Source organism: Streptomyces sp. NPDC058239 (assembly GCF_042882185.1).
Classification (GTDB): domain Bacteria; phylum Actinomycetota; class Actinomycetes; order Streptomycetales; family Streptomycetaceae; genus Streptomyces.
The window spans coordinates 1-50608 of record NZ_JBHVWS010000055.1 but is presented as its reverse complement, the minus strand read 5'-3'; the positions used below and the strand labels follow the sequence as shown (position 1 = coordinate 50608).

Below are 50608 nucleotides of genomic sequence, written 5' to 3'. Positions count from 1 at the left end.
TTTCAATGCGCCCCCACCGGGGTGTGCGCGGGGGGCCCCGCCCCCCTGCGCCCCAACCGGGGCGCGGGCCCCCTACCCCCGCGCCGGAAGGACCCGGTCGACCTCGGTCTAGTCGTGCCAGGCTCCGAACTCCTCCAGGAGGCCCTGCAGCGGCTCGAAGACACCCGGCGTCGCGGCGACCGTCAGCTCACCGTCGGCGGGCAGCCCGGGACGGCCGCCGGTGCGGGCGCCCGCCTCGCGGGCGATGAGGTCGCCGGCCGCCAGGTCCCACGGGTGGAGCCCGCGCTCGTAGTAGCCGTCGAGGCGGCCGGATGCCACATCGCAGAGGTCCACGGCGGCTGAGCCGCTGCGCCGGATGTCACGCAGCTGCGGGATCAGCTTCTGGGCCACGTCCGCCTGGTGCGTACGGACGTGACTCACGTAGTTGAAGCCGGTCGAGACGAGCGCCTGGTCGAGCGGCGGCGCGGGCCGGCAGCGCAGCGCGGTGCCTTCGCCGTACGCACCGCCCTTCGCGTATGCACCGCCGCCGAGCACCGCCTGGTACGTCTCACGGCGCATCGGGGCCTCCACCACGCCCACGACCCGCTCGCCGTCCCGCTCGGCGGCGATGGAGACGGCCCAGGTCGGCAGTCCGTACAGGTAGTTCACGGTGCCGTCGAGCGGATCGACGACCCAGCGGATACCGCTGCTGCCCGCTGCGTTCGCCCCTTCCTCGCCGAGAATGCCGTCCTGGGGCCGGCGCTCGGTGAGAAAGCCGGTGATCAGCTTCTCGGCGGCGATGTCCATCTCGGTGACGACGTCGATCGGGCTGGACTTGGTCGCGGCCACCCCCAGATCGGCCGGGCGGCCGTCGCGCAGCAGCGCACCGGCACGGCGGGCGGCCTCCAGGGCGAGGTCGAGCAGTTCGGACAGGTTCGGGTCGGTCACGGCGCTCCAGGGCTCTCAGACGTATGGCAGGGGCTTCTTACACGTACGGGCTGTCGGCGCCCGCAGCGGCCGGCTTGAGGGCCCGGGCCGGGCAGCAGCCGACCGGGCAGAGGTCATGGCTCGGGCCGAGCGCGCCGAGCGCACACCGCTGCGCGACGCGTCCCTGCTCGGTGGCGCCGCGCTCCAGCACCAGTTCTCGCACGGCCGCGGCGAAGCGCGGGTCGGCGCCCACGGTCGCGGACCTGCGCACCGGAAGTCCGAGCTCGGCGGCCTTCGCGGTGGCCTCCGTGTCGAGGTCGTACAGCACTTCCATGTGGTCCGAGACGAAACCGATGGGGGCCATCACCACGGCGGGGACGCCTTCGCCGTGCAACGTCTCCAGGTGGTCGCAGATGTCGGGCTCCAGCCACGGGATGTGCGGGGCGCCGCTGCGGGACTGGTAGACGAGCTGCCAGGGGTGCTCGACGCCGGTCTCCTCGCGCACCGCGTCGACGATCAGGCGGGCGACGTCCAGGTGTTCGGCGACATAGGCGCCGCCGTCGCCGTGCTCCTCCACGGGGCCGGAGGTGTCGGCGGCGGAGGTGGGGATGGAGTGCGTGGTGAAGGCGAGGTGCGCCCCCGCCCGTACGTCCTCGGGGAGGTCTGCCAGGGAGGCGAGGACGCCGTCCACCATGGGCCGTACGAACCCGGGATGGTTGAAGTAGTGCCGGAGCTTGTCGACCCGGGGCACACGCAGCCCCTCGGCCTCCAGGGCGGCCAGCGACTCGGCGAGGTTCTCGCGGTACTGCCGGCAGCCGGAGTAGGAGGCGTATGCGCTGGTGGCGAGGACTGCGATGCGGCGGTGTCCGTCCGCGGTCATCTCGCGCAGGGTGTCGGTGAGGTACGGCGCCCAGTTGCGATTGCCCCAGTACACCGGCAGATCGAGTCCGTGCTCCGCGAAATCCTTGCGCAGGGCGTCCAGCAGGGCCCTGTTCTGGGCATTGATCGGGCTGACGCCGCCGAACAGGAAGTAGTGCTTGCCGACTTCCTTCAGGCGCTCCTCGGGGATGCCACGGCCACGGGTCACGTTCGCCAGGAACGGGACCACGTCGTCCGGGCCTTCGGGGCCGCCGAAGGAGAGCAGCAGCAGGGCGTCATAGGGAGCGGGATCGCGCAGATCGGACATGGCATCGATCCTGCCACTCGCCTCGGACAGCGTTCCCATCGACATCGGCCCCCGGCCCACCCCGATGTCGGACGGACCTACCCGACCGTAAGCTGTATCGGCTACGTTCACGCATTACAGATGCGTGCGATCACGCCGTTCCGGAGTCCTCCTTGCCCAGTCCCTACCGCGCGATTTTCGCCGCCCCCGGCACCAAGGGGTTCTCGGCGGCCGGATTCCTCGGCCGGATGCCGCTGTCCATGATGGGCATCGGTGTGGTCACCATGGTTTCCCAGCTCACCGGCCGTTACGGGCTCGCGGGCGCGCTCTCCGCGACGCTGGCGATGTCGGCGGCGGTGATCGGGCCGCTGATCTCCCGGCTCGTCGACCGGCACGGGCAGAGCCGTGTCCTGCGTCCCGCCACCCTGGTCGCGCTGGCGGCGGTGGCCGGTCTCCTGATCTGCGCGCAGCAGCGGCTGGCGGACTGGACGCTCTTCGTCTTCGCGGCGGGCGCCGGCTGCGTCCCCAGCGTGGGTTCGATGATCCGGGCCCGCTGGGCGGAGATCTACCGCGGTTCGCCGCGGCAGCTGCACACCGCGTACTCGTGGGAGTCGATCGTCGACGAGGTGTGCTTCATCTTCGGTCCGATCATCTCGATCGGTCTGTCCACCGCCTGGTTCCCCGAGGCGGGGCCGCTTCTCGCCGCAGGGTTCCTGCTGGTCGGTGTCTTCTGGCTGACCGCCCAGCGCGCCACCGAGCCGGTGCCGCATCCGCGCGAGCAGCACACCGGCGGTTCCGCGCTGCGCTCGCGGGGCCTCCAGGTGCTCGTGGTCACGTTCGTGGCGACCGGTGCGATCTTCGGGGCAGTCGACGTGGTGACGGTGGCCTTCGCCGAGGAGCAGGGTCACAAGGCCGCGGCGAGCCTCGTGCTGGCCGTGTACGCGCTGGGGTCCTGCCTGGCCGGAGCGGTCTTCGGTCTGCTGCACCTCAAGGGGAAGCCGTCCACCCGGTGGCTGGTGGGTGTGTGTGCGATGGCCGTGAGTATGATCCCCCTCCAACTGGCCGGGAACCTCCCGTTTCTGGCCGTGGCGCTCTTTGTCGCGGGCCTCGCCATCGCACCGACGATGGTCACCACCATGGCCCTCGTCGAGCAGCACGTACCGCGCACCGAACTGACCGAGGGCATGACCTGGACCAGCACCGGGCTCGCCGTCGGTGTGGCGCTCGGCTCCTCGGCCGCAGGCTGGGTGGTCGACGCGTCCGGGGCCGAGGCGGGGTACGTGGTGCCCGCCGTGGCGGGAGCGCTCGCGGCCGCGGTGGCGTTCCTGGGGTATCGCCGGCTCAGCGGGCCGGTTCCTACGGAAGGGCGCGGGGAAGATGACCGACACCGACGCACGGACGACGACGAGTGCGTGGCGTAACTGGGCGGGGAACGTCAGCGCCCGTCCGGTACGGGCCGTGTCCCCCGCCTCCGTGGCGGAGCTCGCCGAGGTACTGCGCCGCGCGTCCGAGGACGGTCTGAGGGTCAAGCCGGTCGGCACCGGGCACTCCTTCACCGCGACGGCGGCCACCGACGGTGTGCTGATCCGACCGGATCTGCTCACCGGTATCCGGGAGATCGATCGCAAGGCGATGACGGTGACCGTCGAGGCAGGCACCCCGCTGAAGCGGCTGAACACCGCCCTGGCGCGAGAGGGCCTGTCGCTCACCAACATGGGCGACATCATGGAGCAGACGGTCGCCGGCGCCACTTCGACCGGCACCCATGGCACCGGCCGCGACTCGGCGTCCATATCCGCGCAGATCCGTGCCCTCGAACTGGTGACGGCCGACGGCACGGTGCTGACCTGTTCGGAGAAGGAGAACGCCGACATCTTCGCCGTCGCCCGGATCGGGCTCGGCGCCCTGGGTGTCGTCACGGCGATCACCTTCGCCGTGGAGCCGGTCTTCCTGCTGACGGCCCGTGAGGAGCCGATGAGCTTCGACCGGGTCACGGGCGACTTCGACGAACTGGTCGCCGAGAACGAACACTTCGAGTTCTACTGGTTCCCGCACACCGGCAACTGCAACACCAAGCGCAACAACCGCAGCGCGGGCCCCGCCGCCCCGCCCGGAAAGGTCAGCGGCTGGATCGAGGACGAGCTCCTCTCCAACGGGATCTTCCAGGTGGCCTGTTCGCTCGGCCGGGCGGTCCCCGCCGCCATCCCGTCGATCGCCAAGCTCTCCAGCCGCGCCCTGTCGGCCCGTACGTACACCGACATCCCGTACAAGGTCTTCACCAGCCCGCGCCGGGTCCGCTTCGTGGAGATGGAGTACGCGCTGCCGCGCGAGGCCGTCGTGGAGGCGCTGCGCGAGGTCAAGGCGATGGTCGAGCGTTCACCCCTGCGGATCAGCTTCCCGGTGGAGGTCCGTACCGCCCCCGCGGACGACATCGCGCTCTCCACGGCCTCGGGCCGTCAGAGCGCGTACATCGCCGTCCATCTGTACAAGGGCACGCCCTACCAGGCGTACTTCACCGCCGTCGAGCGGATCATGACCGCCCACGCCGGCCGCCCGCACTGGGGCAAGGTCAACACCCGCGACGCCGAGTACCTCGCCGGGGTGTACCCGCGGTTCGGCGAGTTCACCACCGTACGCGACCGGCTGGACCCGGACCGCCTCTTCGGCAACGACTATCTGCGCCGGGTGCTGGGCGACTGAGCGTCGCGGCCGTTCACCGCTCGGCGTCCGTGCCCGCGGTGGCGCGGTCGCCCTGCACCGGGGCATCGCCCGCACCCGTGGTGTCCGGGCCGGCTGTGCTGCCGTCGCCGGGCGCCGCCGGGGAGGGAGTGGTCGCCGGGGACGGATTCGTCTGGCCACCGGTGTTGTCGGACGGCGTGGGGCTGGGCGTCGGATCGGCAGAGGAACCGTCGCCCTGACCGGATTCCGGATTCCGGCTCTGTCCGCCCTGCGAGTCCGTACCCGGCGTCGCGCCGCTCTCCTGGCCCGGGGTCTTCCCCTGGCCGGGGTCGGTGCTGGTCGCCGGTGCCGGGTCGTTCGCCCCGGAGCCCCGCTCCCCGCCTCGTACGACGGAGCCGACGGTCGTTCCCTTGCCACCGCTCAGGTCGTTGCCGGAGACCAGTTCGAACGTGGTGATGCCGGCCATCGTCACGGCGAAGACCACGACCGCCCCGAGCGCCGACCGCTTCCAGCCACGGATGCGGGTGCCGTGGGTGGTGGCCTCGGAGAACTCCTCGTCCGGGTCCGGGCGCCCCGTGGTGAGCGGCTGGGTCCCGTCGAGCGGCCTCAGCAACTGCGTACGGTCCGGATCGTCTGCCACGTTGCGCAGTACGGTCGTGGCATCCGTATCGCGCTGCACGGTCGTGGCGAAGCGCGCACCGCCCGTCTCACGCGTATGTACGGTCACCTCTCGGCCCGGGTGCTTCACCTGGACCGTGACCTCGCGGATCTGCTCCCCCGTGCGGCGGAAGAAGTGCTGGAAGACCGAACCGCCGCACGTGGCGACGATGCTCATCACTCCGGCACCGAGGATCGTTCCGTACACGCCCAGTTGGGAGGCCGCCACCGCTGCCGCGACTGCTGCCACGGCACTGCCCGCCACCTGCGGCAGGCTCAGATCTATACGCCTTTCTTTGGGTTCTATGTCACTTTCTGGCTTCTGCACCATTTCCAGCCCTTGATTGACATCTCTCCCACCATGCAACAGGAAGGGACATTTGAGCGAAGTGAATAGTTCCACTTCGGGAGATTCTGTGAAGCAGGACACGCATGAAGGTCGCCCCGCACCCGGCCGGGTAGCTCAACTCCCGCACCTCACGAGAACTTCGGCGGCGCGGCGGTCCACCCACATGGCCCGAATGGAGTACTGTGGCGAGCCCTGGGGCCGGACTCCCGCGTGGGTGTCCGGGATCTTCGGGAGGGGGCCGAAGGAGGCACTCGATCCGGCGGCGCCACGGCATCGCACGGGGACTGGCAACGCAAAGTAACCATCGGTCACTTTATGTTGCACAATAGGTCACCGTGTCATACCGGCGATCAAGGGCTCACGCCCGACACGCCGGGCAACACGGCAATGTTGTGGCAGGCTGCACCCGGGCAGGCCACACTCGACTAGCGGAAGCAGCGACGCACGTGACGTCGGCAGGCACCACCCGGGAGGTCCCCATGCCCGAACTGCGTGTCGTGGCCGTCTCCAACGACGGCACACGACTGGTGCTCAAGGCTGCGGACAGCACGGAGTACACGCTTCCGATCGACGAGCGGCTCCGAGCCGCCGTGCGCAACGACCGCGCGCGGCTCGGCCAGATCGAGATCGAGGTGGAGAGCCACCTCCGCCCCCGCGACATCCAGGCCCGGATACGAGCCGGTGCCTCCGCGGAGGAGGTAGCTCAGTTCGCCGGGATTCCGGTCGACCGTGTCCGCCGCTTCGAGGGCCCCGTGCTCGCGGAGCGTGCCTTCATGGCCGAGCGGGCCCGGAAGACTCCTGTGCGCCGTCCCGGCGAGAACACCGGCCCCCAGCTCGGCGAAGCGGTGCAGGAGCGGCTGCTGCTGCGCGGCGCCGACAAGGAGACCGTCCAGTGGGACTCCTGGCGCCGCGACGACGGCACCTGGGAAGTCCTGCTGGTCTACCGGGTCGCGGGCGAGCCGCACTCGGCGAGCTGGACGTACGACCCGCCGCGTCGGCTGGTCCAGGCCGTGGACGACGAGGCACGTTCGCTGATCGGCGAGACCGACGATGTCGCCGCGCCCGAACCGAGCTTCCCGTTCGTGCCGCGGATTGCCCGGCTGCCCCGCGACCGGCCGCTGGACCGTGCCCTGAACCGCCAGATGGAGCGCCCCACGGCGCCGGCACCCGTGTCCGAGCCGGAGGAACACATCGGCGGCATCTCGGCCGGCGAGCGCGATTCGCTGACCAGCCTGCTGGAGGCGGTACCGAGCTTCCGCGGCGACATGGTGGTGCCGGAGCGGCCCGCACCGCCCGAGCCTCCGGCCATCGAGCCCGCCGTGCAGGAGCCGGAGGCCGATGAGCCGCCGGCCGCGGCAGCCTCCGCAGGCGCCGGTTCCGCCTACGCGGATGTGCTCATGCCGCGAGCGGTGGCCGGCCATCGCGACCGGCTGACCGGGACGACGGACCGCCAGGCCGAGGCGGACGGCGTCCGGCCGGGCCGCCGGGCCGCCGTGCCGAGCTGGGACGAGATCGTCTTCGGTACGCGCCGGAAGAAGCAGGACTGAGCGGGGTGACCGCAGCATGACGAGGGCCCGTACGCCGCTGCGTACGGGCCCTCGTGCGGCATGCGGGCCTCATGCCGTGCGCGCCGCTCGTGTCGCATGCGTCCCTCGTGCCGCGCGTGCCGCTCGTGCCGTGCGCTTACGGAACTCGTCGTGGCGGTTCCTTGCCCTCGGGCCGGTGCGCGCTCCGTTACTGGGGGTCGGGGCCCTTTGCGACCGGGCGGGACTCGTCACCGGACCACTCGGACCAGGAGCCCGCGTACAGCGCCGCAGGGATCCCGGCAACGGCCAGGGCCAGCACCTCATGGGCGGCGGAGACGCCGGAGCCGCAGTAGACGCCCACCTCCGGCGCCCGGCCGGCACCGAGCTTCTCGAAGCGGGCCACCAGCGATTCGGCGGGCAGGAATCGGCCGCCGTCCCCCGCGTTCTCGGAGGTCGGGGCCGAGACGGCACCCGGGATGTGGCCGCCCACCCGGTCGATCGGCTCCACATCACCCCGGTAGCGTTCGGCGGCTCGCGCGTCGAGCAGCAGACCCGAGCGGGCCAGCACCGCCGCCCCGTCCGCGTCCAGCAGCGGCAGAGCGCCGGGGGCGGGCCGGAAGTCACCCTCGGCCGGGGTCGGGCTCTCCGTCTGGAGCTCCCCCTCCCAGGCCGCGAGACCGCCGTCCAGGACCCGGACGTCCTCGTGCCCTGTCCAGCGCAGCAGCCACCATGCGCGCGCCGCCGCCCAGCTCTGGCCGCCGTCGTAAACGACCACGGGAGTGTCCCGGGAGACACCGGCTCGGCGCATCACCGCGCCGAATTCCTCCGGATCGGGCAGCGGGTGACGGCCGCCGCTGCCTGCCGGACCGGCAAGTTCCGCATCAAGATCGACGAATACCGCACCGGGAATGTGCCCGGCCTCGTAGCCAGGACGGCCGTGCGGGCCGCCGAGCTGCCAACGTACGTCCAGGAGCACCGGCGGACGTGGCCCCGCCGACTCGCTCGCGCATTCGGATGCGGTGATGATGGGCTTCATGGGTGCCATCCTCGCGCAGGAGCCGCCCCACCCGTAACACCTTCGAAACGGACGTATCGCATTAAACCGGTCTCTCTCTGTCGAGATCCCGGAAAGTGCGGCGCGGCCGGGGCACATCGTGCGCCGGGTGGTGCAAGCATCTGCACGGGGCGTACACATCCTGTACCGCACGGCGACACACCGGCCCCGTTCCCCCCGTACGGCCACCACGATGGTCCGAGGAGAGAGTGACGATGACCGAGGCTGCCGCTCGGCGCACGCCTGGAACACCATGCTGGGTGAGTCTGATCGTGCACGGCCTGAGCACGACCCAGGACTTCTACGCCGATCTGTTCGGCTGGGAGTTCGTGCCCGGCCCGGACCAGCTGGGTCCGTACGTCCGCGCACTGATCGACGGGAAAGTGGTCGCGGGCATCGGACAGCTGCCGCCCGACCGCCATCTGCCGGTCGCCTGGACGACCTATCTGGCCACCGACGACGCCGATGTCACGGCGGAGATGATCCGCTCCTGCGGCGGCACGGTCGCCGTCGGACCGCTCGACGCGGGCGAGGCGGGCCGGCTCGCCATCGCCTCCGACCCCAGCGGCGCGGTCTTCGGGATCTGGCAGGCCGCCGCACACGTCGGTACGGCGCTCGCGGGAGCCCACGGCACACCGGTCTGGAACGAGCTGGTGACCAGCGAGACCTCGACGGTCTGCAAGTTCTACCAGACGGTTTTCGGCTACGAGGCGGAGGCGGTCGTCTCGGCCGACTTCGACTACCAGACCCTGCATCTGAACGGCCGTCCGGTGGCCTCGCTGCACGGCGTGGGCCGCGCCCTGCCGCGCGACCGGGGCCCCCACTGGATGACGTACTTCGAGGTCACCGACACCGACGCGGCCGCGCACCGCGTGGTGGAGCTCGGCGGATACATCCTGCAGCCGGTCCGGGAGGGGTCGAACGGCCGGGTGGCGACCGTGGCCGACCCGGAGGGTGCGGTGTTCACGATCGTACGGACGGCCGCTCGCTGAGCCGCCGGGCCGCGAGGGCGGGTCAGCCGGCCCGGACCCGTTCGACATGCCGATGGGCGGGGCCGGCCAGCCGGGCGTGCAACTCGTCGAAGAGTTCGGACGCCTCGGTTCCGCTCCACTCGGCCGGCAGCAGCTCACGCGCCACACCGGGGTCGAGGTAGACGAGCCGGCGCCAGTCGGTGAGAACCCTGATGTACGTCGTGAACGCCTCGCGATCCGTCCCCGGGCTCCCGCTCGCGATCCGCTGGGCCACCGGCCGGTGCACCGCGAGGAATTCGACGTACAGCCGCTGCAGCCGGACGGTGTCCCACCAGGAGCGCACCTTCGCCGCGAGGTCACCGCTCCCGTCCGTACCCCCGCCCACTGACAGATAGTCGGCCCGGAAGAGGTCGGCGTACGAGCGCAGCCCGTGCCGGGCCAGCATGTCCTCCGCCTCGTCGTGCACATGTCCCGGTGCGATCCACACCCCGGCGGACACGGAACCGAAGCCGAGCCGGGTGAGCTGGGTGCGCAGGGTGTGCCGCTTGGCCCGTTCGGACTCGGGCACCGAGAAGACGACCAGCACCCAGCCCTCGTCCACGGTGGCCCGCCGGGCCGCGAAGATCCGCGGATCGCCGTCGCGCAGAATCCGCTCGGTCTCGGGTGAGATCCGGTATCCGGCGGCTCCGGAGACCGATTCGGCTTCGAGCAGTCCGGCGCGCTTCAGCCTGGAGACCGAAGACCGTACGGTCGGCCCCTCCACGCCGAGGTCGGCGAGCAGCTGGATCAGCGAGGCCACGGACATCCAGCCTTCGGTGTCGCGTGCGTACAGCCCGTAGACCGTCACGATCAGCTGCCTCGGCTGCACCTTGCCCAGCGGGCCCGATCCGGACTCGGCCTCTTTTCCGCTCACCGTGTTCACAGCGTCATCCTAAGCATCCGCACCCGACACCCGAGGGGGCGGTTCAGGCAGAGGTGACGGGCAGCACGTCCGGTGAGAGCGCGGCCGCGCGGGCGCTCGCACTGGTCGTCCTGCGCTGGTGGTGACGCCGGCACAGCACCTCGTAACCGACCTCGCCCGCCTGCTGGTTGACGTCTCCCACGACCACCTGGGCACCTTCGACGACCATCTCGCCGCCGACCGTTCGGGCGTTGTGCGTGGCCCGTGCGCCGCACCAGCAGAGCGCCTCGACCTGGAGCGTCTCGACCCGGTCGGCCAGTTCGATCAGACGCTGGGATCCGGGGAACAGCTTGGTCCGGAAGTCGGTGGTGATGCCGAACGCGAAGACGTCCATGCCGAGGTCGTCGACGATACGGGCGAGCTGGTCGATCTGGACGGGAGCCAGGAACTGCGCCTCGTCCACGATCACGTAGTCCGCCCGGCCGCCCCGGCTGATGAGGTCGACGAGGTGCGCGTACAGATCCATGCCCTCATCGGCCTCGACGGCCTCGGTGACCAGCCCCAGCCGTGAGGAGAGCTTGCCCTCCCCCGCCCGGTCGTCGCGGGTGAAGATCACGCCTTGCAGGCCGCGCGCCGAACGGTTGTGGCCGATCTGCAGCGCCAGCGTGCTCTTTCCGCAGTCCATCGTTCCGGAGAAGAACACAAGCTCGGGCATGAGGGGCTGAGCACCTTTCGGGCGGGGCATAGCAGGGCGGAAGAAACGTTGGTGAGGAAACGCCGGCGAGGGAAAACGCGCCTACGAGCGTACTTCGAGCAGCGGGACGAGCTGCTCGACGGGGGTCATCGAACCATGCATGCCGACCATCGCGGACTCGTGCGGCTCATTGACCGAAGCGGTGATCACCACGTCGTCGCGGGCCGCCGCGACGACGTCGCCGATCCTGCCGTGGACACGTTCGTCGATCTTCGGGCCGAACCAGCCGGCCGCGATCGCCTCGTCCCGGCTCGCCACCCAGAACTGCTCGCCGAGCACTTCCCGCCAGACGGTCAGCACATCGCTCTCGGCCCCCGGGACGGCGTACACATGACGGGCCCGGCCCTCGCCGCCGAGCAGGGCGACGCCCGCGCGCAGCTCCCAGTCCTCGTCGAAGTCGATCCGGGACTGCTCGTCGAAGGGGATGTCGATCATGCCGTGGTCGGCGGTGATGTACAGCGCCGAGCGGGGCGGGAGCTGTTCGGCCAGCCGCCGGGCCAGGCCGTCCACGTACATCAGCTGTCCGCGCCAGGCGTCGGAGTCGACGCCGAAGCGATGGCCCTTGCCGTCGACCTCGCTGTAGTACGTGTAGACGAGCGACCGGTCACCTGCGGCGAGCCGTTCGGCGGCGACATCCATCCGCTCCTCGCCGGCCAGCCGGCCGAGGAACGAGCCCCCGCTGAGCGCGATCTTGGTGAGCGGAGTCTGCTCGAAGGCGGGGGCGGAGACCTGGGCGGTGCGCACACCGGCGGCGTCGGCGAGCTTGAAGACGGTGGGGTACGGCTGCCAGGCCTTCGGCGAGGTCCAGGGCTGCCAGCGGAGCTGGTTCATCAGCTCGCCGGTCTCCGGATTGCGCGCGGTGTAGCCGGGAAGGCCGTGCTCCCCCGGCGGAAGTCCGGTGCCGACCGAGGCCAGTGAGGTCGCGGTGGTGGCCGGGAAGCCCGCCGTGATCGGACGGCCGGTGCCGCCACGCGAGGTGGGCAGCAGGGAGTGAAGAAACGGTGCCTCGTCCGGGTGGGCCTTGATCTGCTCCCAGCCGAGACCGTCTATCAGGAACACGCAGTTCCGGTCGGCAGGGGTGAGTTCGGGGATCGCGGCGGTGAAGCCGGGTACGCCCTGTCCGGCGGCGAGCGTGGGCAGCAGATCGCAGAGCGAGCCGCTGCCGTACTCCGGGACGGGGGCGGTGTCGACGGGGAGCAGAACGGGGTCCTGCCAGGCCGGCTGGGCCATCAGCGGCCGGTCGCCGCGGTCGCGGCCGTGGCCTCGGAGAGCGCCTGGGCGAAGGCGAGGGTCTGGCGCACGGTGTCCGGGCCGTCACCGGCCTCGCTGACCCGCAGGCTCAGATCGTCAGCGGTGGAGCTGCCGGTGTAGCCGTGGTCGGCCTCGCAGTTGGGGTCGCCGCAGGCGGCCGGCTCCAGGTCGATCCGGGAGACCGCGCCCCATCCGATGGTGAGGACGACCTCGCGGGGCAGCGTGCCCGGTACGTACTTCTCGGGGTTGGCCACGACACGGCTGACCACGACCGACGAGATCCGGTCGAGCTTGACCGACTCGGTGGAGGTGGTGGCGTACGGCGTCGGGGAGCTGGTGTCCGCGTTCTGCTCGTCGGTGTGGCTGACGATGAAACGGTTGTCCGTCAGGACCAGGACCGTGACGTGGCGGCGCACCTCGTTGGAGTCGAAGGTGGTCTCCTGGTGCACCAGGTACGAAGCGACCGGCTCACCGCCCACGGCGGCCTCCACCGCCTCGGCCACGAGGGCCGGGTAGTAGCCGCTGCGCTCGATCGCCGCGCGCAGCCCCTGGGTCGTCGTACCGGTCTTTGCCATGAGGACCATCCTACGGGGGACGGATGACTGCCGGGGACGTTGTGCGGCAGGGCGGACCGGGGCCCCGGCGGTGAAGGGACCCGGTTTCGCGCCCGTCCGGCGATCGGGGACGAAACGGTGCGCCGCCGGTCAGTAGTTGGGGAGGCGGCGGGGGCCGAGGTCGGTGCGGGCCGGGGGCGGCGAGAGCCGGACGCTCGCGCCGAGGACGGTCAGCCCCTGGGTGGCGACCACGACCGGTTCCAGGGCGATGGAGACCACCTCGGGATGGTCGTCGACCAGCCGGGACACCCGCAGCAGCAGCTCTTCCAGCGCCGCGGTGTCCACGGGCGCCGCGCCACGCCAGCCGAACAGCACCGGCGCCGCCCGGATGGACCGGATCAGCTCGGCGGCGTCGCGGTCGGTGGCCGGAACGAGGCGGTGTGCGGTGTCGCCGAGGAGTTCGGAGGGCGCGCCTGCGAGCCCGAAGGAGAGGACGGCACCCGCCGCCGGGTCGATCGTGGCCCGTACGACGGTGTCGACGCCGCGCGGCGCCATGGCCTGGACGACGGGCTGGAGCTCGGCGGGCTTGCCGAGCAGGTCGGTCAGTTCGCCGTACGCCCGGCGCAACGCGCTCTCGTTGGCGAGGTCCAGCCGGACACCGCCGAGATCGGCACGGTGACGCAGATGGGGTGCGGTGGTCTTGAGCGCCACGGGATAGCCGAGCTGTGCCGCCGCGGCGACAGCGGCTTCCGGGTCGGGGGCCGGCAGCGTCGGCCGTACGGTGATGCCGTAGCGGCCCAGGAGTTCGCGCGCCTCGTCGTGTGTGAGCGGTCTGCCCCGCGGGTCGGGGCCGGGGCCGAGGAGGGTGTCGATCAGCTCGGCGGCGCCCGGCTCGTCGATGGTGTCGTCGAGGAACTCGGGCACCTTGCCGGGCACGGCGGCCTGCCGTCGCCACTGCGCGTACCTCACCGCTTCGGCCAGGGCACGCACGGCCCGTTCGGCGGCGGGGTAGGCGGGAATCCGGCCGATCCGGATGCCGGGAACGCCGTCAGTGCCCGCGGCGGCACCGGCGCCGTCGTCGCTGCCCGCATCGGTGGCGGCGGTGGCTGTGCCGCTGCCGGTTCCGGGTGCTGAGGGGGTACGCGCAGGGGTGGGGCCGGTCGTGGTGGCGGCTCCGGCGCGCGGGGGTGTCGCGGCTGCGGAGGACTGTGTCGAAGGACGCGGCAGTGCGACCGTGCTGGTGGCCGCGGCGAGGGCCTCGGCCAGGCCGCCGATCTCCACATGGACGACGGCCACCGGCTTGGCGGGACCGGCCGCGGCGGCCGCGTGCAGCGCGGTCGCCAGCACCTCGCCGTCGCCCGATTCCGCCTCGCCGTTCTCGCCCACCCACGGGATCGCCGTCACGACCACCGAGTCGCAGCCCTCGTCGGCGAGGGCCTCGGCCAGGGCATCCCGGAAGTCCTGCGGGGTGGCCGCGGTGGTGAGGTCGCGGGGCGGGCGCGGGCGCAGCCCCTCGGCCAGACAGGCGTCGTACGTGAGCAGACCGAGCGATTCGGAGTTGCCGAGGATCGCGACCCGCGGGCCCGCCGGGAGGGGCTGATCGGCGAGGAGGAGACCCGCGTCGACCATCTCCGTCACGGTGTCGACGCGGATCACGCCCGCCTGCCGCATGAGCGCGGAGACCGTCGCGTCCGGGATCCGGCTGACCGGCACCGCATGGCCGGGCGGGGTGGAGCCGCTGTGCCGGGCGCCCTTCACCACGACCACCGGCTTCACGGCCGCGGTGCGCCGCGCGAGGCGGGTGAACTTGCGGGGGTTGCCGAGCGATTCGAGGTACAGCAGGGCGACATCGGTGTCCGGGTCCTCGTACCAGTACTGCAGGAAGTCGTTGCCCGAGATGTCGGCGCGGTTGCCGGCGGAGATGAAGGTGGACAGGCCTGCGCCGCGCCGGTAGAGCCCGGAGAGCAGCGCGATGCCGATCGCTCCGGACTGGGTGAAGAGGCCGATGCGTCCGGGGGCGGGCGGCTCGGGGGCGAGGGAGGCGTTCAGCCGGACGGCTTCGGAGTTGTTGATGACACCGAAGGCGTTCGGGCCGATGATCCGCATCCCGTACGAGCGGGCCTGGCGGACCAGTTCACGCTGCCTTTCCCTGCCTTCGGCGCCCCATTCGGCGTACCCGGCGGAGAGGACGACCAGGCCCTGGACACCGTGCTCACCGCAGTCGGCGACGGCCTCCGGAACCCGGTCGGCAGGGACGGCGACGACCGCTAGATCCACCTGTTCGTCGATCTCGCCGACGGAACGGTGGGCGGGGACACCGTCGATCGTGCCCTGGTCGGCGGCGAAGGCGCGGTTCACTGCGTACGTACGGCCGGTGAAGCCGGCCCCGAGGAGGTTGCGCAGGACCGTGCGGCCGACCCCGCCGGGAGTGCGGCCCGCGCCGATGACGGCGACCGATCCGGGGGCGAGCAGCCGTTGCACGGAGCGCGCCTCGGCCCGCTGCTCACGGCCGCGCTGCACGGCGAGCGACTCTGCGGTCGGTTCGAGGTCCAGGGTGAGATGGACGGAGCCGTCCTCGAAACTGCGCTGCTGGGTGTACCCGGCGTCTCGGAACACCTTGATCATCTTGTTGTTCGCGGGCAGCACCTCGGCAGCGAAGCGGCGGATGCCGCGCTCGCGGGCGACGGCCGCGATGTGTTCGAGGAGCGCCGATGCCACGCCCCGGCCCTGATGCGCGTCCTGGACGAGGAAGGCGACCTCGGCCTCGTCGGCGGGCGCGGAAGCGGGCCTGCCCCGCTCATCGATCCGGTCGTAGCGGACGGTCGCGATGAACTCGCCACCGACCGTGACCGCGAGCCCCACCCGGTCGACGTAGTCGTGATGGGTGAAGCGGTGCACGTCCCTGTCGGACAGACGCGGGTACGGGGCGAAGAACCGGTAGTACTTCGACTCGTCGGAGACCTGCTCGTAGAAGCTGACCAGCCGTTCGGCGTCGTCCGTGGTGATGGGCCTGATCCGGGCGGTTCCGCCGTCGCGGAGGACCACGTCCGCTTCCCAGTGGTCGGGGTACGCGTGATGCGGACTCTGCTCCGGCGAGGGCTGCATGCGCAAAGACTACGGCTCCGTCAGCGGTCGCGTAGGTCTTGGGGCCGGGGCAGTCTGAGGGGGCCGATCGGCGGTGGAGCACGGGTTGTGGGCGTGCCGCAGGTCGGCCGGAGCATCGCGCACCACATGAGAGACTGGTCTAGACAACCATTGATTCGTGAAGGGCAGAACCATGGCTGAGCGCCGCGTCAACGTCGGTTGGGCCGAGGGCCTGCACGCCCGCCCCGCTTCCATCTTCGTCCGTGCCGCTACGGCTTCCGGCGTCCCCGTGACGATCTCCAAGGCCGACGGCAACCCGGTGAACGCCGCCTCCATGCTCGCGGTGCTCGGTCTCGGCGCGCACGGCGGCGAGGAGATCGTGCTCGCGTCCGAGGCCGACGACTCCGAAGCCGCCCTGGACCGCCTGGCAAAGCTGGTCGCCGAGGGGCTCGACGAGCTCCCGGAGACCGTCTGAGCCATTTTCTGCAAGAGAGCCGCGGCACCCTTATTGAGGGCCGCGGCTTTTTCGCTTTCGCGACCCGGACGACCGGAGCAAATTCAGACAGCCCAAAGAAAGCCCTCGAAAAATTACGACTCTTTGTATACGGCGTAATCGTTAATTCCGAACACCCGTGGTGTTTACGGAATGTTGCGAAGTCCTCACCCGGTCGGCGCGCGAGGCGTCGGACCGGCGGCCCGGCCGGTCGGCGCGGCGCAGCCGGTGCGCGGCCGCGGCCCGTTCGGCGTGCTGAGTGGCCAGCGCCCTGGCCCGTTCCGCGTCACGCCGCGCCACCGCGTCCACAATGGCCCCGTGCTCGGCCCAGGAGTCCACCGGGCGGGCGGGCTGCTCGACCGTGTACATCCAGGCGATCTTGTGCCGGAGCTGGGTGAGCAGCGCGATCAGGCCGGGACTGCCGCAGGCCTGCGCCAACGTCTCGTGGAACCAGCCGCCCAGTGAGCGCAGGTCCTCCCCCTCGCCCCGCCGGGCCCGCTCCTGGCCGAGCCTGACCAGACCGCGCAATACCTTGAGATGCGCCTCGGTGCGGCGCTGCGCGGCGCGCGCGGCACCCAGCGGCTCCAGCAGCATCCGGACCTCCAGGAGGTCGGCGGCCTCCTCCTCGGTGGGCTCGGCGACACAGGCGCCCGCGTGCCGGCGGGTGACCACGAAGCCCTCGGACTCCAGGGTGCGCAGCGCTTCCCGTACCGGAACACGGGAGACTCCGTAACGGCGCGCCAGCAACTCCTCGGTGAGCCGGCTGCCGCGTTCGAAGACGCCGGAGACGATGTCGTCACGGATTGCCGTGCATACCGAATGCGCCGGAATGCGCATGTTCGAACCTCCGCCTTAATCCCCGCGAAACGCGGCCGACCGACGCCTGTTCTGAGACTCTATTGCAATGCAGCCGCATTTCCGATGCCGGGTGGAAATTCATGAATATCTTTTGGCCACAGGACGGGTTCGGGAAGCAGGTACTGCGGGCGGGCGCGGAGGCCGGGCACGGCGAAGGCCCCGGCGTGCCGCCGGGGCCTTCGAAGGGTTGCTGCGGGTGGAGCGTCGGTCAGACGCTGACGCCGTGGGCGCGCAGGTACGCGACGGGGTCCATGTCGGAGCCGTACGACGGCGTGGTCCGGGCCTCGAAGTGGAGGTGCGGACCGGTCGAGTTGCCGGTCGAGCCGGAAAGGCCGATCTGCTGGCCCGCGCCGACGCTCTGGCCGACGGAGACACCGATCGAGGAGAGGTGGCCGTACTGCGTGTACGTGCCGTCCGTCATCCGGAGCACGATGTTGTTGCCGTACGCGCCTCCCCAGCCGGCCTCGACGACCGTACCGGCGCCGACGGCGACGACGGAGCTGCCGGACGCGGCGTGGAAGTCGATGCCCGAGTGGCTGCCGGAGGACCAGAGCGAGCCGCTGGACTTGTAGCCGGTGGTGACGTACGAACCGGCGACCGGGAGCTGGAAGTACCCCAGGCGGGTGCGCTCGGCGGACCGGGCGGCGCGGGCCTTCTCGGCACGCGCCTCGGCCGCACGCTTCGCGTCGGCCTTGGCCTTCGCCTCGGCCTTCTTCTTGGCTTCGGCCTTCTTCTTGGCCTCGGCCTTCCGCTGGGCCTCCGCCTTCGCCTTCGCCGCGACATCGGCCTGGTGCTTCTGCGCGTCGGCCTGGGCATCGATCTGGTCGGCGAGGGCGCCCTCGATGGCGATGACCTGGTTCAGACCGGTCTCGCTGACGGAGGAGTGCGCGGCGAGGGCCGGAGAGGCCATGCCGCCTATGACGCCGGTGGTGGCCAGAGCGGCGACGCCGGCGATCTTCGCGCTGCTGCGCGTCAGTCGGCTCGGGGCACGATGCTTCCCGGTGGCACGGGTGAACGCCATGAAGTGGCTGATCCTTTCCTTCCTTCTCGCCTACCGGGTTAGCTGACGGGTTCGGAGCAGGAAGGTCTCCTACGGACGCCCCGGCCTCATCCGGGCTCAGGCATCCGATTCACCCCAGGGACTGCATGGGTCCCCGGCTCCCCAGGCTCGCGCCTGACGGGGACTCGGCGATGACTGCCCGGTATGTCGCGGTTGCGGCATACGAGTGACGGGCAGCCCAGCCGACGCTAAGCGGGGTCACTTGCATTCACCAAACGGACAGGCCGTTTTGTAGCGCATCCCACAGGGCAGACAGGCAACCTCCCCATCAAAACGGACAAAAAGGAAGACTCCGGCGAGATTTTGCTCACAGGAGTCTTCCTTCTGTCCCGATATGCAGTCATATGGTGGGTCGGTAGGCCGCCCGTTGCCTTCGGTGCTCGGTCGTACGTGAAGGTCGACCGGTGGACTGTCACACGCAACGGGCCGGCCGGGCGGGGGTCGCCCGCCTCGGCCCGGCCGGTCGTCCGGTGTCCACGACGGGTACGCCCGTCAGCCGGCGACCACCGACACCTCTCCGATGCCCAGGGCCCGGACCGGCTCCTCGATCTGTGATGCGTCACCGACGAGGATCGTGACCAGCCTGTCGTCCGGGAAGGCGTTGACCACCGCAGCAGTCGCCTCGACCGTGCCGGTCTCCGCGAGCCGGGCGTACAACTGTGCCTGGTAGTCGTCCGGCAGGTGCTGCTCGACCTGGTCTGCGAGGGTGCCCGCAACCGAGGCCGCCGTCTCGAACTTCAGCGGCGCGACACCCACGAGGTTCTGCACGGCCGTCTCACGCTCTTCATCCGTCAGCCCCTCGGCCGCCAGAGTCCGCAGGACCGTCCACAGGTCCTTCAGCGCCGGTCCCGTGGACTCCGTGTCCACCGATCCGCTGATGGCGAGCATCGCGGCACCGGTCGCCCCCGAGGCCGAATCCGGGGCCGACGACCGCAGCACCTGGGCGAAGGCCCGTACGCCGTAGGTGTAGCCCTTCTCCTCGCGCAGCACACGGTCCAGCCGGGAGGTGAGCGTGCCGCCCAGGCAGTACGTGCCCAGCACCTGGGCCGGCCACACGCTGTCGTGCCGGTCGGCGCCGATCCGGCCGATCAGCAGCTGCGTCTGCACCGCGCCCGGACGGTCGACGATCACCACTCGGCCGGTGTCGTCGGCGGTGATCGGCGGGGCGGGACGAGGCTCCGCGGTGTCTCCCGACCAGTCGCCGAGGGTGTCGGCGAGCAGGGCGTCCAGGTCGATGCCGGTGAGGTCACCGACGACCACGGCGGTCGCCGTGGACGGCCGGACGTGGGCGTCGAAGAAGGCGCGCACGGCCGCCGAGTCGATCCGCTCCACCGTCTCCTCGGTGCCCTGGCGCGGGCGCGACATCCGCGCTGCGGCCGGGAAGAGCTCCTTGGAGAGCTGCTTGGCGGCGCGCCGGGCCGGGTTGGCCTGCTCGTGCGGGATCTCATCGAGCCGGTTGCGTACCAGCCGTTCGATCTCGCTGTCGGCGAAGGCGGGCGCCCGCAGCGCCTCGGCGACCAGCGCGAGCGCCTTGGCCAGCCGCGAGGCCGGGACCTCCAGAGAGACCCGGACACCGGGGTGGTCGGCGTGCGCGTCGAGGGTGGCGCCGCAGCGCTCCAGCTCCGCGGCGAACTCCTCGGCGGTGTGCTTGTCGGTGCCCTCGGACAGCGCCCGCGACATGATCGTGGCCACGCCGTCGAGGCCCTCGGGCTCGGCGTCCAGCGGGGCGTCGAGGAAGATCTCGACTGCCACGACCTGCTGGCCGGGGCGGTGGCAGCGCAGCACCGTGAGGCCGTTGGGCAGGGCGCCGCGCTCCGGCGCAGGGAAGGCCCAGGGGCGGGCGAGGCCGGGGGCCGGCTGCGGGTGGTACTGCATCGAAACTCCAGTCGCGGCAGCGTCGGTCACTTGTCCGCTCCTTCGTGCGCGTCGGTGTCGTCGGCGCCGTCGGCGCCGGTCTCGGTGTCCGCTGCTTCTGCGGGCTCGGCCGATTCGACCGGCTCGTAGACCAGCACCGCCCGGTTGTCGGGGCGCAGCTGGGCCTCGGCGACCGCCTGGACCTCTGCCGCGGTGACATCGAGTACCCGCTGTACGGCGGTCAGGGCGAGCTGCGGGTCGCCGAACAGCACGGCGAACCGGCAGAGTTCGTCGGCGCGGCCCGCGACCGTACCGAGCCGGTCCAACCACTCGCGCTCCAACTGGGCCTGCGCACGTTCCATTTCCTCGGGCGTGGGGCCCTCGGCGGCGAACCGGGCAAGCTCCTCGTCGACCGCTGCCTCGATCTGCGGCACCTCTACGCCGCCGGACGTCTTGACGTCCAGCCAGCCGAGCGAGGGCGCACCGGCCAGCCGCAGCAGCCCGAAGCCGGCCGCCACGGCCGTGCGGTCACGGCGGACCAGGCGGTTGTGCAGCCGCGACGACTCGCCGCCGCCGAGCACGGTCAGCGCGAGGTCGGCCGCGTCACATTCACGGGTGCCGTCGTGCGGCAGCCGGTAGGCGGCCATCAGCGCCCGCGCCGGAACCTCCTCGTGCACCTCTTCGCGCAGCTGCTCGCCGATGGTCTCGGGGAGCGTGCCGTCGCGCGGCGGCTGCTTGCCGTCGTGGGACGGGATGGAGCCGAAGTACTTCTCGATCCAGGCGAGGGTCTGCTCGGGGTCGATGTCGCCGACGACCGAGAGCACCGCGTTGTTGGGCGCGTAGTACGTACGGAAGAAGGCGCGGGCGTCCTCGAGGGTCGCGGCGTCCAGGTCCGCCATCGAGCCGATCGGCGTGTGGTGGTACGGGTGGCCCTCGGGGTAGGCCAGTGCTGTCAGCTTCTCGAACGCCGTGCCGTAGGGAACGTTGTCGTAGCGCTGGCGGCGCTCGTTCTTGACGACGTCGCGCTGGTTCTCCATGGACTCCTCGTCGAGCGCGGCGAGCAGCGAGCCCATCCGGTCGGCCTCGAGCCAGAGAGCCAGCTCCAGCTGGTGCGTGGGCATGGTCTCGAAGTAGTTGGTGCGCTCGAAGCTGGTGGTCCCGTTGAGCGAACCGCCGGCTCCCTGCACCAGCTCGAAGTGTCCGTTCCCCTTGACCTGGCCGGAGCCCTGGAACATCAGGTGCTCGAAGAGGTGAGCCAGACCGGTACGTCCCTTGACCTCGTGGCGCGAGCCGACGTCGTACCAGAGGCAGACCGCGGCGACCGGGGTCAGATGGTCCTCGGAGAGCACCACGCGCAGGCCGTTGGCCAGACGGTGCTCGGTCGCTGTCAAGCCGCCGGAGCCGGCCTGGGCTGTGGCCGTGTGACCCATGGGCATGTACGTCCCTTCGATCGCGATACTGGATTTCCTGCGAGACCTGCCACTGTAAGCAAGCGCAGAGACACCTGGCGAAGTTCCCATACCGCGGAAGTTCGCGTGAAAGAGGGGCGCATCCCCCGCGGGATGGGGCGTGAAACCACCTCGGCAGGGGTCGGGAACGGCTCTTGGGACGGGTCGAGGTCGGCGATGTCAGCGCGGCGGTCCACAATGGTCCGCGTCAGAACCTGAGGTTGCCCGAACAGAATCCGTGAAGGAGTCGCAGCAGCGATGGCCCGCCGCAGCACGAAGACCCCGCCGCCGGACGACTTCGAGGAGAAGATCCTCGACATCGACGTCGTCGACGAAATGCAGGGCTCCTTCCTTGAGTACGCGTACTCGGTGATCTACTCACGGGCCCTGCCGGACGCCCGTGACGGCATGAAGCCGGTGCACCGCCGCATCGTGTACCAGATGAACGAGATGGGCCTGCGCCCCGACCGCGGCTATGTGAAGTGCGCCCGTGTCGTCGGCGAGGTCATGGGCAAGTTGCACCCGCACGGCGATGCGTCGATCTACGACGCGCTGGTCCGTCTGGCACAGCCGTTCTCCATGCGGCTCCCCCTGGTCGACGGCCACGGCAACTTCGGCTCGCTCGGAAACGACGACCCGCCGGCCGCCATGCGGTACACCGAGTGCCGGATGGCCGACGCGACGTCACTGATGACGGAGTCGATCGACGAGGACACCGTCGCTTTCCAGTCGAATTACGACGGTCAGGAGCAGGAGCCGACCGTCCTCCCTGCCGCGTACCCGAACCTCCTGGTCAACGGGTCGTCCGGGATCGCGGTCGGCATGGCGACCAATATGCCGCCGCACAACCTGGGCGAGGTCATCGCCGCCGCCCGCCATCTGATCAGGCATCCGGGTGCGGACCTGGAGACCCTGATGCGGTTCGTCCCCGGTCCCGATCTGCCGACGGGTGGCCGGATCGTGGGCCTGGGTGGCATCAAGGATGCGTACGCCGGCGGCCGCGGCACGTTCAAGATCCGTGCGACCGTCGCCGTGGAAAATGTGACGGCGCGCCGCAAGGGTCTGGTCGTCACCGAACTTCCCTTCGCCGTCGGCCCGGAGAAGGTGATCGCCAAGATCAAGGATCTGGTCTCGGCGAAGAAGCTCCAGGGCATCGCGGACGTGAAGGACCTGACCGACCGCGAGCACGGCCTGCGCCTGGTCATCGAGGTGAAGAACGGTTTCGTGCCGGAAGCCGTGCTGGAGCAGCTCTACAAGTTGACTCCCATGGAGGATTCCTTCGGTATCAACAATGTGGCGCTGGTCGACGGACAGCCGCTCACTCTGGGCCTCAAGGAGCTCCTCGAGGTCTATCTCGACCACCGCTTCGACGTGGTGCGCCGGCGCAGCGAGTTCCGCCGGGGCAAGCGTCGCGACCGGCTGCATCTGGTCGAGGGCCTGCTCGTCGCACTGATCGACATCGACGAGGTCATCCGGCTCATCCGGTCCAGCGACAACTCGGCGCAGGCGAAGGAGCGGCTCATCGAGCACTTCTCGCTGAGCGAGACCCAGACGCAGTACATCCTTGACACCCCGCTGCGCCGGCTGACCCGGTTCGACCGGATCGAGCTGGAGAGCGAGCGGGACCGGCTCAACACCGAGATCGACGAGCTGACCGCCATCCTCGAATCGGACACCGAGCTGCGCAAGCTCGTCTCCTCCGAACTGGCCGCGGTCGCCAAGAAGTTCGGCACCGACCGGCGTACGGTGCTGCTGGAGTCAGCCGGTTCGCAGGTTGCCTCGGTGCCGCTCGAGGTCGCGGACGACCCGTGCCGGGTGCTGTTGTCCTCGACCGGCCTGCTGGCCCGTACCGCCAATGACGATCCGATCGTCTTCGCCGAGGACACCAAGCGTGCCAAGCACGATGCGATCGTGTCGGCCGTACCGGCGACGGCCCGCGGCGATGTGGGCGTGGTGACGTCCACGGGGCGGCTGCTGCGGCTCACGGTGATCGATCTGCCCCAGCTGCCGGACACCCATGCCGCGCCCAATCTTTCGGGCGGTGCGACGGTTTCGGAGTTCCTCACGCTGGAGAGCGACGAGGAGGTCATCTGCCTCACCACGCTCGACGAGGCATCCCCCGGCCTGGCGATCGGCACTCTTCAGGGGGTCGTCAAGCGGGTGGTGCCGGACTACCCGGCCAACAAGGACGAGTTGGAGGTCATCGCGCTCAAGGACGGTGACCGGATCGTCGGCGCGGCCGAACTGCGCACGGGCGAGGAGGACCTGGTCTTCATCACGTCCGACGCTCAGTTGCTGCGCTACCCGGCGGCACAGGTGCGGCCGCAGGGCCGGCCCGCGGGAGGCATGGCGGGGATCAAACTCACGGCGGGTGCCGAGGTGATCTCGTTCACGGCGGTGGATCCGGCGGCGGACGCCGTGGTGTTCACGGTGGCGGGCTCGCACGGCACGCTGGACGACTCGGTGCTGACGTCCAAGCTCACCCCGTTCGACCAGTATCCGCGCAAGGGCCGGGCCACCGGTGGGGTGCGCTGCCAGCGGTTCCTCAAGGGCGAGGACGTTCTGGTGTTCGGCTGGGCGGGCGCGACGCCTGCCCGGGCCGCGCAGAAGAACGGCACGCCGACCGAGCTGCCGGAGCCCGACCCGCGGCGCGACGGTTCGGGGACCCCGCTGGCCAAGCCGGTCGCGGTGATCGCGGGGCCGGTGTAGGCAGTCGGCCGACGACGGGTGGCCTGCCGCTACGCGTCGTCGGGCCGTTGCACGTACCGCAGGACGCCCCACATGCTTCGTTCATGTGCGGCGTCCTGCGTCGTGTCAGGCGTCGGCGCGACGCTCTCGCGGCAGTCGGCCAGCTCCTTGTGCAACTGCTCCGGATCGATACCTGAGCCGATCAGTACCAGCTGTGTGAGGCGCGGTTCGCCACGGGTCCACGGCTGCGGGTCGAACCGCAGGAACCTGCCGACCGCGTGCAGGACGTACTTGTTGCCGCGGTCGCCCACGCCGAAGTCGACAAACCCTTTGATCCGGTAGAGACCCTGCGGCCTGGAGTCGAGAAACTCCATCAATCGGCGGGGTTTCATGGGTACGTCCGTGGTGAAGGACACGCTCTCGTACGCGGCATGCAGATGGTGACCGTGTCCGGCGCTGGCCTCTTCCTCGGCCCTCTCCGCCAGGAGCAGATCCTCGAAGGTGAGCTGGTGCGCCTTCTCCTCACCGTCCGGCCGCAGCGCCGGATCGAAGAGCAGTTCGGGGTCGATGCGTCCGTACGTGGCGCAGATGACGGCGGCCGCGCTGCCACCCGCCGCTGGCCGGCCGGCCGGGGCACCTGCGCCAGCGATGACGTCCCGGATACGGGCCTGTTCCTCGCTCCCGACCCGGTCGGTCTTGTTGAGCACGACAAGATCGGCGACAGCGAGATGGCGGTCGATCTCCGGATGACGCTCCCGGCTGGCATCGAACTCCGCGGCATCGACGACCTCCACCAGTCCCCCGTACACGATGTGCGGATTGTCGCTGGCCAGGAGCATGCGCACGAGCTCCTGCGGCTCCGCCAGTCCGCTGGCCTCGATGACGATCACGTCGAGGCGGGCGGCGGGCCGGGTCAGCGTCTCCAGGAAGGTGTCGAGTTCGCTCACGTCGACCGCGCAGCACAGGCATCCGTTGCCCAGTGAGACCGTCGAGCCGACCTGCCCCGAGACCGTCATGGCGTCGATCTCGATGGAGCCGAAGTCGTTGACGATCACGCCGATCCGGTTTCCCGCACGGTTGCGGAGGAGGTGGTTGAGCAGTGTCGTCTTGCCGGATCCCAGGAACCCCGCAAGGACGATGACCGGGATCTGCTGCTTGCGGGGCGGGGACGACGGGTTCAACGGGGACCTTCCTCGGGGACGTCAGGGCGCCGGGACCGGCTGCGGCGGGGGCGTGCCGACGTATCGGGCCGCCGGACGAATGATCTTCGAGTCCTCCGCCTGCTCCAGGATATTGGCGCTCCAGCCGACCACCCGCGCCGCACAGAACGTCGGCGTGAACATCTCGCGCGGCAGCCCGCACAGCTCCATGACGACTCCGGCGTAGAACTCCACGTTGGTGTGCAGCTCACGGCCCGGCTTGAGGTCGGCGAGGATCGCCTCGACCTGCCGTTCGACCTCGACGGCGAAGTCGACGAGCGGGCCGCCGAAGCCCTGGGCGATTTCGCGCAGCATGCGTGAGCGCGGGTCCTCGGTGCGGTACACGGGGTGACCGAAGCCCATGATCCGCTCACCCGCGAGCACCCGTTCGCGGATCCAGCCGTCGATGCGGTCGGGGGTGCCGATGGCGTCCAGGCTGTCGAGGGCGCGGCTGGGTGCTCCGCCGTGCAGCGGTCCGGAGAGCGCGCCGACGGCCGCCACCAGACAGGCCGCGACATCGGCGCCGGTGGAGGCGACGACGCGGCCGGTGAAGGTCGAGGCGTTGAAACCGTGGTCGATGGTGGAGATCAGGTACTGCTCCACGGCCCTCACGCGTGCGGCGTCCGGTACGGAACCGGTGAGCATGTAGAGGTAGTTGGCCGCGTAGGGCAGATCGTCGCGCGGTTCGACCGGTTCGAGGCCCTGGCCGAGCCGGTGCAGGGCCGTGAGCACGGTGGGGACGGCGGCGCAGGCGGCCAGGGCGTCGCTGCGGCGCCGGTCGGCGTCGATGTCGTACACCGGCCGGAAGCCGGCCGAGGCGCCGAGGAGCGAGAGGGCGGTGCGCAGGCCGGCCAGGGGTCCGGAGACGGCTCCCGCGCGGGCTATGGCGGGCAGGGCCTCGCGTACTTCCGCGGGCAGGCGGCGCAGTGCGGCTGTACGGGCGGCGAATTCGGCACCGGCTGCGGCATCGGGCAGCGTGCCCTCGAACATCAGGTACCAGACGTCCTCGAAGCTGCGGGTCTGTGCCAGTCCGATCGCCGAGTACTGCCGGTAGTGGTAGAAGCCCTCGCGCCCGCGGACATCGCCGAGGGCCGTGTCGGTGACGACGACTCCGGCGAGCCCTCGGGGTACGTCGAGCGGGATTCCGCTGGTCATGGTCGGCATCTCTTCCTCCGTGAGCGTCCCGGTGGATCTCATCAACATTGATCCGACAATCTATGATTGACTTCAATCCTGTCAATGTTGATTGAATCAATATGGATACGGTTGGCGACATGAAGGATCAAGCAGCACCCGGCGACGGCCCAGGCGCGACGGCCCCGCAGCGGCTCAGCACCCGGGAGACGGCTGAGCGCCTCGGTGTGAAGCCCGAGACGGTGTACGCCTATGTCAGCCGGGGCCAGCTGAGCAGCATGCGCGCTCCCGGCGGACGCGGCAGCACGTTCGATGTCGCGGAGGTCGATGCGCTGGCCCGGCGCACGGGCCGCCGGGAGTCCTCGGCCGCCACCGGCGATCTGGTCTTCCGTACCGGCATCACCCTGATCGAGAGAGACCGCTACTACTTCCGTGGCGTCGACGCGACCGCGCTGGCCAGGCAGTACGCCTACGAGGAGGTCGCCGAATGGCTCTGGACCGGAGATCTGCGGCCCGGCATCCGCTTCACTGCACCTGCCGAGGTGCTGGCTGCGGCACGCCGGGCGGTCGAAGCGCTGCCCGCGCACAGCGGCTCGACGGACCGGCTGCGGGTGGCCGTGATCGCCGCGGCGACCGCCGATCCGCTCCGCTTCGACCTCTCGCGCGAGGCAGTGCTCGCCAGTGCACGGAGCCTGATTCCGACCCTGGTCGGAGCGCTGCCCCTGGCCTCGGATACGCCTTCGACGGGTGACGGATCCGAAGGAAGGGCGGACGGGAGCGGGGCCGGGCTGGCACGGCAGCTGTGGCCGAAGCTCACTGCCCGGCCGGCCGACGAGCCGTCAGTCGCCGCGCTGGACGCCGCCCTCGCCCTGCTGATCGACCACGATCTCGCGGCGTCGACACTGGCCGCCAGGGTCGCCGCATCCGCCCATGCCCATCCGTACGCGGTGGTCTCCGCGGGCCTGGGAGTCCTGGAGGGCCCGCTGCACGGGGCCGCGAGCGGTCTGGCGCACCGAATGCTGACCGAGGTCCTGGAGCGGGGCAGCGCGGTACCGGTGGTCGCGGATCATCTCCGTACCGGACGCAGGGTCCCGGGGCTCGGCCACCGCCTGTACACCTCCGAGGACCCGCGGGCGCAGACGCTGTTCGCCCTGCTCGCAGACGTCCCGCAGGCAGCCCCCGCACTTGCCGCAGCGCGCGACGTGGTCACCACGGCCGCCCGCCACGCACCCCTGCACGCCAATGTCGACCTGGCGCTCGCCGTGCTCTCGGTCTCCTCGGACATGGCCGCGGAGGCGGGCGAGACGGTGTTCGCGGTGTCACGCACGGCGGGCTGGATCGCGCATGCGCTGGAGGAGTACGGGGAACGGCCACTGCGTATACGCCCCAGTGGCCAGTACGGAGGCCCCCGTCCCCCTCAGCCGCTGCCCACCGCCATGGGTGGCCCGATGCAATAGACAGTCCGTACAACGCAAATTCGGGACAGTCAGCGAGAAGCGGTGCGCGGCGGCTGGGCGGTGGAGCCCCGTACCACCAGTTCCGGCTCGAAGAGCAGCTCGTCGGACGGCACGGTACGCCCCCCGATCTGCACGCAGAGCAGCTCGACGGCGGCGCGCCCCATGGCCTCGATCGGCTGCCGGACGGTGGTCAGCGGAGGCTCGGTGCAATTCATGAAGGCCGAGTCGTCGTAACCGACGACCGAGACATCGGCGGGGACCGAAAGACCGCGACGGCGCGCGGCGCGCACAGCTCCGAGCGCGAGCGGATCGCTGGCGCAGATGATGCCCGTGACGCCCTGGTCGAGCAGGCGCATGGCGGCGGCCTGCCCGCCCTCCAGCGAGAACATGGCCCGGGCCACCCACTCGTCCGGCACGGTGGTGCCCGACTCCGCGGCGATCGCGCGGGCGGCGGCCAGTTTGCGCTGCGAGGGGACGTGGTCGGAGGGGCCGAGCACCAGGCCGATGCGCTCGTGGCCGAGCGAGACGAGATGGCGCCAGGCCTGTTCCACGGCGACGGAGTCGTCGCAGGAGACCCCGGGGAAGCCGAGATGGTCGATGGCCGCATTGATCAGGACGACCGGGATCCTGCGGTCGGCGAGCACCTTGTAGTGGTCGTGCGGGGCGTCGGCCTGGTGGTAGAGCCCACCGGCGAAGACGACACCCGACACCTGCTGCTGAAGGAGCAGTTCGACATAGTCGGACTCGGAGACGCCGCCCTTGGTCTGGGTGCACAGCACCGGGGTGAGCCCCTGCTGGGCGAGCGCGCCGCCGACGACCTCGGCAAAGGCGGGGAAGATCGGGTTCTGCAGCTCGGGCAGGACCAGGCCGACGAGCCGGGCCCGCTCGCCGCGCAACTGGGTCGGGCGCTCGTAACCGAGGACATCGAGCGCGGAGAGGACGGCCTTCCGGGTGGCGTCGGAGACGCCGGGCTTGCCGTTGAGCACCCGGCTGACCGTGGCCTCGCTGACTCCCACCTTCTGCGCCACCTGAGCAAGTCGTCGCGTCATGCGCGCAAGATTAGCGCAAGAAGTGCAAGTGGATTACGTAAATATGAAAACGAGCAGAATCCCGGAAAGTGGAAGGGAATTTCGGAAAGCACCGGAATGTCCTCTACCGTTCATACGATGAGAGCCGTACCGCCCACCGCCAGGAGAGCACGCCGACTCGGCTGGCCGCAGCGGGTCTTCTCCCAGGTCCTGCTGATGCAGCTGGCCATCGCCACCGGTGTCACCGTACTCGCCACCGGCCTCTTCCTGGCACCCCTCAGCGCACAGCTCGACGATCAGGCGATGCGCCGTGCACTCGCCATCGCGCAGAGCACGGCGGCCCAGCCGCAGATCGCGGAGTCGCTGCTCTCCACGGCCCCGGCCCCCACCGGGCCCGTACAGACCGCGGCCGAGCGGATCAGACGCGCCACCGGCGCCGAGTACATCGTCGTCATGGACCGGCGCGGGGTGCGCTGGTCGCACACCGATGCCGACCAGATCGGCAAGGTCGTTTCCACCGACCCGAGCGACGCGCTCGCGGGCCGGAACGTCATGGAGATCGACAGCGGCACGCTCGGCCGCTCGGCCCGCGGGAAGGTGCCGCTGCGCGACGGGACGGACCGCATCGTGGGCGCGGTCTCCGTCGGGATCGCGTACGACAGTGTCCGCGCCCGGCTCCTCGCGGCGATTCCCGGGCTGTTCGCCTACGCGGGCGGGGCGCTCGCTATCGGGGCGTTGGCCGCCTATCTGATCTCCCGACGCCTCCAGCGGCAGACCCATGACCTCGCCTTCTCCGATATCTCCGCGCTGCTGACGGAGCGCGAGGCGATGCTGCACAGCATCCGGGAAGGAGTCGTGGCACTCGACCGGACCGGCCGCATCCGGCTCCTGAACGACGAGGCGCAGCGGCTGCTCGGACTCGGCCCCGATGCCGCGGGCCGCCCTCTCGACGCAGTGCTCGGCCAGGGGCGGACCGCCGATGTACTGGCCGGCCGGGTGGTCGGCGACGATCTGCTGACGGTGCAGGGCACCCGGGTCCTGCTGGCCAACCGGATGCCGACCGACGACGGCGGCGCCGTCGCCACCCTCCGCGACCGCACGGAACTCGAACATCTCGGCCGCGAACTCGACTCCACCCGAGGCCTGATCGACGCGCTGCGGGCCCAGGACCACGAGCACGCCAACCGGATGCACACCCTCCTGGGGCTGCTGGAGCTGGACATGCACCAGGACGCCATGGAGTACGTCACCGAGATCGTCGGCGTCCACCGGGCAACGGCCGAGCAGGTCACCGAGAAGGTGCACGACCCACTGCTGGCCGCGCTCCTGGTCGGCAAGGCCACGGTCGCGGCGGAACGCGGCGTCGCGCTCCGCATGGCCCCCGGGACCCTGCTCCCGGACCGGCTGGTGGACCCTCGCGGGCTGGTCACCGTCGTCGGCAATCTCGTGGACAACGCACTGGACGCGGCGGCCGGAGGGGATGGCGCCCTGATCGAGGTGGGCCTGCGCGCCGAGGGCCGTACCGTGGTACTGCGGGTCCGCGACAGCGGCCCCGGCGTTCCGCACGGGCAACGCGAATCGATCTTCACGGAGGGCTGGTCGACGAAGGAACTCCCGGCGCACGGCAAGCGCGGCCTGGGCCTTGCACTGGTGCGGCGGCTGGCGGAACGGCAGGGTGGCGGAGTCACTGTCGACGGGGCCGCGGACGGTGGCGCCGAGTTCACCGTCGTACTGCCGGAAGCCTTGGCCGCCCCGGAGATGACGGACCCTGAAATGGCTGAACGGGAAATGACCGAACCGAAAACCGGCATCGCGGGAGAGACTCAGTGATCGAGGTCCTGGTCGTGGACGACGACATCCGGGTCGCGAAGGTCAATGCGGCCTATGTCTCCAAGGTGCCGGGATTCCGGGTGGCCGCCCAGGCGCACTCCGCCGCCGAGGCACTCGCCACGATCGAGGGACAGCGTGTGGATCTGGTCCTGCTGGACCACTACATGCCCGACCGCAACGGTCTGACGATGGTGCGTGAGCTGCGCAGGCTCGGTCACCACACCGACGTGATCATGGTGACGGCGGCGCGCGACGTCGCCACCGTCCAGGAGGCCATGCGACATGGCGCGCTGCAGTACCTGGTGAAGCCGTTCACCTACGCGGGGCTGCGTACCAAGCTGGAGGCGTACGCAACTCTGCGCCACACCCTCGAAGGCGGCGGTGAGGCGGAGCAGGGTGAGGTGGACCGGCTCTTCGGCGCCCTGTGGGCGGCGGGTGAACCCGACCTGCCCAAGGGCCACTCACCGACTACGGCGGAGCTGGTCAAACATGCACTCCGGAGCGCCGAAGGGCCGCTCTCCGCGCAGGAGATCGCGGAGAGCGCCGGGATGAGCCGGCAGACTGCCCAGCGCTATCTGAAGCTCCTGGAAAGGACCGGCAGGGTGCGGCTGACACTGCGGTACGGCGAGACGGGCCGCCCGGAACACCGCTACACCTGGTCCACCGGCGGGCAGGCCTGAGAGATCCGGTCCGCACGGTGCACACGCGCGGTTACGCCGCCCCTGCCCCGGTCAGCGCACGGACCTCGGTCTCCGCATGTTTGGCGGCGTCGGGCGGCTCGGTGGACGTGAGCGTTCCGATCCAGCCGGCCAGGAAGCCCAGCGGGATGGAGACCAAGCCGGGGTTCTCCAGGGGGAAGAGCTGGAAGTCGGCGCCGGGGAAGAGCGAGGTGGAGCTGCCGGAGACGACCGGGGAGAGCAGCACGAGCAGCACGGCGGGGATCAGGCCGCCGTAGACCGACCAGACCGCTCCCCGGGTGGTGAAGTTCCGCCAGAACAGGGAGTACAGGAGCACGGGAAGATTGGCCGAAGCGGCGACGGCAAAGGCGAGCCCCACCAGGAACGCCACATTCAGGTCCTGGGCGACCAGACCGAGCCCGATGGCGGCCACCCCGATCCCCGCTGCGGCGACCCGGGCCACGGTGACCTCGCTGTACTGCTTGGAGTCAGGACGCCTGAGCGAGGCGTAGAGGTCATGGGCCACCGAGGCGGATGAGGCGAGGGTGATCCCCGCGACGACGGCAAGGATGGTCGCGAAGGCGACGGCAGCGACCACGGCGAACAGAATCGTTCCCCCGGTGGATCCTTCGCCACCACCGAGGACCAGGGCCAGCAGCGGAACCGCTGTGTTCCCCGCGGGATTCGACGCTCGTACCTCCGCCGAGCCGACCAGTGCCGCCGCCCCGAATCCAAGCACGATCGTCATCAGGTAGAAGCTGCCGATGAGCCCGATGGACCAGACGACCGAGCGGCGGGCCGCACGGGCGGTGGGCACGGTGTAGAACCTCGACAGGATGTGCGGCAGCCCCGCGGTACCGAGTACCAGGGCCAGGCCCAGGCTGATGAAGTCGATGCGTGCCGTCCAGTGTCCGCCGTACCGGAGGCCGGGCGAGAGGAACCGTCTTCCATGCCCGCTCCGTTCGGCGGCGGAGTTGAGCAGGGCATTGAAGTTGCCGTGGAAGTGGACCAGAACGAGCACGGTGAGCACGACCGCTCCCGCCATCAGCAGAACGGCCTTGACGATCTGGATCCAGGTGGTGGCACGCATCCCTCCAAGCGATACGTAGATCACCATGAGCGCCCCGACACCGATGACGGTCCAGGAACGGGCGGCGCTGCTCGTACCGCCGAGAAGCAGGGCGACCAGGCTGCCCGCACCCACCATCTGTGCGACGAGATAGAGCACGGAGACGGTGACGGACGAGGTGCCGGCGGCGATCCGGACCGGGCGCTCCGCCATCCTCGCCGCCACCACGTCGGCGAGTGTGAACCGGCCGCAGTTGCGGACCAGTTCGGCGACCAGGAGCAGGACGACGAGCCAGGCGACGAGGAACCCGACCGAGTAGAGCATGCCGTCGTAGCCGAAAAGGGCGATCAGACCGGAAATGCCGAGGAAGGATGCGGCCGACATGTAGTCGCCGGCGATGGCGAAACCGTTCTCCATGGGGGAGAACAGCCGGCCGCCCGCATAGAACTCCTCCGCCGAACCGCGTCGGTTACGGCTCACCCAGGTGGTGATGGCAAGCGTCACCGCGATGAAGGCGCTGAACAGCAGGAGCGCCAGAGTCTGGTGGTTCCCGTTCAACGCCCGATCCCCCGCGTCATCTCCTGTGTCTCCCAGCGCAGATCGAGTGCGGCCCGGTCCCTGCGCAGTCGTGCGTGACGTGCGTACGCCCCGGTGAGAAGGAACGTCGTGAGGAACTGCCCGAGCCCCGCGACCATCGCGACATTGACCGCGCCGGCCACCGGACGGGCCATCAGCCCGGGCGCGGTGATCGCGACGACGACGTAGGCGAGATACCAGACGAGGAAGGCGAGGGTGGCGGGGATGACGAACCGCCGGTACCGACGGCGCACTTCCTGGAAGGCCTCGCTGCGCTGCACCTCCAGATAGACGTCGGCCGCACTGTGGCCGCACTGCGGGTCAGCGGGCCCGGGTGGTCCGGCGGGAGCGAAGCTCCCCGCACCGTCCGGCTCGCCCCATCCGGAGGCCAGCGCGTCGTCCCACGGGTCGTCGAGGCGCATCCCTGCGGCCTCGCGCCCTGCTTCCTTCTCCACCGAACAACTCCCCTTGTCCACGGACCACTTCGGCCGTGTACCCAAGAATGGGCAGATCGGGAAGATCCCGGGCATTCATTCGCCGGTCTTCACCACTTCAGGTGAAGGTTGACCCGGGCGGCTGTGCGAGGCCCCGAACGTACGCATAGCGAACGGCCTGTGCCCGGTCGCGTACCCCGGCCTTGGCGAAGAGGTTGTTGATGTGGCTTTTCACGGTGGCCTGCGAAATCTGCAGCCTGCGGGCGATCTCCAGGTTGGACAGCCCCTCCGCGATCAGAACCAGCACTTCCAGCTCACGTGGTGTCAGGCCGTCGGGCAGTTGGGGCTCGGGGGCCGAACCGGGCAGCGGGGGCTGCGTGGTGACGCGCTCCAGCAGACGGCGCTGCACGGAAGGCGAGAGCCCGGCCTCGCCCGACAGCACAGCCTGGATGGCCCGCACGATCTCATCGCCCCCGGCGTCCTTGGTGAGATAGCCCCGGGCACCCGCCTGCAGCGCGGGGAAGAGCGAGTCGTCATCCGCGAATGTCGTGAGCACCACCACCTGGGTTCCCGGATACTCCTTGCGGATCCGCCGTGTTGCCTCCGCCCCGTCGCAACGGGGCATCCGCAGATCCATCAGAACCACGTCGGGAGCCAGCTCGGCCACGAGCGCGACGGCCTCTTCACCGTCCTTCGCCGACCCGACCACCTCGATTCCGGGCAGCAGCCCCAACAACATCACGATTCCTTCGCGCACCACCGACTGATCATCGGCGACCACGACCCGCGCGTTCACGCGGGCACCCGCAGACTCACCACGAAACCCTCCTCGCCGGGACCGGCCTCCAGCGTCCCGCCCATCAGCTCGGCCCGCTCTCTCATCCCCAGCAGACCGTATCCGGAGCCACTGGCGGCAAGCTCCTCCTCGTGTCCGTGCCCACCCGAGTCCCGGACCTCCAGGGCGATTTCGTCCGGTAGATACTCCAGCCGTACGAGGACCCTGGCCCCCGGTGCATGCTTGCGCACATTGGTCAGGGCCTCCTGTGCCACCCGCCGGACCGTCTGCGACGCCTCGGCGGTCAGCGTCCGCTGTTCCCCGAACACGCCGACCTCGGCAGGCTCCGCGGCCACCAGCTGCCGCAGGAAGTCCTCCACCGGGGTCACCTCCCCCCGGAGGGCCGACAGAGCCTGCCGGGTCTCCGCAAGCCCCCCACGCGCCATGGAGCGTGCCGCCACCACCCGCTCGAGTACCCGGTCCCGGAACTCCCCCGCGGGCTCCCGCTCGATCAGCAGTCGCGCCGCCTCCAGATGTACCAGCTGCGCCGAGAGGCTGTGAGCGAGCACGTCATGGATCTCCCGGGCGATCCTGGCCCGCTCGTCCAGGGCAGCCGTCTCGGCCTCCGCCGCGCGGGCCGCCCGCTCCTGCGCGAGAAGTCTCTGTGCGCTGCCGCGGGCCTCGGCATCCAGTCTGATCACGTAGCCCGCCAGGGAGAGGCCCGCTGTGGTCATGGCCGTGGTCAGCCAGCCGTCAGTATTGACGGCGGCGTACGCGCCGAGTGCGACGGCCGTGGTCGGGAGGCCAGCTGCGAGCGGCAGCCTCTCCAGCGCGGCAACCGCGCAACCGCACCAGAGGATCACCGCGGGCACACCGGCGCCGACCTGTTGCGCACCGAGCGCCGCCACCATCAGCAACGCCAGAAGTCCCAGCGACGGCCACAGCCGGTGTTCCAGGCTGGTCCGGAAAAACGCCCACGCGGCAACAGCACAGCCCAGAACGCCCACCAGCCCGAGCGCAACTTCCCAGGGCCCGAACCGCCCGCCGGTCAATGTGCCCCAGAACATGGCGGTGAGCAGACCCAGCCGGATGGACCAGGCGATCGCCGCCCGTGGACGGGCGCGGCTCCCCCGTGAGAGGGCTTCCCTGGACGGCCAGCTCGTCCAGATCGTGCGAGTCACACGCGGTCCTTCCACGCCGGCTGCGACGACATCCCGTCGGCAGAGCCACCGTACGCCGGACGTATCTGCCCGGCCCGCCACATCAGCACACCACTGCGCACCGCCAACGTGACCGCGAGAGCCGACAGCAGTGCGGCGCTGCCCTGATGTATACCCATCAGCGCGGCAGCCCCGTAGAGGGCCGCCCGCAGCGCCAGTCCCCCTGTCCAGACGAAGACGGTGGCCTTGGTGCCCTTGCTCCACAGCGAGCCGTCCGCCTCGCGCCACAGCCGAGAGGTCCAGCCCCAGCCGGCGCCGGTCACCAGCCCCACAGCCAGCTCTGCACCCAGGACCGCCATGGACAGCGCCTCGTGACGCGGATCCACCAGCCCGGGCTCGCGCAGCGACATGACGAGGAGGATGCCTGGCAGGATCCACCAGCGCTTGTCGTCGGAGATCCGCCGTGCCGAGCACTGGCGGACCACGACAACAGCGATGACGGCGACGATCACCAGGACATTGACGAGCCCGGACATGGCTGCCTCCGAGATACGAGAAGGTTGAACGCCTTCGACGCTACGGAAACGGCCAGGTCAGGGAATCGGCTCAGGGGTTGATCCTGGGTGGAGTCGCCGTCTCCACCCAGGGGTGGAGACGGCGACGCTCAGGCGTCGATGCGTGAGCGGTCCAGGGTGGCGGCCGAGCTGGTGATGAACTCCTTGCGCGGCGCCACCTCATTGCCCATCAGCAGATCGAAGACCTGCTCGGACGATTCCAGGTCGCCGATGTTGATCCGCCGCAGTGTGCGGTATCGGGGGTCCATCGTGGTCTCCGCCAGCTGGTCGGCGTCCATCTCGCCCAGACCCTTGTAGCGCTGGATCGAGTCCTTGTACCGGATGTTCTTCCGCTGCAGTTCCAGGAGCCGCTGACGCAGCTCGCCGTCGGAATACGTGTAGATGTACTTGTCCTGACCCTTCTTGGGCTGGACGAGCTCGATCCGGTGCAGCGGAGGTACGGCGGCGAAGACCCGACCTGCCTCGACCATGGGCCGCATGTAGCGCTGGAACAGCGTCAGCAGCAGAATGCGGATGTGCGCGCCGTCGACATCGGCGTCCACCAGCAGGACGATCTTGCCGTAGCGAGCGGCGTCGATGTCGAAGGTCCGCCCCGACCCGGCTCCTATGACCTGGATGATCGCACCGCACTCGGCGTTCTTCAGCATGTCCGAGACGGACGCCTTCTGGACATTGAGGATCTTGCCCCGGATCGGCAGCAGTGCCTGGAACTCGCTGTTCCGGGCGAGCTTGGCTGTACCGAGCGCGGAGTCGCCCTCGACGATGAAGAGTTCGCTGCGGTCGACGTCGTCGCTGCGGCAGTCGGCGAGCTTCGCCGGCAGCGAGGAGGACTCCAGCGCTGTCTTGCGACGCTGTGCGTCCTTGTGCTGGCGGGCCGCGATGCGGGTGCGCGCGGCCGCCACGGCCTTGTCCAGGACCGCCCTGGCCTGGGCCTTGGCATCACGCTTCGTCGAGGTCAGGAACGCCTTGAGTTCCTTGGCCACGACGTTGGCGACGATCCGGTTGGCCGCCGAGGTGCCGAGCACCTCCTTGGTCTGGCCCTCGAACTGCGGCTCCGCCAGTCTCACGGTGACGACCGCGGTGAGACCCTCCAGTGCGTCGTCCTTGACGATGTCGTCCTCGGCGACGCGGAGCAGCTTGGCGGAGCGCAGCGCCTCGTTGACCGTCTTGGTCACGGAGCGTTCAAATCCGGTCACATGAGTGCCGCCCTTGGGGGTGGCGATGATGTTGACGAAGGACTTGAGGTTGGTGTCGTATCCGGTGCCCCAGCGCAGGGCGATGTCGACGGCGAGTTCGCGGGTGACCTCGGTCGCCGTCATGTGTCCGCGCTCGTCCAGGACCGGCACGGTCTCCTTGAAAGTTCCCTGCCCGGTCAGGCGCAGGACGTCGCAGACCGCCTTGTCCTGGGCGAGGTACTCGCAGAATTCACTGATTCCGCCGTCGAAGCGGAAGGTCTCCTCGGTCTTGCCCTCGCCGTCGAGAGCGCGCTCGTCACGGACGACGATCGTGAGGCCGGGGACGAGAAAGGCCGTCTGCCGCGCCCGCTGGTGGAGCGTCTCAAGGTTGAGCTTGGCGTCCTTGAGGAAGATCTGCCGGTCCGCCCAGTAACGCACCCTGGTGCCGGTGCGCGCCTTAGGAACCCGCTTGCCCTTGAGCAGGCCATTGGCCGGGTCGAACGGGCTGTCGGGCCCCTGCTCGGTGAAGATCCCCGGGACTCCGCGCCGGAAGCTGATCGAGTGGGTCGCGCTGCTGCGGTCGACCTCGACGTCCAACCGGGCGGAGAGCGCGTTGACCACGGAGGCGCCGACGCCGTGCAGACCGCCCGACGCGGCGTACGAGCCGCCGCCGAACTTTCCACCGGCGTGCAGCTTGGTCATCACGACCTCGACACCGGACAGGCCCGTCTTGGGCTCGACATCGACGGGGATGCCGCGCCCGTTGTCCCGGACCTCCACGGAATTGTCGTCGTGGAGGATGACCTCGATGTGATCGCAGTAGCCGCCCAGAGCCTCGTCGACCGAGTTGTCGATGATCTCCCAGAGGCAGTGCATGAGGCCGCGGCTGTCGGTGGACCCGATGTACATCCCGGGACGCTTGCGAACCGCTTCGAGCCCCTCGAGTACGAGCAGGTGCCGCGCGGTGTAGTTGGAACCGTCTCGGTCTGCTCCGGTCAGCAGCGCAGTGGACGGCACGGACGTATCGGCGGTCACGCGGTTCGCTCCTCGCTGAATTTCATTTGGGCCCAGTCGGCAACGGGCTCGGCTTCGGTCGTCGCTGAGAGGGTACCGAGGCCTGGTAGAGCGGTTGTAACGCCACCCTCCGAGAACCCTCACACTAGTCCAGCCTCGCATACACGTTCGATCCCTCGCAGGAGTGACGTGAACATCACGTTCCCTTCCAGGCATGAACCATTTAGGCTCCGGGCACGTCCTCATGAACAAACCGGCAAGCCAGCCGGGAGGATCCACCAAGACAAGCAATGCGAAACCGTAGCGCTACGCAATACGGCACATTCGCCGCCAACCGGCAACAGACAGCCATCTTGAGAAGAAGTTTCGAAGAAAAGCCACGAGCGGGAACGTTTTCGGCCTGGTTGGATGTTGACCCTGGTACGACAGCTCGTCGAGCTAGAGAAGAGGCGACGTGACTACTGTTCTGACCCCCGCGAGCCCGCTGACCGCAGCAGACCGCTGCGACCGTTGCGGCGCCCAGGCATATCTGCGCGTCGTCCTGATCAGCGGCGGTGAACTGCTCTTCTGCGCCCACCACGGTCGCAAGTTCGAGCCGGAACTCAAGAAGATCGCCGCGGAAATACAGGATGAGACGGACCGGCTGACGGCCGTACAGGCCCAAGCCGCCGAAGAGGAACAACACTGACACCTCGCATCCACGACGAGCCAGGGTCAGGTCCCGGACCTGACGGCGGGCGGCTTCCCGAATGGGGAGCCGCCCGTTCTCGTAATCGCAGTGATGTCGTTCAGCTACCGCCCGGCATCCAGCCGATCGCAGCAGAGATCCGCGTGTACACGCCGGGGCTCCCGACCTGGGCGCAGCCGTTCCCCCAGGACACCAGCCCGATGAGCCGCCCACGGGCCACCAGCGGCCCGCCGCTGTCGCCCTGGCATGCGTCGTGCGCACCCAGCAGTTCGCCCGCACAGAGCATCGCTGAGGCGTCGTACGTACCGTCTCTGCCGCCCGGGTAGGCCTGCCGGCACAGGCTGTCCGGCAGGACGCTCACTTCGGCGGAGCGGAGTGACGACGCATAGTCGCTGTTGCCGGTCGTGTCACCCCACCCGTAGACGACGGCGCCGGTACCCGGCGCGTACGCCGCGTCACCGGATTCAGCCATCGGGATCACGCTCTTGGCTGGCAGCGCGTCGGCCAGGGTGAGCACCGCCAGGTCCCCCCTGTTCGTGGCGGGGTCGAACCCCGGATTGCTCCACGCCACCTGTACCGGTGTCTCCTGCCCTCCGGTCCCGCGCAAGGCGTCCCGGCCGGAGATGACCCGCAGATCGCGCACCTCGCCGACATCGACGCCGAGCGCCTCCCGGCTCAGGCAGTGCGCAGCAGTCAGTACCTTCTTCGGCGCCACCACGACACCGCCGCAGAACTGCCCGGCGCGCGTCTCTCCGAACCGGGCGCGGCTGGACAGTGCCACAACCCAGGGGCTGTCCTTGACGTGTGCGGGCTGGCCACCGATGACGATGCTGTCCGCAACAGCCGCAGCGGGGGTTCCGAGCGGTATCGCAGCCGTGGCGGCAACAAGGGCGAACACCCCGGCCATGGCGCAAAAAACTGTACGGGACATGCACACTCCTGACTCTGTGGTGAACCATTCCCACCCAGAGTCATCCGACCCGTCGCCGACCGCACCCTCAGATAGGCCGAAGGCCCGGCTCCCCACGGGATCCGGGCCCTCGGCCTGTGTACTCCTGCGACCTAGTCGAGGTAGTCGCGCAGCACCTGCGAACGCGACGGATGGCGCAACTTCGACATGGTCTTCGACTCGATCTGACGGATGCGCTCGCGCGTCACGCCGTAGACCTTGCCGATCTCGTCCAGCGTCTTCGGCTGTCCGTCGGTGAGACCGAAGCGCATCGAGACCACGCCCGCCTCACGCTCGGAGAGCGTGTCGAGCACCGAGTGCAGCTGCTCCTGGAGGAGCGTGAAGCTGACCGCATCGGCCGGGACGACTGCCTCGGAGTCCTCGATCAGGTCACCGAACTCGCTGTCCCCGTCCTCACCCAGCGGGGTGTGGAGGGAGATCGGCTCACGACCGTACTTCTGGACCTCGATGACCTTCTCGGGGGTCATGTCGAGTTCCTTGGCCAGCTCCTCCGGCGTGGGCTCGCGGCCCAGGTCCTGGAGCATCTGACGCTGCACACGGGCGAGCTTGTTGATGACCTCGACCATGTGCACCGGGATGCGGATGGTGCGGGCCTGGTCGGCCATGGCGCGGGTGATCGCCTGACGGATCCACCAGGTGGCGTACGTGGAGAACTTGTAGCCCTTGGTGTAGTCGAACTTCTCGACCGCGCGGATCAGACCGAGGTTGCCCTCCTGGATGAGGTCCAGGAAGAGCATGCCGCGGCCGGTGTAGCGCTTGGCCAGCGAAACCACGAGACGGAGGTTGGCCTCCAGCAGGTGGTTCTTGGCGCGGCGGCCGTCCTCGGCGATAATCTCCAGTTCGCGCTTGAGCTTCGGCGCGAGTTTGTCGGAGTTCGCCAGCTTGTCCTCGGCGAACAGACCGGCCTCGATGCGCTTGGCGAGCTCGACCTCCTGCTCGGCGTTGAGGAGGGGAACCTTGCCGATCTGCTTCAGGTAGTCCTTGACCGGGTCGGCGGTGGCGCCGGCGACGGCGACCTGCTGCGCAGGTGCGTCGTCCTCGTCGTCGTCGGAGAGGACGAAGCCCTTGTTCTCGCCCTCGCCCTCCTCTTCCTCGCCCTTGCCGGCCTTTACTTCTTCGGCCGCCTCGTCGCCGTCGAGGAGCTCGTCGTCCTGCTTTCCGGACTTCTTCGTTGCTGTCTTCTTGGCCGCCGTCTTCTTCACAGCGGTCTTCTTGGCAGCCGTCTTCTTGGCTGCCGCTTTCTTCGCAGGGCCGGCCGCGGCGGCGTCGTCAGCCACCACGTCCACGGTCTCTGCCGACGGGGCGGCAGTCGCCGCGACGGTCCTGGTCACGGTCGTCTTGGCCGCGACAGTCTTGGTGGCGGTGCGCTTGACCGGGCTCTTTGCTGCGACGCTCTTGCGGGCACGCTTTGACGGCTCCGCGGCACTGACCATCAGCGTCACACCCTCTTCCTCGAGGATCTGGTTGAGGCTGCGCAGAACATTCTTCCACTGGGTTGGCGGAATCTGGTCAGCCTCGAAGGCCCGACGCACGTCATCGCCGGCGATCTGCCCATCAGCCTTTCCCCGCTCGATGAGCGCCATCACAGACTCGGACTCGGCGATCTCCGGCGGGAGCGTACGGGATGTGCTGGCCGACACGAACAACCTCTCGGAACGATGGAAACGGCTTCCGGCCCGGCCCTGGAGAGGGCTGGAGCCGACGACCGTCGGGCTGGGAATGTACCGACGGCGCGGGTTTGGCCTCAGAACTGCACAGCGCACTGAATGGCTGCTGTATTCCTTCCGCGGCGGTCACCTCTTAAGTCATCGCACTGTTTCGAGGAGTGTTACGCCCAATCCGCGTGGCCCGAGTCACACCTCATTTGCGACGAACGTGACCAGAGGTGTCATCCCCCCACAATTGTGCCGCCGGACCGCTGGGGCCCGGCGACACGTGGTTCGTACACCCTGGACGTGTTGCGCTCAGTGCTCGCGGGGCGCGGGCACCACCCGCTCCACCTCGGGGTGGACGACGAGCAGTTGACGCATGGCAGCTTCGGCGCCGGCCGAGTCGCCGGATGCGAGGGCATCGACGATCCGAGCATGGTGGCCGAGGGATGTCTCGCTGGGACGGTCGCAGCCCGTGACGGGACCGCCCGAGACCTGCAGGGCCGCCGAGACGATGCCGGAGAGGTGCTCAAGCATGCGATTGCCCGCCGCCTGGATGAGCAGGGAGTGGAACTCCGCATCTGCCCGGGAGCAGGTGATCCCGTCGCCCTGTCCGAGCGCGTGCCCCATGATCTCGACCATGTCACTGAGGCGCTGCTGGATGTCCTCACGGCCGTGACCTGCGGCGAGACGGGCAGCGAGCGGCTCGATCGTCCACCGGAGCTCCCCCAGCTCACGGCGCTGATCCTCGCGCTGAGGGCCGAAGGCACGCCATTCGATGATGTCGGGGTCCAGCAGATTCCAGTCACTGACGGGGCGGACCCGGGTGCCCACATTGGGCCGGGCGCTGACCAGGCCTTTGGCCTCAAGAACGCGCAGCGATTCACGTACGACGGTGCGGGAGACCTCGAAACGCTGACCGATCTCTTCCGGCACGAGGGGGCGGTCGGCGCCCAGATCGCCGGAGACGATCATCTGGCCCAGCTGCTGAACGAGTTGGCCGTGGAGGCCGCGGCCGCGGCTGGCTGAGCCCCGTCGGCTCGCCCGGCCGAGCTCGGCATCGGGACCGTCCCAGGGGCGAAGAGCGGCACGCTCGCCGGCCGGCACCTCCGCATACGGGTAGCGGTCGAGTTCACCCGGGCCGGCGAGGCCGGAGTCGGCGGAGCGGGCGGCGGTCATCATGGTGTGCGCAAGGGTACTCACGCATCCTTTGTCGGCGCGGCCCAGCCGACCCTTGAGGTCTTTGGTGAAAAGCACACGAAAGGGTGATCGGCACCCACCCCCCAATTGACGCCTTATTGGTTGAAATCGGGCACCTCCAAGGAAGTTGCGAGGCTCGGAGCGATCCGCCGGCGCCCTGCGATCACCAACGGACCCTGCCGCGAAGGCTGGTGAACAGATACGCGCAGATCAGGACCGACAACGACAACGACAACGCAGCCCCCACAGGGTGTGCCACCACGCGCACGACTGCCGCCACCCATCGGTCCGTCTCCTGTGGCCAGCGCGGCCACACCAGCTCGCGGAGCCTGACTGGAAGCCCGACAACCGGACGAGAGGCCGGCCCCGCCGGCAAGCCCTGGACAATCGGCACGACGAGCACAGGAACGGCAAGTACCGCAGCGATACCGGCCGTCGTCACTCTGAAGACTCCGGCGGCCAGGAGGCCCGCCCAGGCACAGCCCACTGTCAGCCCCGCCCAACTCGCGCTCAGATACACCGAATTCGAAGGAACCTTGATCTCGTCGCCGTACACGAGGTGAAGGGCTTCGGCGGAGGCCACCACGACAGCCAGAGCGAGCGCCAGGGCGACGCCCGCTGACACCACGAGCTTGGCAAGAAGCAGCCCCAAGCGGCGGGGAACGGCGCCTCGGCCCGCCGCCAGCGCGGGGTAGCGGAACTCGTCGCCGAACGAGAGCGCGCCGACCAGTCCGGCCCCGACCGCTGCGGGCGGCAGTGGCAACAGCGACGGCCAGGCCGCCAACACCTTCGGCAGTTGAGCATGGCCGGAGCGGGCGAGGAGGACGGAAAGCCCGACCGAGGCGACCAGAACAGCACCCACGATCAAGGTTGTTGTTCTGACCCCGAGGAGGCGGCGCAGTTCGTATCGCAGCGGGTGGAGCGGGCCACGGGGCGGGCGTCGCCGGATCGGCGGCGACAGTTCCGGGCCGGCCGCCCGCGCGGCCGGTCGCGGTTCGGCTTGCCCTTCGCCTTCGCCGACAGCAGGATCTGCGGCATCTGCAGGTTCCGTGGGACCGGTGTCGCCGACCTCGTCGGCGAGCCGGTGCACCGGAAGCCCGTGCCGGAATGCCGCGTCACCGATCTCCGCGCAGGTGGAGCCGTACACGGAGAGGAGGCTGCTTGCTTCGGTGACCACCTCGACCGAACGCCTGGCCGCTCGGGCCTCGCGGCTGACGACGGCGGCAAGGCGGGCCGCGTGTGGGCTGCGGACCGCGACCCGGGGGCGGAGCCGGGTCCGGGAGAAGTCCCTGACGCTCTGGTCGGCGACGAGACGTCCGCCGTCGATGGTGACCACATGGTCGGCTGCTCGCGCGGCCTCCTTGGGATCGGTCGTGGTGTACAGAACGGTCCCACCCTGGGCGGCATGAGCCTGCAGCAGCCCGTGCAACCAGCACTCCTCGCGCAGAGAGAGACCTTCGGCGGGGTCGTCGAGGATGAGCGTGTGCGGGTCGCCGAGCAGCGCCGAAGCGAGGGCGAGCAGGCGGTCCATGCCGAGCGAGAGTGTGCCGATGCGCTGGTCCCGGAGTCCGGCAAGACCGACGGCCTCGAGCAGTTCGTCGGCCCGGGACGCCGGTACGCCTGCGGCGGCGCAGAGCATGCGGAGCTGGCCGCGGGCGGTACGGGCGGGGTGACCCGGCACGTCCCCGAGGAGTACGCCCACCTCACGCGCGGGGTGCGGGATGCGGTGCAGCGGTCTGCCCCGGAAGTAGGTGACCCCCCGCCCCGAGTCGAGTTCGAGCATCAGGCGGAGGGCTGTGGTCTTGCCCGAGCCGGGGACGCCCAGAAGTGCGGTGACGTGGCCGGGCCGGGCTTCGAAGGTGAGATCGTCCACGGCGGCCGGAAGGCCACGGCGGCGGGCGCTGGTGAGTCCGATGGCCTGGAGCATCGCTTCTCTCGCGGAAGGTGAGACCGCTCGGCGGCAGGGAGGGTACCGCAGCAAGATAACGCGACATATCCGACTTTTTGTGCAGCACCGACCTTGCGGGCGTTCCGCAAGGTCAGACTTCTGGCCTCAGCATCGGCGGGTTGAGCACTGTGGCCGCACCGGCCCGGAAGAGCTGGGCAGGGCGGCCGCCCTGCCGAGTGGTCGTCCCGCCGGCAGGCACCAGGAAGCCGGGCGTGCCTGTCACCTTGCGGTGAAAGTTCCGCGGGTCGAGAACCACGCCCCACACCGCCTCATACACCCTCCGAAGCTCACCGACCGTGAAGGCCGGCGGGCAGAAAGCGGTGGCCAGAGAGGAGTACTCGATCTTGGAACGCGCCCGTTCGACACCGTCGGCAAGGATCTGCGCATGATCGAAGGCCAGTGGGGCCTGGTTTTCGCCCTCATGGCCGAAGCCACCCTCCGGTCCGAGCAGATCCTCGACCGGCGCCCAACGCGCACTGTTCGCATCGCCACCCGCCCGGGGAGCCGGAAGATCAGGGGCCAGAGCGAGGTGAGCGACGCTGACAACCCTCATCCGGGGGTCACGCCCGGGGTCGCCGTAGGTGGCGAGCTGTTCGAGATGGGCGCCGTTGCCGACCGCCGGGGCTGCGGGATCCTGGGCGCACAGGCCGGTCTCCTCGACGAGCTCGCGCGCTGCTGCGGCTCCGAGATCCTCATCGGCTTTGACGAACCCGCCGGGCAGCGCCCATCGGCCCTGGTACGGCGGCTCACCGCGGCGTACCACCAGCGCGCAGAGCGCATGACGGCGCACCGTGAGCACGACCAGGTCGACGGTGACAGCGAAGGGCGGGAAGGTCGACGGGTCGTAGGGCGGCATGCGGTGATCATAGTCGTCTGCCTGACGATAAACACTCCCTTCGCCGTGCTCTTCGTCCGTCATGACGCCGGATTCCTCGCTGTGGCCCCGGCCCGCTCACCGGCCGGGAATCTTCAGGGCACCGGCCATGGACGCCCTGGAGATCACCGAGTCCGCGCACCATGGCGACTCCTGTCCGCCGTCCCCGCAGCATGGGGGGCGAACCGCGGCCGGTCTTTGAGTCGGCACCGACTTCGCCACAGTGGGCCGTGTACCCCCTCAAACCGGTGTCGTACGGAGCACCGGCCGCCCACACCGCCGCAGCACCCAGGCCGCCCTCGCAGCCTCCGGCGACGGCCCTCGACGACGACAGCCCGGGGCGCTGCCGGCCCCCGTCAGGCGGGGACAACTGCTGGGTCGGAGCGACGAGGCACGAGGGTCATCGACCGCTCCTGGACCCACGACGGCTGGGGGAGGCCTGCCTTGGCCGGCGTCGGGTGGTGGCCGTTTCAGGGCGGGCGGAGCCGGATGGGGTCTTCCTTCGCCGTGCAGCGGTCGGGCGTGCCGTGCGGGACCGCGTGGTCCGGTCAGTACGGTGGCCGCGTCGGCCCGTCCGAGCACTGCGCTCCCCCCGTAGACAGCGGCGCAGCGTCTCCGGATCAAGGCCTTGGTTGCACGCCTCATGGAGAAGTTGAGCAAAGGTGTACCCGGGATCCACCCGCAGGGCGAGACCCAGCGCGACCCGTGCGCCCGGTTCATCGCCCGTCGACCAGGAGACCCACCCGGCCAGGGTCAGCGGCGCCGCGGCGTGCTCCTCGTACGGTGCGACGCAGCGACGGGACAGCGCCCGCCAGAGTCGCAAAGCGGAATCGGCTTCGGGCCCTTCCATCCATTCGGCGGCCTTGTCACGGGTTTCCCGGTCCTGCAGACCGAGGATCACCGCAGCGGCCTCATCATGACTGATCAGCCGGTCGTCATTGATGTCCGACGCGGAGGGCACCGTGACCGGCGCCTCCCTGAGGCGTTTCATGAGCCTTCGGGCAAGCCCCAAGGTCTCTCGGGCCACGTCCTTGCGTCCCACCTCGTCGAGGATCTTCGGCACCAGCTCGGCCCCGGCCGAGTCGAGTGCCCGTTGCTGTTCTGCAGCCGCCGTCGTGTTCAGGGGTGCAAGCCTGGCCTCCATCTCCCGAAGCGTTCCGCGCACTTGAATGCCCGCGTATGCGGCGGCAGCCGCCATCACCGAGGTGCCGGGCAGAGCCAGTTGGTTCCCTTCGGCCGGGCAGCAACGCTCGTCCGGGCAGCAGTACGACCAGTAACGGCCGGCAGAGATGCAGAGCGCTTCGAGTACGGGTACATCGAGCGCACCGCAGGCCGTACGCAGACGCTGGGCGAGGGGCTTCAGCCGCTCCATGATCTGACTGCCGCTCTCGCCTTCGGCAGGATCCTGGCAGAGAAAGATGACGATCGCGTCGGGGCGCTCCCCGCGCCGCTCGCTCCCCTTGATCAGGCACTCGGCAAGCTGCTCGGCGACGGGTGGCCATTCTTGAGGTGACTGCGGGATGCCGAGCCTGAGCCGCCCGCCGAAACGGCCCCGGCCGCCGTGCAGGGCGACCATGACCACGCTGTCGTTCGGGTGGAACCCCATGAGATACGGGAGGGCATCAGCGAGTTCGGCAGGCCCTCGCAGAGTGATCTGCTGCTCGTCGGCCGGACCGGTGGATTCGTGGTGCTGGTTCATGGCATGACCGTCCCGCGGGCGGCCAAATTCCGCGACCCCTGTGGATAACTTTGTCCACAGGGGTCGCGGGGCCGTTCGCGGTTTGTCGTAGCCATCGGGTTGCATGGGGGCATGACCAACGCAGACCGCGCAGAGCTCAGGGCTTCAGCCGATTCCGTACTTGCCCGACTCGTCGGGGACGCCTCAGGCGCTGCACGGCTGCGGGAGGACCAGTGGCGGGCCATCGAGGCTCTCGTCGCCGACAAGCGCAGAGCCCTGGTCGTCCAGCGGACCGGCTGGGGCAAGTCCGCCGTGTACTTCGTCGCGACGTCGCTGCTCCGTGCGCAGGGCGGTGGACCGACCGTGATCGTGTCGCCGCTGCTGGCGTTGATGCGCAACCAGGTCGCGGCAGCGGCTCGGGCCGGAATCAGCGCCCGCACGATCAATTCATCCAACACCGAGGAGTGGGACACCGTCCAGGCCGAGGTGGCGGCCGGTGAGGTGGATGTGCTGCTGGTCAGCCCCGAGCGGCTCAACAATCCCGATTTCCGGGATCAGGTCCTGCCCCGGCTTGCCGCCGCGACCGGGCTGCTCGTGGTCGACGAGGCGCACTGCATTTCCGACTGGGGCCATGACTTCCGGCCCGACTACCGACGTCTGCGGACCATGTTGGCCGACCTGCCTGCCGGCGTACCCGTGCTGGCGACCACCGCCACCGCGAACGCACGGGTGACCGCAGATGTCGCTGAGCAACTGGGTACCGGCTCGGGTACGGATGCGCTCGTACTGCGTGGTCCGCTGGACCGGGAGAGCCTCAGCCTCAGCGTCCTTCAACTGCCCAATGCCGCGCACCGGCTGGCCTGGCTGGGCGATCATCTCAAGGAACTCCCCGGCTCGGGGATCATCTACACGCTGACGGTCGCGGCCGCCGAGGAGATCACCACATATCTGCGCCAGTGCGGGCACACGGTGGCGTCCTACACCGGCCGCACCGAGAATGCCGACCGTCAGCAGGCCGAGGACGACCTCCTTGCCAACCGTGTCAAGGCCCTGGTGGCAACGTCCGCGCTGGGCATGGGATTCGACAAGCCCGACCTGGGTTTCGTCGTTCATCTCGGCTCGCCTTCCTCCCCCATCGCCTACTACCAGCAGGTGGGACGCGCGGGCCGCGGAGTGGAGCATGCGGAGGTGCTGTTGCTCCCGGGCAAGGAGGACGAGGCCATCTGGCAGTACTTCGCATCGGTTGCCTTCCCTCCCGAGGAGCAGGTCCGGCGGACGATCGATGCTCTCGCCCAGGCCGGCCGTCCGCTTTCGCTGCCGGCTCTGGAGCCGTTGGTCGACCTGAGACGCACCCGGCTGGAGACCATGCTCAAGGTGCTCGATGTCGATGGCGCGGTCAAGCGGGTCAAGGGCGGCTGGATCGCCACGGGTGAGTCTTGGGTGTACGACTCCGAGCGCTACGCCTGGGTGGCCCGTCAACGGGCCTCCGAGCAGCAGGCGATGCGCGATTACGCGACGACGACCGGCTGCCGGATGGAGTTCCTGCGCCGCCAGTTGGACGACGAGCAGGCCACTGTATGCGGGCGCTGCGACAACTGCGCGGGAGCCCGCTTCGACGACCACGTGTCCGATGCGGCCCTGGACGGTGCGCGGGGCGAACTCGGCAGGCCCGGCGTGGAGGTGGAGCCCCGCAAGATGTGGCCGACCGGTCTCGCCGCCGTGGGCATCGATCTCAAGGGCCGTATTCCTGCCGGAGAACTGTCGTTCACCGGCCGCGCACTGGGCCGGCTCTCCGACATCGGCTGGGGCAACCGACTGCGCCCGATGCTGGCGGCGCAGACACCGGATGCCCCCGTGCCTGACGACGTGACCAACGCGGTGGTGAGCGTACTGGCCGACTGGGCCAAGGGGCCCGGGGGCTGGGCATCCGGGGCGGAGGACGCCGCGCCCCGACCGGTCGGGGTGGTCACCATCGCCTCGCGCAGCAAGCCTCAGCTCATCCAGTCACTCGGCAGCCGCATCGCCGAGGTCGGCCGGATGCCCCTGCTCGGCAGCGTCGCCTACGCCCCGGCGGCCGCCGGGGTACGGATCTCGCAGACCAACAGCGCACAGCGGGTCCGGGCTCTGCACGAAGCACTGGTTGTGGAGCCCGAGCTGGCCGACGCCTTGGCCGCGGCGGGTGGTCCCGTGCTGCTTGTGGACGATCTCTCGGACACCGGCTGGACACTGGCCGTGGCCGCGCGGCTGCTCCGCCGGGCCGGGGCGCAGGGAGTGTTTCCGCTGGTCCTTGCCGTTCAGGCGTGACAGGAAGCGTCATCCAGGCACTGCGTGGGCAGGGATATCAGAGTCATTCCGGCTGATTCCCGTCAGTTGTGCCAATTGCTCGTTGCCGCCTGCCGATACGCCAGCAAGAATTGGACTCGCTCCCCGCACGCCCTTTCGCGGCCCGGAAGGGCTGTGCCGCGGTGCGCCCTCACCCGACCCTGCCCGCACCGTGGGCGCGTATGCGAAGGGAGGATCGTGACCTTCGGATTCGCTCCGTCCGCAGCCACTTCGATGTCGGCGTCCTCGGCATCCGCCGATTCCGCCAACCGCCTTGCCAGGATGCTCGAACCAGCCGAGTGGGCCGAAGCGGGCATACCGTTGCTGCGCAGCCCCCGTGAGGTTGTCAGCGGCCTGCACGCCCGGCACCGGCCGACCCCGGCGACGGCTGTCGTCGCCGTACTCGACCATGAGGAACGCCTCACGGCCAGCGCCTCGTTCGCCCGCCGCTCCATAGCCGCGGACGGCTGGGAGTTCCGCAACGCGCTCCTGGCGCATCTGCGGCGGGTCATCCCGCACGACCTGCGCCGCCGCACACCTGTCCGTACCGCAGTCCTGCTCTACTGCCGCGAGGGCGACGAGCGTTGGACGGAGGAGGATGGAGCATGGATGTGGGGCCTGCGGGACGCCTGCACATTGCACGGCCTTCGGTGCGGCGCGTACATCACGCTGACCCACGGCGGCTGGCAGGTGCTGGGCGAGGGCCGGGGCGGGCGTCGACCCAGCTCGACATCACAGCCGTCCGCTCTTGCCGACACATCGCTCGACCACGATCCGGTCCCGCTGCGCACCGGCGGCGGTGCGGCTCAGGCGCTACGACGCACCGCGGCACGCTGACCCGTGGTGACCCGGCAGCCCTGTCGGGCAGCCCGGGGCCCCCCGCCCCGGGTGCCCCCACGGGGAGTAGGCCGCGGCCGGGTGGGT

General features: G+C 69.8%; 40 protein-coding genes and 1 riboswitch. Of the genes, 12 read left to right on the top strand and 28 right to left on the bottom strand.

Annotated features, from left to right (window positions below):
* Positions 1–108: 108 nt before the first annotated feature.
* Both ACFVYE_RS38140 and ACFVYE_RS38135 read right to left on the bottom strand, forming a co-directional pair.
* Entirely contained in the window at positions 109–927 is an 819-nt protein-coding gene (locus ACFVYE_RS38140) for an inositol monophosphatase family protein (RefSeq protein ID WP_389608479.1), read from the bottom strand.
* A gap of 37 nt (positions 928–964) precedes the next feature.
* On the bottom strand, positions 965–2092 hold the full coding sequence (locus ACFVYE_RS38135; RefSeq protein ID WP_389608478.1) for a ferrochelatase: 1128 nt from the start codon (positions 2090–2092) through the stop codon (positions 965–967).
* A 152-nt stretch (positions 2093–2244) separates the two neighbouring features.
* On the opposite strand from ACFVYE_RS38135, the gene ACFVYE_RS38130 reads away from it, so the two are divergent.
* Together ACFVYE_RS38130 and ACFVYE_RS38125 are read left to right on the top strand one after the other, a co-directional pair.
* A complete protein-coding gene (locus ACFVYE_RS38130) occupies positions 2245–3492 on the top strand; it encodes an MFS transporter (RefSeq protein ID WP_383965444.1) in 1248 nt (415 codons plus the stop codon).
* Complete coding sequence (locus ACFVYE_RS38125; RefSeq protein ID WP_389608477.1) at positions 3449–4771, top strand: D-arabinono-1,4-lactone oxidase; 1323 nt, start codon at positions 3449–3451, stop codon at positions 4769–4771. Before ACFVYE_RS38130 ends, ACFVYE_RS38125 begins: the two co-directional genes overlap by 44 nt.
* A gap of 13 nt (positions 4772–4784) precedes the next feature.
* Here the strand turns inward: ACFVYE_RS38125 and ACFVYE_RS38120 are convergent, their stop codons facing one another.
* On the bottom strand, positions 4785–5738 hold the full coding sequence (locus ACFVYE_RS38120; protein ID WP_383965438.1) for a hypothetical protein: 954 nt from the start codon (positions 5736–5738) through the stop codon (positions 4785–4787).
* A 497-nt stretch (positions 5739–6235) separates the two neighbouring features.
* Between ACFVYE_RS38120 and sepH the strand changes: the two genes are divergently transcribed.
* Positions 6236–7303 carry a septation protein SepH gene (sepH, locus tag ACFVYE_RS38115; protein WP_389608476.1) on the top strand — a complete coding sequence of 356 codons (1068 nt, stop codon included), beginning with the start codon at positions 6236–6238 and terminating at the stop codon, positions 7301–7303.
* A gap of 187 nt (positions 7304–7490) precedes the next feature.
* Here the strand turns inward: sepH and ACFVYE_RS38110 are convergent, their stop codons facing one another.
* Positions 7491–8318: a sulfurtransferase gene (locus ACFVYE_RS38110; RefSeq protein ID WP_383965433.1), complete on the bottom strand. Its 828-nt coding sequence runs from the start codon at positions 8316–8318 to the stop codon at positions 7491–7493.
* Between the two features lie 233 nt (positions 8319–8551).
* Between ACFVYE_RS38110 and ACFVYE_RS38105 the strand changes: the two genes are divergently transcribed.
* Entirely contained in the window at positions 8552–9328 is a 777-nt protein-coding gene (locus tag ACFVYE_RS38105; protein ID WP_383965430.1) for a VOC family protein, read from the top strand.
* Positions 9329–9350: 22 nt separating this feature from the next.
* Here the strand turns inward: ACFVYE_RS38105 and ACFVYE_RS38100 are convergent, their stop codons facing one another.
* The 5 genes from ACFVYE_RS38100 to ACFVYE_RS38080 form a co-directional block, all read right to left on the bottom strand.
* A complete protein-coding gene (locus tag ACFVYE_RS38100; RefSeq protein ID WP_383965427.1) occupies positions 9351–10229 on the bottom strand; it encodes a PaaX family transcriptional regulator C-terminal domain-containing protein in 879 nt (292 codons plus the stop codon).
* A gap of 43 nt (positions 10230–10272) precedes the next feature.
* The gene (locus tag ACFVYE_RS38095; RefSeq protein WP_093898947.1) at positions 10273–10923 is read right to left on the bottom strand and encodes a thymidine kinase; all 651 of its coding nucleotides are present in this window, start codon (positions 10921–10923) and stop codon (positions 10273–10275) included.
* 81 nt (positions 10924–11004) lie between these two features.
* Positions 11005–12192, bottom strand: coding sequence for an alkaline phosphatase family protein (locus ACFVYE_RS38090; RefSeq protein ID WP_383965423.1), 1188 nt, complete (start codon positions 12190–12192; stop codon positions 11005–11007).
* Positions 12192–12788, bottom strand: a complete 597-nt coding sequence (locus ACFVYE_RS38085; RefSeq protein WP_093898945.1) for a DUF5998 family protein — start codon at positions 12786–12788, stop codon at positions 12192–12194. The genes ACFVYE_RS38090 and ACFVYE_RS38085 overlap by 1 nt, the downstream gene beginning before the upstream one ends.
* Before the next feature lie 129 nt (positions 12789–12917).
* Positions 12918–15872: a GNAT family N-acetyltransferase gene (locus ACFVYE_RS38080; protein ID WP_389608475.1), complete on the bottom strand. Its 2955-nt coding sequence runs from the start codon at positions 15870–15872 to the stop codon at positions 12918–12920.
* 172 nt (positions 15873–16044) lie between these two features.
* Between ACFVYE_RS38080 and ACFVYE_RS38075 the strand changes: the two genes are divergently transcribed.
* On the top strand, positions 16045–16326 hold the full coding sequence (locus ACFVYE_RS38075) for an HPr family phosphocarrier protein (protein ID WP_093898943.1): 282 nt from the start codon (positions 16045–16047) through the stop codon (positions 16324–16326).
* Between the two features lie 141 nt (positions 16327–16467).
* Here the strand turns inward: ACFVYE_RS38075 and ACFVYE_RS38070 are convergent, their stop codons facing one another.
* From ACFVYE_RS38070 to ACFVYE_RS38055, 4 genes are all read right to left on the bottom strand, one after another.
* Positions 16468–17181 carry a GntR family transcriptional regulator gene (locus ACFVYE_RS38070; protein WP_389608474.1) on the bottom strand — a complete coding sequence of 238 codons (714 nt, stop codon included), beginning with the start codon at positions 17179–17181 and terminating at the stop codon, positions 16468–16470.
* Between the two features lie 229 nt (positions 17182–17410).
* Positions 17411–18223: a M23 family metallopeptidase gene (locus ACFVYE_RS38065; protein WP_383965414.1), complete on the bottom strand. Its 813-nt coding sequence runs from the start codon at positions 18221–18223 to the stop codon at positions 17411–17413.
* Positions 18224–18236: 13 nt separating this feature from the next.
* Positions 18237–18403: riboswitch (cyclic di-AMP (ydaO/yuaA leader) on the bottom strand.
* Positions 18404–18754: 351 nt separating this feature from the next.
* Positions 18755–20137: a M16 family metallopeptidase gene (locus ACFVYE_RS38060; protein ID WP_383965459.1), complete on the bottom strand. Its 1383-nt coding sequence runs from the start codon at positions 20135–20137 to the stop codon at positions 18755–18757.
* A gap of 26 nt (positions 20138–20163) precedes the next feature.
* Entirely contained in the window at positions 20164–21552 is a 1389-nt protein-coding gene (locus ACFVYE_RS38055; protein ID WP_383965411.1) for a M16 family metallopeptidase, read from the bottom strand.
* Between the two features lie 270 nt (positions 21553–21822).
* On the opposite strand from ACFVYE_RS38055, the gene ACFVYE_RS38050 reads away from it, so the two are divergent.
* Positions 21823–24273: a DNA topoisomerase (ATP-hydrolyzing) subunit A gene (locus ACFVYE_RS38050; RefSeq protein WP_383965408.1), complete on the top strand. Its 2451-nt coding sequence runs from the start codon at positions 21823–21825 to the stop codon at positions 24271–24273.
* A gap of 29 nt (positions 24274–24302) precedes the next feature.
* Here the strand turns inward: ACFVYE_RS38050 and ACFVYE_RS38045 are convergent, their stop codons facing one another.
* Positions 24303–25433 carry a CobW family GTP-binding protein gene (locus tag ACFVYE_RS38045; RefSeq protein ID WP_383965405.1) on the bottom strand — a complete coding sequence of 377 codons (1131 nt, stop codon included), beginning with the start codon at positions 25431–25433 and terminating at the stop codon, positions 24303–24305.
* Between the two features lie 21 nt (positions 25434–25454).
* Entirely contained in the window at positions 25455–26615 is a 1161-nt protein-coding gene (locus ACFVYE_RS38040) for a citrate synthase/methylcitrate synthase (RefSeq protein WP_383965403.1), read from the bottom strand.
* 110 nt (positions 26616–26725) lie between these two features.
* Between ACFVYE_RS38040 and ACFVYE_RS38035 the strand changes: the two genes are divergently transcribed.
* Positions 26726–28042, top strand: coding sequence for a citrate/2-methylcitrate synthase (locus ACFVYE_RS38035; protein ID WP_383965401.1), 1317 nt, complete (start codon positions 26726–26728; stop codon positions 28040–28042).
* Between the two features lie 29 nt (positions 28043–28071).
* Here ACFVYE_RS38035 and ACFVYE_RS38030 read toward each other — a convergent pair whose 3' ends face one another.
* Entirely contained in the window at positions 28072–29091 is a 1020-nt protein-coding gene (locus ACFVYE_RS38030; RefSeq protein ID WP_383965398.1) for a LacI family DNA-binding transcriptional regulator, read from the bottom strand.
* 117 nt (positions 29092–29208) lie between these two features.
* Between ACFVYE_RS38030 and ACFVYE_RS38025 the strand changes: the two genes are divergently transcribed.
* Both ACFVYE_RS38025 and ACFVYE_RS38020 read left to right on the top strand, forming a co-directional pair.
* A complete protein-coding gene (locus ACFVYE_RS38025; protein WP_389608473.1) occupies positions 29209–30900 on the top strand; it encodes an ATP-binding protein in 1692 nt (563 codons plus the stop codon).
* A complete protein-coding gene (locus ACFVYE_RS38020; protein ID WP_389608472.1) occupies positions 30897–31580 on the top strand; it encodes a response regulator in 684 nt (227 codons plus the stop codon). The genes ACFVYE_RS38025 and ACFVYE_RS38020 overlap by 4 nt, the downstream gene beginning before the upstream one ends.
* A gap of 31 nt (positions 31581–31611) precedes the next feature.
* On the opposite strand, the gene ACFVYE_RS38015 is transcribed toward ACFVYE_RS38020, so the two are convergent.
* The 6 genes from ACFVYE_RS38015 to ACFVYE_RS37990 form a co-directional block, all read right to left on the bottom strand.
* Positions 31612–33204 (bottom strand): cation acetate symporter, encoded by a 1593-nt coding sequence (locus ACFVYE_RS38015; RefSeq protein ID WP_383965389.1) that lies wholly within the window; start codon positions 33202–33204, stop codon positions 31612–31614.
* A complete protein-coding gene (locus ACFVYE_RS38010) occupies positions 33201–33644 on the bottom strand; it encodes a DUF485 domain-containing protein (RefSeq protein WP_383965456.1) in 444 nt (147 codons plus the stop codon). The genes ACFVYE_RS38015 and ACFVYE_RS38010 overlap by 4 nt, the downstream gene beginning before the upstream one ends.
* 130 nt (positions 33645–33774) lie before the next feature.
* The gene (locus ACFVYE_RS38005) at positions 33775–34452 is read right to left on the bottom strand and encodes a response regulator (RefSeq protein ID WP_389608471.1); all 678 of its coding nucleotides are present in this window, start codon (positions 34450–34452) and stop codon (positions 33775–33777) included.
* Positions 34449–35612 carry a sensor histidine kinase gene (locus tag ACFVYE_RS38000; protein WP_383965385.1) on the bottom strand — a complete coding sequence of 388 codons (1164 nt, stop codon included), beginning with the start codon at positions 35610–35612 and terminating at the stop codon, positions 34449–34451. Before ACFVYE_RS38000 ends, ACFVYE_RS38005 begins: the two co-directional genes overlap by 4 nt.
* Positions 35609–36127 carry a DUF1453 domain-containing protein gene (locus tag ACFVYE_RS37995; protein ID WP_389608470.1) on the bottom strand — a complete coding sequence of 173 codons (519 nt, stop codon included), beginning with the start codon at positions 36125–36127 and terminating at the stop codon, positions 35609–35611. The genes ACFVYE_RS38000 and ACFVYE_RS37995 overlap by 4 nt, the downstream gene beginning before the upstream one ends.
* Before the next feature lie 128 nt (positions 36128–36255).
* Positions 36256–38376 carry a type IIA DNA topoisomerase subunit B gene (locus tag ACFVYE_RS37990; protein WP_383965380.1) on the bottom strand — a complete coding sequence of 707 codons (2121 nt, stop codon included), beginning with the start codon at positions 38374–38376 and terminating at the stop codon, positions 36256–36258.
* Positions 38377–38809: 433 nt separating this feature from the next.
* Between ACFVYE_RS37990 and ACFVYE_RS37985 the strand changes: the two genes are divergently transcribed.
* The gene (locus ACFVYE_RS37985) at positions 38810–39043 is read left to right on the top strand and encodes a hypothetical protein (RefSeq protein ID WP_024489001.1); all 234 of its coding nucleotides are present in this window, start codon (positions 38810–38812) and stop codon (positions 39041–39043) included.
* A 100-nt stretch (positions 39044–39143) separates the two neighbouring features.
* Here the strand turns inward: ACFVYE_RS37985 and ACFVYE_RS37980 are convergent, their stop codons facing one another.
* The 6 genes from ACFVYE_RS37980 to ACFVYE_RS37955 all read right to left on the bottom strand — a co-directional run bounded on the left by ACFVYE_RS37980 (position 39144) and on the right by ACFVYE_RS37955 (position 47383).
* Positions 39144–39974 (bottom strand): S1 family peptidase, encoded by an 831-nt coding sequence (locus tag ACFVYE_RS37980; RefSeq protein WP_389608469.1) that lies wholly within the window; start codon positions 39972–39974, stop codon positions 39144–39146.
* Between the two features lie 131 nt (positions 39975–40105).
* On the bottom strand, positions 40106–41653 hold the full coding sequence (locus ACFVYE_RS37975) for an RNA polymerase sigma factor (RefSeq protein WP_114249338.1): 1548 nt from the start codon (positions 41651–41653) through the stop codon (positions 40106–40108).
* Positions 41654–41977: 324 nt separating this feature from the next.
* Complete coding sequence (locus tag ACFVYE_RS37970; RefSeq protein ID WP_383965373.1) at positions 41978–42865, bottom strand: FadR/GntR family transcriptional regulator; 888 nt, start codon at positions 42863–42865, stop codon at positions 41978–41980.
* A gap of 160 nt (positions 42866–43025) precedes the next feature.
* On the bottom strand, positions 43026–44789 hold the full coding sequence (locus tag ACFVYE_RS37965; protein ID WP_383965371.1) for an ATP-binding cassette domain-containing protein: 1764 nt from the start codon (positions 44787–44789) through the stop codon (positions 43026–43028).
* Between the two features lie 112 nt (positions 44790–44901).
* Positions 44902–45666 carry an NUDIX domain-containing protein gene (locus ACFVYE_RS37960; protein ID WP_383965368.1) on the bottom strand — a complete coding sequence of 255 codons (765 nt, stop codon included), beginning with the start codon at positions 45664–45666 and terminating at the stop codon, positions 44902–44904.
* A 418-nt stretch (positions 45667–46084) separates the two neighbouring features.
* Complete coding sequence (locus ACFVYE_RS37955; RefSeq protein ID WP_383965365.1) at positions 46085–47383, bottom strand: DUF4192 domain-containing protein; 1299 nt, start codon at positions 47381–47383, stop codon at positions 46085–46087.
* Between the two features lie 111 nt (positions 47384–47494).
* Here ACFVYE_RS37955 and ACFVYE_RS37950 point away from each other — a divergent pair, with 111 nt between their 5' ends.
* Together ACFVYE_RS37950 and ACFVYE_RS37945 are read left to right on the top strand one after the other, a co-directional pair.
* The gene (locus ACFVYE_RS37950; protein WP_389608468.1) at positions 47495–49666 is read left to right on the top strand and encodes a RecQ family ATP-dependent DNA helicase; all 2172 of its coding nucleotides are present in this window, start codon (positions 47495–47497) and stop codon (positions 49664–49666) included.
* Between the two features lie 216 nt (positions 49667–49882).
* A complete protein-coding gene (locus ACFVYE_RS37945; protein ID WP_383969990.1) occupies positions 49883–50521 on the top strand; it encodes a hypothetical protein in 639 nt (212 codons plus the stop codon).
* Positions 50522–50608 lie beyond the last annotated feature (87 nt).

What these genes read in the sequence shown, in the direction of transcription:
- ACFVYE_RS38135 (WP_389608478.1), bottom strand. Translation starts at nt 2,092, where the DNA reads ATGTCCGATCTGCGCGATCCCGCTCCCTATGACGCCCTGCTGCTGCTC.
- ACFVYE_RS38125 (WP_389608477.1), top strand. Translation starts at nt 3,449, where the DNA reads ATGACCGACACCGACGCACGGACGACGACGAGTGCGTGGCGTAACTGG.
- ACFVYE_RS38120 (WP_383965438.1), bottom strand. Translation starts at nt 5,738, where the DNA reads ATGGTGCAGAAGCCAGAAAGTGACATAGAACCCAAAGAAAGGCGTATA.
- sepH (WP_389608476.1), top strand. Translation starts at nt 6,236, where the DNA reads ATGCCCGAACTGCGTGTCGTGGCCGTCTCCAACGACGGCACACGACTG.
- ACFVYE_RS38110 (WP_383965433.1), bottom strand. Translation starts at nt 8,318, where the DNA reads ATGAAGCCCATCATCACCGCATCCGAATGCGCGAGCGAGTCGGCGGGG.
- ACFVYE_RS38105 (WP_383965430.1), top strand. Translation starts at nt 8,552, where the DNA reads ATGACCGAGGCTGCCGCTCGGCGCACGCCTGGAACACCATGCTGGGTG.
- ACFVYE_RS38095 (WP_093898947.1), bottom strand. Translation starts at nt 10,923, where the DNA reads ATGCCCGAGCTTGTGTTCTTCTCCGGAACGATGGACTGCGGAAAGAGC.
- ACFVYE_RS38090 (WP_383965423.1), bottom strand. Translation starts at nt 12,192, where the DNA reads ATGGCCCAGCCGGCCTGGCAGGACCCCGTTCTGCTCCCCGTCGACACC.
- ACFVYE_RS38085 (WP_093898945.1), bottom strand. Translation starts at nt 12,788, where the DNA reads ATGGCAAAGACCGGTACGACGACCCAGGGGCTGCGCGCGGCGATCGAG.
- ACFVYE_RS38080 (WP_389608475.1), bottom strand. Translation starts at nt 15,872, where the DNA reads ATGCAGCCCTCGCCGGAGCAGAGTCCGCATCACGCGTACCCCGACCAC.
- ACFVYE_RS38075 (WP_093898943.1), top strand. Translation starts at nt 16,045, where the DNA reads ATGGCTGAGCGCCGCGTCAACGTCGGTTGGGCCGAGGGCCTGCACGCC.
- ACFVYE_RS38070 (WP_389608474.1), bottom strand. Translation starts at nt 17,181, where the DNA reads ATGCGCATTCCGGCGCATTCGGTATGCACGGCAATCCGTGACGACATC.
- ACFVYE_RS38065 (WP_383965414.1), bottom strand. Translation starts at nt 18,223, where the DNA reads ATGGCGTTCACCCGTGCCACCGGGAAGCATCGTGCCCCGAGCCGACTG.
- ACFVYE_RS38060 (WP_383965459.1), bottom strand. Translation starts at nt 20,137, where the DNA reads ATGCAGTACCACCCGCAGCCGGCCCCCGGCCTCGCCCGCCCCTGGGCC.
- ACFVYE_RS38055 (WP_383965411.1), bottom strand. Translation starts at nt 21,552, where the DNA reads ATGCCCATGGGTCACACGGCCACAGCCCAGGCCGGCTCCGGCGGCTTG.
- ACFVYE_RS38050 (WP_383965408.1), top strand. Translation starts at nt 21,823, where the DNA reads ATGGCCCGCCGCAGCACGAAGACCCCGCCGCCGGACGACTTCGAGGAG.
- ACFVYE_RS38040 (WP_383965403.1), bottom strand. Translation starts at nt 26,615, where the DNA reads ATGCCGACCATGACCAGCGGAATCCCGCTCGACGTACCCCGAGGGCTC.
- ACFVYE_RS38035 (WP_383965401.1), top strand. Translation starts at nt 26,726, where the DNA reads ATGAAGGATCAAGCAGCACCCGGCGACGGCCCAGGCGCGACGGCCCCG.
- ACFVYE_RS38030 (WP_383965398.1), bottom strand. Translation starts at nt 29,091, where the DNA reads ATGACGCGACGACTTGCTCAGGTGGCGCAGAAGGTGGGAGTCAGCGAG.
- ACFVYE_RS38025 (WP_389608473.1), top strand. Translation starts at nt 29,209, where the DNA reads ATGAGAGCCGTACCGCCCACCGCCAGGAGAGCACGCCGACTCGGCTGG.
- ACFVYE_RS38010 (WP_383965456.1), bottom strand. Translation starts at nt 33,644, where the DNA reads ATGCGCCTCGACGACCCGTGGGACGACGCGCTGGCCTCCGGATGGGGC.
- ACFVYE_RS37995 (WP_389608470.1), bottom strand. Translation starts at nt 36,127, where the DNA reads ATGTCCGGGCTCGTCAATGTCCTGGTGATCGTCGCCGTCATCGCTGTT.
- ACFVYE_RS37980 (WP_389608469.1), bottom strand. Translation starts at nt 39,974, where the DNA reads ATGTCCCGTACAGTTTTTTGCGCCATGGCCGGGGTGTTCGCCCTTGTT.
- ACFVYE_RS37965 (WP_383965371.1), bottom strand. Translation starts at nt 44,789, where the DNA reads ATGCTCCAGGCCATCGGACTCACCAGCGCCCGCCGCCGTGGCCTTCCG.
- ACFVYE_RS37960 (WP_383965368.1), bottom strand. Translation starts at nt 45,666, where the DNA reads ATGCCGCCCTACGACCCGTCGACCTTCCCGCCCTTCGCTGTCACCGTC.
- ACFVYE_RS37955 (WP_383965365.1), bottom strand. Translation starts at nt 47,383, where the DNA reads ATGAACCAGCACCACGAATCCACCGGTCCGGCCGACGAGCAGCAGATC.
- ACFVYE_RS37950 (WP_389608468.1), top strand. Translation starts at nt 47,495, where the DNA reads ATGACCAACGCAGACCGCGCAGAGCTCAGGGCTTCAGCCGATTCCGTA.